43 protein-coding genes and 1 other RNA gene are annotated in these 49,484 nt (G+C 68.5%); 26 read left to right on the forward strand and 18 right to left on the reverse strand.

Features of this window, described 5'->3' with window-relative positions:
- Nucleotides 1–232: 232 nt before the first annotated feature.
- Nucleotides 233–653: RNase P RNA component class A (gene rnpB / locus ACLM5J_RS19415), an RNA gene on the reverse strand.
- 72 nt (nucleotides 654–725) lie between these two features.
- Here rnpB and ACLM5J_RS19420 point away from each other — a divergent pair.
- Nucleotides 726–1,124, forward strand: coding sequence for a tetratricopeptide repeat protein (locus ACLM5J_RS19420; RefSeq protein ID WP_413658320.1), 399 nt, complete (start codon nucleotides 726–728; stop codon nucleotides 1,122–1,124).
- 49 nt (nucleotides 1,125–1,173) lie between these two features.
- Here the strand turns inward: ACLM5J_RS19420 and map (ACLM5J_RS19425) are convergent, their stop codons facing one another.
- On the reverse strand, nucleotides 1,174–2,028 hold the full coding sequence (gene map, locus ACLM5J_RS19425; protein WP_413658321.1) for a type I methionyl aminopeptidase: 855 nt from the start codon (nucleotides 2,026–2,028) through the stop codon (nucleotides 1,174–1,176).
- Nucleotides 2,029–2,052: 24 nt separating this feature from the next.
- Here map (ACLM5J_RS19425) and ACLM5J_RS19430 point away from each other — a divergent pair, with 24 nt between their 5' ends.
- Both ACLM5J_RS19430 and ACLM5J_RS19435 read left to right on the forward strand, forming a co-directional pair.
- Nucleotides 2,053–2,247 (forward strand): hypothetical protein, encoded by a 195-nt coding sequence (locus tag ACLM5J_RS19430; RefSeq protein ID WP_413658322.1) that lies wholly within the window; start codon nucleotides 2,053–2,055, stop codon nucleotides 2,245–2,247.
- 18 nt (nucleotides 2,248–2,265) lie between these two features.
- Nucleotides 2,266–2,529 (forward strand): hypothetical protein, encoded by a 264-nt coding sequence (locus ACLM5J_RS19435; RefSeq protein ID WP_413658323.1) that lies wholly within the window; start codon nucleotides 2,266–2,268, stop codon nucleotides 2,527–2,529.
- A gap of 67 nt (nucleotides 2,530–2,596) precedes the next feature.
- On the opposite strand, the gene panB is transcribed toward ACLM5J_RS19435, so the two are convergent.
- Nucleotides 2,597–3,466 carry a 3-methyl-2-oxobutanoate hydroxymethyltransferase gene (gene panB, locus ACLM5J_RS19440; RefSeq protein WP_413658324.1) on the reverse strand — a complete coding sequence of 290 codons (870 nt, stop codon included), beginning with the start codon at nucleotides 3,464–3,466 and terminating at the stop codon, nucleotides 2,597–2,599.
- Nucleotides 3,467–3,597: 131 nt separating this feature from the next.
- On the opposite strand from panB, the gene ACLM5J_RS19445 reads away from it, so the two are divergent.
- The 3 genes from ACLM5J_RS19445 to ACLM5J_RS19455 all read left to right on the forward strand — a co-directional run bounded on the left by ACLM5J_RS19445 (nucleotide 3,598) and on the right by ACLM5J_RS19455 (nucleotide 6,618).
- Entirely contained in the window at nucleotides 3,598–5,658 is a 2,061-nt protein-coding gene (locus ACLM5J_RS19445) for an NAD(+) synthase (RefSeq protein ID WP_413658325.1), read from the forward strand.
- Nucleotides 5,659–5,774: 116 nt separating this feature from the next.
- Complete coding sequence (locus tag ACLM5J_RS19450) at nucleotides 5,775–6,164, forward strand: hypothetical protein (RefSeq protein WP_413658326.1); 390 nt, start codon at nucleotides 5,775–5,777, stop codon at nucleotides 6,162–6,164.
- A 52-nt stretch (nucleotides 6,165–6,216) separates the two neighbouring features.
- Nucleotides 6,217–6,618, forward strand: a complete 402-nt coding sequence (locus ACLM5J_RS19455; RefSeq protein ID WP_413658327.1) for a hypothetical protein — start codon at nucleotides 6,217–6,219, stop codon at nucleotides 6,616–6,618.
- Between the two features lie 29 nt (nucleotides 6,619–6,647).
- On the opposite strand, the gene ACLM5J_RS19460 is transcribed toward ACLM5J_RS19455, so the two are convergent.
- Entirely contained in the window at nucleotides 6,648–7,976 is a 1,329-nt protein-coding gene (locus ACLM5J_RS19460) for an ATP-binding protein (RefSeq protein WP_413658328.1), read from the reverse strand.
- Nucleotides 7,977–7,979: 3 nt separating this feature from the next.
- Nucleotides 7,980–8,666, reverse strand: coding sequence for a response regulator transcription factor (locus tag ACLM5J_RS19465; RefSeq protein ID WP_413658329.1), 687 nt, complete (start codon nucleotides 8,664–8,666; stop codon nucleotides 7,980–7,982).
- Between the two features lie 112 nt (nucleotides 8,667–8,778).
- Here ACLM5J_RS19465 and ACLM5J_RS19470 point away from each other — a divergent pair, with 112 nt between their 5' ends.
- The 6 genes from ACLM5J_RS19470 to ACLM5J_RS19495 all read left to right on the forward strand — a co-directional run bounded on the left by ACLM5J_RS19470 (nucleotide 8,779) and on the right by ACLM5J_RS19495 (nucleotide 17,221).
- Nucleotides 8,779–9,228, forward strand: a complete 450-nt coding sequence (locus tag ACLM5J_RS19470; RefSeq protein ID WP_413658330.1) for a hypothetical protein — start codon at nucleotides 8,779–8,781, stop codon at nucleotides 9,226–9,228.
- Nucleotides 9,229–9,314: 86 nt separating this feature from the next.
- On the forward strand, nucleotides 9,315–10,652 hold the full coding sequence (locus ACLM5J_RS19475) for a glutamine synthetase family protein (protein WP_413658331.1): 1,338 nt from the start codon (nucleotides 9,315–9,317) through the stop codon (nucleotides 10,650–10,652).
- A 14-nt stretch (nucleotides 10,653–10,666) separates the two neighbouring features.
- Nucleotides 10,667–13,648, forward strand: coding sequence for a bifunctional [glutamine synthetase] adenylyltransferase/[glutamine synthetase]-adenylyl-L-tyrosine phosphorylase (locus ACLM5J_RS19480; protein WP_413658332.1), 2,982 nt, complete (start codon nucleotides 10,667–10,669; stop codon nucleotides 13,646–13,648).
- A gap of 108 nt (nucleotides 13,649–13,756) precedes the next feature.
- Nucleotides 13,757–15,748 carry a CASTOR/POLLUX-related putative ion channel gene (locus tag ACLM5J_RS19485; RefSeq protein WP_413658333.1) on the forward strand — a complete coding sequence of 664 codons (1,992 nt, stop codon included), beginning with the start codon at nucleotides 13,757–13,759 and terminating at the stop codon, nucleotides 15,746–15,748.
- A gap of 64 nt (nucleotides 15,749–15,812) precedes the next feature.
- Nucleotides 15,813–16,493 (forward strand): SatD family protein, encoded by a 681-nt coding sequence (locus tag ACLM5J_RS19490; RefSeq protein ID WP_413658334.1) that lies wholly within the window; start codon nucleotides 15,813–15,815, stop codon nucleotides 16,491–16,493.
- Nucleotides 16,490–17,221: a hypothetical protein gene (locus ACLM5J_RS19495; RefSeq protein ID WP_413658335.1), complete on the forward strand. Its 732-nt coding sequence runs from the start codon at nucleotides 16,490–16,492 to the stop codon at nucleotides 17,219–17,221. The genes ACLM5J_RS19490 and ACLM5J_RS19495 overlap by 4 nt, the downstream gene beginning before the upstream one ends.
- 6 nt (nucleotides 17,222–17,227) lie before the next feature.
- Here the strand turns inward: ACLM5J_RS19495 and ACLM5J_RS19500 are convergent, their stop codons facing one another.
- A complete protein-coding gene (locus ACLM5J_RS19500; protein WP_413658336.1) occupies nucleotides 17,228–18,673 on the reverse strand; it encodes a protein adenylyltransferase SelO in 1,446 nt (481 codons plus the stop codon).
- A 27-nt stretch (nucleotides 18,674–18,700) separates the two neighbouring features.
- Nucleotides 18,701–19,330 carry a TetR/AcrR family transcriptional regulator gene (locus tag ACLM5J_RS19505; protein WP_413658337.1) on the reverse strand — a complete coding sequence of 210 codons (630 nt, stop codon included), beginning with the start codon at nucleotides 19,328–19,330 and terminating at the stop codon, nucleotides 18,701–18,703.
- A gap of 119 nt (nucleotides 19,331–19,449) precedes the next feature.
- Here ACLM5J_RS19505 and ACLM5J_RS19510 point away from each other — a divergent pair, with 119 nt between their 5' ends.
- Nucleotides 19,450–20,964: an MDR family MFS transporter gene (locus tag ACLM5J_RS19510; protein WP_413658338.1), complete on the forward strand. Its 1,515-nt coding sequence runs from the start codon at nucleotides 19,450–19,452 to the stop codon at nucleotides 20,962–20,964.
- 9 nt (nucleotides 20,965–20,973) lie between these two features.
- Here the strand turns inward: ACLM5J_RS19510 and ACLM5J_RS19515 are convergent, their stop codons facing one another.
- On the reverse strand, nucleotides 20,974–21,978 hold the full coding sequence (locus tag ACLM5J_RS19515) for a 5'-3' exonuclease (RefSeq protein WP_413658339.1): 1,005 nt from the start codon (nucleotides 21,976–21,978) through the stop codon (nucleotides 20,974–20,976).
- Between the two features lie 25 nt (nucleotides 21,979–22,003).
- Here ACLM5J_RS19515 and ACLM5J_RS19520 point away from each other — a divergent pair, with 25 nt between their 5' ends.
- Genes ACLM5J_RS19520 through ACLM5J_RS19530 form a run of 3 tightly spaced genes read left to right on the forward strand, consistent with a single transcriptional unit; the run spans nucleotide 22,004 to nucleotide 25,986 of the window.
- The gene (locus ACLM5J_RS19520; RefSeq protein ID WP_413658340.1) at nucleotides 22,004–22,918 is read left to right on the forward strand and encodes an amidohydrolase family protein; all 915 of its coding nucleotides are present in this window, start codon (nucleotides 22,004–22,006) and stop codon (nucleotides 22,916–22,918) included.
- Nucleotides 22,915–24,426, forward strand: a complete 1,512-nt coding sequence (locus tag ACLM5J_RS19525) for a sulfatase (protein WP_413658341.1) — start codon at nucleotides 22,915–22,917, stop codon at nucleotides 24,424–24,426. Before ACLM5J_RS19520 ends, ACLM5J_RS19525 begins: the two co-directional genes overlap by 4 nt.
- A gap of 57 nt (nucleotides 24,427–24,483) precedes the next feature.
- The gene (locus ACLM5J_RS19530; protein WP_413658342.1) at nucleotides 24,484–25,986 is read left to right on the forward strand and encodes a sulfatase; all 1,503 of its coding nucleotides are present in this window, start codon (nucleotides 24,484–24,486) and stop codon (nucleotides 25,984–25,986) included.
- Nucleotides 25,987–26,002: 16 nt separating this feature from the next.
- Here ACLM5J_RS19530 and ACLM5J_RS19535 read toward each other — a convergent pair whose 3' ends face one another.
- On the reverse strand, nucleotides 26,003–26,344 hold the full coding sequence (locus ACLM5J_RS19535) for a hypothetical protein (protein WP_413658343.1): 342 nt from the start codon (nucleotides 26,342–26,344) through the stop codon (nucleotides 26,003–26,005).
- Between the two features lie 58 nt (nucleotides 26,345–26,402).
- Here ACLM5J_RS19535 and ACLM5J_RS19540 point away from each other — a divergent pair, with 58 nt between their 5' ends.
- From ACLM5J_RS19540 to ACLM5J_RS19555, 4 genes are all read left to right on the forward strand, one after another.
- The gene (locus tag ACLM5J_RS19540; protein ID WP_413658344.1) at nucleotides 26,403–26,804 is read left to right on the forward strand and encodes a DUF5709 domain-containing protein; all 402 of its coding nucleotides are present in this window, start codon (nucleotides 26,403–26,405) and stop codon (nucleotides 26,802–26,804) included.
- A 139-nt stretch (nucleotides 26,805–26,943) separates the two neighbouring features.
- Complete coding sequence (locus tag ACLM5J_RS19545; RefSeq protein ID WP_413658345.1) at nucleotides 26,944–28,503, forward strand: DUF3375 domain-containing protein; 1,560 nt, start codon at nucleotides 26,944–26,946, stop codon at nucleotides 28,501–28,503.
- The gene (locus tag ACLM5J_RS19550) at nucleotides 28,500–29,357 is read left to right on the forward strand and encodes a DUF4194 domain-containing protein (RefSeq protein WP_413658346.1); all 858 of its coding nucleotides are present in this window, start codon (nucleotides 28,500–28,502) and stop codon (nucleotides 29,355–29,357) included. Before ACLM5J_RS19545 ends, ACLM5J_RS19550 begins: the two co-directional genes overlap by 4 nt.
- Complete coding sequence (locus tag ACLM5J_RS19555; RefSeq protein WP_413658347.1) at nucleotides 29,354–32,824, forward strand: ATP-binding protein; 3,471 nt, start codon at nucleotides 29,354–29,356, stop codon at nucleotides 32,822–32,824. Before ACLM5J_RS19550 ends, ACLM5J_RS19555 begins: the two co-directional genes overlap by 4 nt.
- 18 nt (nucleotides 32,825–32,842) lie before the next feature.
- Here ACLM5J_RS19555 and ACLM5J_RS19560 read toward each other — a convergent pair whose 3' ends face one another.
- The 5 genes from ACLM5J_RS19560 to ACLM5J_RS19580 form a co-directional block, all read right to left on the reverse strand.
- Nucleotides 32,843–33,328, reverse strand: coding sequence for a hypothetical protein (locus tag ACLM5J_RS19560; RefSeq protein ID WP_413658348.1), 486 nt, complete (start codon nucleotides 33,326–33,328; stop codon nucleotides 32,843–32,845).
- A gap of 9 nt (nucleotides 33,329–33,337) precedes the next feature.
- On the reverse strand, nucleotides 33,338–33,673 hold the full coding sequence (locus ACLM5J_RS19565; protein WP_413658349.1) for a hypothetical protein: 336 nt from the start codon (nucleotides 33,671–33,673) through the stop codon (nucleotides 33,338–33,340).
- A gap of 19 nt (nucleotides 33,674–33,692) precedes the next feature.
- A complete protein-coding gene (locus ACLM5J_RS19570) occupies nucleotides 33,693–34,475 on the reverse strand; it encodes a sulfurtransferase (protein WP_413658350.1) in 783 nt (260 codons plus the stop codon).
- A gap of 29 nt (nucleotides 34,476–34,504) precedes the next feature.
- Entirely contained in the window at nucleotides 34,505–36,013 is a 1,509-nt protein-coding gene (locus ACLM5J_RS19575) for an acetyl-CoA hydrolase/transferase family protein (protein WP_413658351.1), read from the reverse strand.
- Nucleotides 36,014–36,139: 126 nt separating this feature from the next.
- A complete protein-coding gene (locus tag ACLM5J_RS19580) occupies nucleotides 36,140–37,093 on the reverse strand; it encodes an RDD family protein (protein WP_413658352.1) in 954 nt (317 codons plus the stop codon).
- Between the two features lie 127 nt (nucleotides 37,094–37,220).
- Between ACLM5J_RS19580 and ACLM5J_RS19585 the strand changes: the two genes are divergently transcribed.
- The 3 genes from ACLM5J_RS19585 to ACLM5J_RS19595 all read left to right on the forward strand — a co-directional run bounded on the left by ACLM5J_RS19585 (nucleotide 37,221) and on the right by ACLM5J_RS19595 (nucleotide 42,226).
- A complete protein-coding gene (locus ACLM5J_RS19585; RefSeq protein ID WP_413658354.1) occupies nucleotides 37,221–40,595 on the forward strand; it encodes a M36 family metallopeptidase in 3,375 nt (1,124 codons plus the stop codon).
- A 70-nt stretch (nucleotides 40,596–40,665) separates the two neighbouring features.
- A complete protein-coding gene (locus tag ACLM5J_RS19590) occupies nucleotides 40,666–41,856 on the forward strand; it encodes a glycoside hydrolase family 6 protein (RefSeq protein ID WP_413658355.1) in 1,191 nt (396 codons plus the stop codon).
- A gap of 40 nt (nucleotides 41,857–41,896) precedes the next feature.
- A complete protein-coding gene (locus tag ACLM5J_RS19595) occupies nucleotides 41,897–42,226 on the forward strand; it encodes a DUF1801 domain-containing protein (protein WP_413658356.1) in 330 nt (109 codons plus the stop codon).
- Between the two features lie 65 nt (nucleotides 42,227–42,291).
- Here the strand turns inward: ACLM5J_RS19595 and map (ACLM5J_RS19600) are convergent, their stop codons facing one another.
- The 4 genes from map (ACLM5J_RS19600) to ACLM5J_RS19615 all read right to left on the reverse strand — a co-directional run bounded on the left by map (ACLM5J_RS19600) (nucleotide 42,292) and on the right by ACLM5J_RS19615 (nucleotide 46,444).
- Nucleotides 42,292–43,059 (reverse strand): type I methionyl aminopeptidase, encoded by a 768-nt coding sequence (gene map, locus ACLM5J_RS19600; protein WP_413658357.1) that lies wholly within the window; start codon nucleotides 43,057–43,059, stop codon nucleotides 42,292–42,294.
- Between the two features lie 155 nt (nucleotides 43,060–43,214).
- Nucleotides 43,215–44,378: a thiolase domain-containing protein gene (locus ACLM5J_RS19605; protein WP_413658358.1), complete on the reverse strand. Its 1,164-nt coding sequence runs from the start codon at nucleotides 44,376–44,378 to the stop codon at nucleotides 43,215–43,217.
- On the reverse strand, nucleotides 44,378–45,430 hold the full coding sequence (locus ACLM5J_RS19610) for a thiolase domain-containing protein (protein ID WP_413658359.1): 1,053 nt from the start codon (nucleotides 45,428–45,430) through the stop codon (nucleotides 44,378–44,380). The genes ACLM5J_RS19605 and ACLM5J_RS19610 overlap by 1 nt, the downstream gene beginning before the upstream one ends.
- Nucleotides 45,431–45,445: 15 nt before the next feature.
- On the reverse strand, nucleotides 45,446–46,444 hold the full coding sequence (locus ACLM5J_RS19615) for a Zn-ribbon domain-containing OB-fold protein (RefSeq protein ID WP_413658360.1): 999 nt from the start codon (nucleotides 46,442–46,444) through the stop codon (nucleotides 45,446–45,448).
- A gap of 62 nt (nucleotides 46,445–46,506) precedes the next feature.
- Between ACLM5J_RS19615 and ACLM5J_RS19620 the strand changes: the two genes are divergently transcribed.
- The 3 genes from ACLM5J_RS19620 to ACLM5J_RS19630 are packed head-to-tail and all read left to right on the forward strand — an operon-like array spanning nucleotide 46,507 to nucleotide 49,350.
- The gene (locus ACLM5J_RS19620; RefSeq protein WP_413658361.1) at nucleotides 46,507–47,553 is read left to right on the forward strand and encodes an LLM class F420-dependent oxidoreductase; all 1,047 of its coding nucleotides are present in this window, start codon (nucleotides 46,507–46,509) and stop codon (nucleotides 47,551–47,553) included.
- Nucleotides 47,550–49,163, forward strand: a complete 1,614-nt coding sequence (gene fadD8 / locus ACLM5J_RS19625; RefSeq protein WP_413658362.1) for a fatty-acid--CoA ligase FadD8 — start codon at nucleotides 47,550–47,552, stop codon at nucleotides 49,161–49,163. The genes ACLM5J_RS19620 and fadD8 overlap by 4 nt, the downstream gene beginning before the upstream one ends.
- A 4-nt stretch (nucleotides 49,164–49,167) precedes the next feature.
- Nucleotides 49,168–49,350 (forward strand): hypothetical protein, encoded by a 183-nt coding sequence (locus ACLM5J_RS19630; RefSeq protein ID WP_413658363.1) that lies wholly within the window; start codon nucleotides 49,168–49,170, stop codon nucleotides 49,348–49,350.
- The last annotated feature ends 134 nt before the right edge of the window (nucleotides 49,351–49,484 follow it).

Consider the following 49,484-nt stretch of genomic DNA (forward strand, 5'->3'; position numbering starts at 1 on the left):
AGACGCGGCCTGACTACCGCACACCCCGAGTGTCAACCAGACCGGGGGCAGACCCGCCGGGTGTTGCCTGTAGAGGAAGGAGGAGGGACGCCTAGGTCGCCGCAGCTGGTGCGCACCATGTCCGTTTCCCGCCATCGAATTATGGAAACGAGAGATGTTCCGGACTTTTCGCGGACTTTGGGCCGATCTGACCGGCTCCACAAACTGTTCATGCAGGTCAGAGGCCTAAAAGCGGAAGGGCTGGCTCATAGGCCGGGTTCTGTTCGCCAGGGGGCCTTGCGACCGTCCTGGTTGGCGACCATCCATCTGGGACCGACGTTGCCGCCGGCCTCGTGCGATCTACCCGCACACTCGGGCGAGCAGCCCTCGAACGTGTGCGCACTGTCCTCCGAGGAGGACAGCTTCTTGATCTTGCTCCCGGTGGGGTTTACCTAGCTGCCCTGGTCACCCAGGGCACTGGTGGTCTCTTACACCACCGTTTCACCCTTACCTGCTCGACTGTTCCGAAGAACAACCCGCAGGCGGTCTGTTCTCTGTGGCACTGTCCCGCGGGTCACCCCGGGTGGGTGTTACCCACCACCGTGCCCTGTGGAGCCCGGACCTTCCTCGACGCCGCCCTTGTGAGGCTCCGCCGCGGCCGCCCGGCCAGCCCTTCCGCGCCCACCAGCCTAGGGCAGCGGGCGCGGGAATCTTGCAGCGGCGTCCGGCGTTGAGCCGCCATGGACATGTTGCAGCCGCCTTCGATCGTCTTCCCCGACCAGCGGGACCCGGCGTCGGCCTACCGGGTTGCCCACGAGTTGCTGATCCAGCGCGATCCGGCTCAGGCACTGGAGATCCTGGAGCCTGCCCTGGAGTTGGAGCCCGACAACTACGGCCTGCGCAGCCTGCGTGCCTGGGCCTGGTTCATCCGGGTCCAGCTCGACAAGGCTCGCGAGGAGCTTGAGCGCCTGGTCGAGATCGACCCGACCGACAGCTGGGTCCGGTTCATGTTGGGCCGGGTTCACGAGCGCCAGTCGAACTACGACGCCGCGCTCCCGCACCTGCGGCTCGCCGCCGTCATGTCGGGCGACCCCGAGCACGAGCTTTCGGTGCTCCGGGTCGAGCGTCTCAGCAGCTCAATGTGACCTGAGGGCTGGGTTCGGTCCGATTTGTGAACCGTGAGGTCACATTGAGCTAGGGGTTGGTCAGTACTTCGGCGCCGTCCTCGGTGACCAGAAGGGTGTGCTCGAACTGGGCACTCCGACGGAGATCCTTGGTGACGACGGTCCACCCGTCGTCCCACATCTCCCACTCGTGAGTGCCCAGGTTGAGCATCGGCTCGATGGTGAAGGTCATCCCGGGCCGGATCTCGTCGTCGTAGCCGGACTCGTCGTAGTGCGGCACGACCAGGCCGGAGTGGAAGTGCGTGCCGATCCCGTGGCCGGTGAACTCGCGGACCACGCCGTAGTTGAACCGCTTGGCGTAGGCCTCGATCACCCGCCCGATGATGTCGATCCGCCGACCGGGCTTCACGGCCTTGATGCCGCGCTCCAGTGCGGTCTTGGTCCGCTCCACCAGGAGTCGTGTCTCCTCGTCGACGTCGCCGGCCAAGAAGGTGGCGTTGGTGTCTCCGTGCACGCCGCCGATGAAGGCGGTGATGTCGATGTTCACGATGTCGCCGTCCTGGACGACCCGGTCGTCCGGGATGCCATGGCAGACCACCTCGTTGACCGACGAGCACAACGACTTCGGGAACCCGCGGTAACCGAGCGTGGAAGGGTACGCGCCGTGGTCGCAGAGGAACTCGTGGCCGATCCGGTCCAGTTCGTCGGTGGTGACGCCGGGAACGACGGCGCGGCCGACCTCCTCGCGCGCCTGCGCGGCGAGACGACCGGCGATCCGCATCTTCTCGATCGTCTCGGCGTCCTTGACCTCGCTGCCGGTGAACCGCTCCGGGGCCTCGCGGTCGACGTACTCCGGGCGTGCGATCGAGGCGGGGACCGGACGGCGGGGCGAGATGCGGCCGGCGACGACCGAAGACGTGGACATGGCCACGAGTGTAGTTTCGGCAGCATGGACACCGAGTACTGGTTCTGTCTCAAGCACCACACCGTCGAGCCCCGCGACGGCTGCCGCAACGCCGACCGGCTCGGGCCGTACGCCAGCGAGGCCGAAGCCGCACGTGCGCTGGACAAGGTCGCCGAGCGCAACGACTCCTGGGACAACGACCCCGACTGGAACGACAACAACGAGGAATCGGCGGAGTAAAGCCGCTACGGTCAGGGCGTGCCCAACCAGAAGATCTCGCCCTGGCCTTTCATCGGTATGGGTGGCCTCGCCTGCGCCCTCTTCCTGTACGGCGCCAGCGTGCTGCTGGCTCCTTGGTGGGCGGTAGCGCTGCTGATCCTGCTCTGGCTGGTGCTCTTCGTAGTGGCCTGTCGCTGGTGGACCCCGCATCCGATGCGCCTGCCCTGGCTCGCGGCCTTCGCGGTCGCCTTCTGGTTCAGCTTCATCAACGCCGGTGGTGCCTGGCTCGGCTGGACCGCCTGAACGTCAACTCAATGTGACCTCTCGGCAGTTCGGCGTCCGAATTGTGAACCGAGAGGTCACATTGAGCTCAGAAGGAGTGTTCGGGGCCCGGGAAAGTTCCGCCCTTGACGTCGTCGGCGTACGCCTTGGCGCCGTCGAGCAGGGCCTGGTGGACGTCGGCGTACTGCTTGACGAACTTCGCCATCCGGCCGGTTCGCAGGCCGAAGGCGTCCTGCCAGACGAGCACCTGGCCATCGCACTGGTTGCCGGCGCCGATGCCGATGGTGGGGATCTCGAGCTCGCGGCTGATCTCACCCGCGACGTCGGCCGGGACCATCTCCATCACCACCGCGAACGCGCCTGCAGCCTGGACGGCGCGGGCGTCGGCCTTGATCCGCTCCGCGGTCTCGCCGCGGCCCTGAACCCGGTACCCGCCGAGGGTGTGCTCGCTCTGCGGGGTGAAGCCGATGTGCGCCACGACGGGGATGCCGCCCTGGGTGAGCTTGGTGATCACCGGGGCCATCTCGGCGCCGCCCTCAAGCTTCACGCAGTGGGCCCGGGCCTCCTTCATGAAGCGCACCGCGGTCAGATAGCCCTGCTCCGGCGACGCCTGGTAGGAACCGAACGGGAGGTCCGCGACGACCATGGCGCGCTTGGCGGAGAGGGCCACCGCACGGGTCATCGGGATCAGCTCATCGACCGTGATCGGCAGCGAGGTGTCGTTGCCGAGAACGTTGTTGGAAGCACTGTCGCCGACCAGCAGCATGTCGATCCCGGCCTCGTCGAACGTGGCGGCGGTGTACATGTCGTAGGCGGTGAGCATGGTGATCTTCTCGCCACGCTCCTTCATCTCCCGCAGGTGATGGGTACGTACCTTCTTCACCGGGATGGTCGACGCAGCCGCTGCGCCGGTGCCGTACGGTGCGGCAACTTCGTTGTTGCCCTTCGACTCGCTCATCGCGACTCTCCCTCGTGTTCTCGCAGCTCCCATGACGGAGTCCACGGATCGGTTCAAAGGCTAGTCCGCAAACGGCCCGTTCCGCAGTGTGGGGAGGGTCACCACGGCGGCCGGTCACTAGACTCACCGGCGTGGACTTCTACAGCGCCTACGCTCACGGTTTCGCCCGCGTTGCCGCCTGCACCATCCCGGTCACGATCGCAGATCCGGATGCCTGCGCGAGTGCGGTGCTGGCGGAAGCGGTCGCCTGTCACGAACAGGGCGTCGCGCTGGCGGTCTTCCCGGAGCTGAGCCTTTCGGGCTACTCCATCGACGACCTCTTCCTGCAGGACACCCTGCTCGAAGGAGTCGAGGCCGCGATCGCTCGGTTGGTCGAGGCCAGCCGGGAGCTGCGCACGGTGCTGGTCGTCGGCGCACCGCTGGTGCAGGGCAACCGGGTGCTGAACTGCGCGGTGGTGATCCACGCCGGTGCGGTGCTCGGCGTCGCGCCGAAGTCCTACCTGCCGACCTACCGGGAGTTCTACGAGCGGCGTTGGTTCGCACCGGGCGACGACCGGCGCGACAGCACGATCACCCTCAACGGTGTCGAGGTGCCGTTCGGTCCCGACCTGATCTTCTCCGCCAGCGACGTCCGCGGCCTGACCTTCCACGTCGAGGTCTGTGAAGACATGTGGGTGCCGATCCCACCGAGCGCCGAAGCGGCGTTGGCGGGGGCCCAGGTCCTGGTCAACCTCTCCGGTTCGCCGATCACCGTGGCGCGGGCCGAGGACCGCCGGCTGATGGTCCGCAGTGCCAGTGCGCGCTGCTCCGCGGCCTACCTCTACGCGGCAGCGGGCCAGGGGGAGTCGACGACCGACCTCTCCTGGGACGGCCAGACGATGATCTACGAGCTCGGCGACCTGCTCGCCGAGACCGAGCGGTTCCCGCACACCGCACAACGCAGCGTCGCCGACATCGACCTCGACCGGCTCCGTCAGGAACGGCTGCGCCAGGGCACCTTCGACGACAACCGGCGCACCCATGCGGACCGGGTGCGGTTCCGCACGGTCGAGTTCGCGCTCAGCCCGCCGACCGGGGACATTGGCCTGCTGCGCAAGGTGGATCGCTTCCCGTTCGTCCCTGACGACGCGGACCGGCTCGCGCTGGACTGCTACGAGGCGTACAACATCCAGGTCTCCGGCCTGGAGCAGCGGCTCGCTGCGATCGGTCACCCCAAGGTCGTGATCGGGGTCTCCGGCGGCCTGGACTCCACGCACGCGTTGATCGTCGCCGCCAAGGCGATGGACCGCCTCGGCCGTCCGCGCGCCGACATCCACGCGTTCACGATGCCGGGCTTCGCCACCGGCGACACCAGCAAGTCGTACGCCACCAGGCTCTCGCAGGCCCTCGGCGTCACGTTCGCGGAGTTGGACATCAAGCCGGCTGCCGAACAGATGCTGGCCGGACTGGAGCACCCGTACGCCGACGGTGAACCGGTCTACGACGTGACCTTCGAGAACGTCCAGGCCGGGCTACGGACCGACTATCTCTTCCGGTTGGCCAACCATCGCGGCGGCATCGTGCTCGGCACCGGAGACCTGTCGGAGTTGGCCTTGGGCTGGTGTACCTACGGCGTCGGCGACCAGATGTCGCACTACAACGTCAATGGGGGAGTGCCGAAGACCCTGATCCAGCACCTGATCCGTTGGGTGATCAGCTCCGGACAGTTCGACGCCTCAGAGCACGCTGCCGAGATCCGCGAGGTGCTGGCCGAGATCCTCGCCCAGGAGATCACCCCCGAGCTGATCCCGACCACCGAAGGCGCCAAGCCGCAGGCGACCGAGGACTCGGTCGGCCCTTACGCGCTGCAGGACTTCACCCTCTGGCACGTGCTGCGCCAGGGGGCCCGCCCGTCCCGGATCGCCTTCCTCTCCTGGCATGCGTGGCGTGACGCCGACTCCGGTGAGTGGCCGCCCGGCATCGAGGATCACCGTCAGGTCGCCTATGACCTGCCGGTGATCGTGGACTGGTTGGAGGTCTTCGTCCGACGGTTCTTCTCCAGCCAGTTCAAGCGGTCCGCGCTGCCCAACGGCCCGAAGGTCTCGGCCGGAGGGACGATGTCGCCGCGCGGGGATTGGCGGATGCCCTCCGACGCCTCGGCGACCGCCTGGCTCGCCGAACTGGCTCGGGTACGGAGCTCGTTCCAGGCTTAGCGCAGGCTTAATGTTGCGCTGATCCGCAGTTAGCGGGCACTGCGAAAACCTTGGGGACATCGCCGATCAACAACGGGCGATCTGTTCACACCAAGGCCGCAGTGAGGAGTACCGCAATGAGCATCCGTCCCCGCCACCTGGCGATCGGTGCCGCAGGAGTCGCCGTCGTCGGACTGGTAGCCGGCGGCGCCGTCTGGGCCGTCGCCGACGACAACGACGTCGTCCGCAACGGCACCTGCACGACCGCCAACTACGAGTTCGAGGTCGAGGCGGAGGAGAACGACACCGTCGAGCTCAACCTCGAACTCCTGGCCGCATCGGTCGGCGAGGAGTGGAGCGTCTCGCTCAGCCAGGACGGCCAGCTGCTTTACAGCGGCGTCCGGATCGCCGACGACGAGGCCGAGATCGACGTCGACATCGACGCCGCGGCCAAGAAGTCGGCGACCTACGTCGCCGAGTTCGGCCCCGTCGGCACCCGGCAGTGCCGGGTGGAACTCACCCACTGACCCAACGGTCACCCCGTAGCCCCGTACGCATTCCATTGAAGGGAACGTCGTCATGAACCGTTTCACCCGTCTCAGCGCCGCAGCAGCAGGCGCACTCGCACTCCCCGCCTCGCTGATCCTCGCCGCGCCGGCAGCCAACGCCGCCAACGCCGGCCCCGAGGTCGACCGCGAAGGCCGCTACGCCGGCGCCCACTACGAGTTCAGCGTGGACCGCGAAGGCCGCGGCTACGAGGTCTCGGTGGACGTCGACTTCGCCAAGCCCGGCAGCAAGTGGAAGGTCGTGCTCTGGCACGACGGCAAGCGTTTCGTGAAGACCACCCGCACCGCTGACCGCGAGGGTGACGTCGAGCTGGAGCGGTTCCGGCCCAACACCGCGGGCAGCGACACGTTCAAGGTGAAGATCACCAAGGTCGGCAGCAAGAAGTCCGTGGTCCGGACCATCCGCTTCCGCTGACCGACTTCGCATCCAGGGTGGGGCTGGGACTACTGAGGTGGTCCCAGTTCCACCCTGACGCGTGCACCGGGACGGCCGGAACGGTCGATGGTCACCGAACCCCCGGACGCCGCTGCGGTCCGGGAGACGATCGACAGGCCCAGGCCCGTGGAGCCGGCACCGCTGGCGCCACGGGCGCTTACGTCCACGTCGGCCGGGAAACCGGGGCCGTCGTCGGCGACCACCAGGACTGCGCCGCCGCCGGGCCGTGCGGTCAACGCGACGGTGATGCCTGCGCCGTCAGGGGTATGACTGAAGACGTTGTCCAGCAGCACGTCGACCATCGCCGCGACGTCCTCGGCGCTGACCGCCACCAGCACCGGCGCCGGCGCCGTCTCGACCAGGAAGGCGCGGCGCTGGTCCTCGGCGAGCGGCTCCCAGAACGCGCAGCGATCACGGACCGCGGCAACGGCGTCGGCGGCCGCGATCAGTCCTTCACGCTGGCCGCGCCGCGCTTCGCGGACGACGTCGTCGACCATCGCCTGCAGCCGGTCCAGGTCGGTACTCAATCGCTCACGCTCGGTGCCGTCGCGGAGCCCGTCGACGCCCAGGCGGAGTGCGGTGATCGGCGTCCGCAGCCGGTGTGAAAGGTCGGCCACGCCTTCACGTTCGCGCTCCAGGAGGCCCTCGATCCGGACCACCAGCCGGTTCAGGGCTGCACCGAGCTCGGCCACCTCCTGCGGACCCTCCACCGTGATCTCCGGGAGGGGACCACCGGTGCCCAACTCCTGCGCGCGTTGAGCCAGGGAGCGGATCGGCTGGACGAAGGACCGTCCGAGCCGGTCGGCCAACAGCATCGCGGCGGCGAAGACGACCAGGCCCAGCAGGCCGAGGATCAGCCAGGCCCGGTGGACCGGTGACGGGAACGACTCCTCATAGACCTGGACCCGGACCACCGGCGTGTTCTCGGGGCGGGCGTTGACGCCGCCCAAGGAGACCGGAACCAGGAACTCCGCGCCACCGTCGACATCGTCGATCCGGGCCTGGCCGGTACGCCGGGCCTCGCGGATCCGGCCGTCCTCCGCGGTCGCGTCCGGCCCGACGATCAGCCCGTCGGGGTGCTCGGTCGACGGCGGGTAGTAGACGGTGGTGATGATCCCGGGGTTCGCCTCGTTGATCCGGTCCAGGTAGTGCGCCACCGCGCCCATGTCCTGGGCCTGACCGGAGACCACCGACTCGGTCGCCTGCACCTCGAGCGCTGCCCGGGAGAGCCGATCCTCCAGGGCGTAGCTGCGGACCAGGACGGCGAGCGGGATCAACAGAGCCAGGAGGACGACCGCCACGGTGGCGCCGACGGTCAGACGCAGACTGCGACGCATCGGCTACTCCGCCGGGGCGCTGAGCCGGACGCCGACCCCGCGCACCGTCGTCAGATAGCGGGGGTCGTCGGCGGTCTCGCCCAGTTTGCGACGCAACCAGGAGAGGTGGACGTCGACGGTCTTCTCGCTACCGCCCCAGGGCTGCTGCCAGACCTGGGTGAGCAACTCGCGCTTGGTGACGACGTCGCCGGCGTGCTCGGCCAGGTGGAGCAGTAGATCGAACTCACGCGGACTCAGGTCGATGCGCGCGCCGTCCAGGGTGGCGTGGCGGCCACGGATGTCGATCCGCAGACCACCGACGACCACCTCGGCCCGGACACCGGCGTCGGTCTGGGTGCGGCGAAGGACCGCGCGGATCCGAGCCTCCAACTGCGTACTCGTATAGGGCTTCACCACGTAGTCATCGGCGCCGGCGTCCAGCGCGCTGACCAGGGACGGGTCGTCGTCGCGGGCGCTGGCGATGATCACCGGGACCTCGCTGACGGCGCGGATCATCGCGAGGACCTGGGTGCCGTCGATGTCGGGGAGCCCGAGGTCGAGGACGACCAGATCGGGCCGGGTCTCCAATGCCGCGTTCAGACCGGTCATCCCGGTGGCGGCGGAGTCCACGGCATGTCCGCGCTCGCGCAGACTGCGCAGCACCAGGGACCTGATCCGGTCGTCGTCCTCAATCACCAGCAGATGCGCCACACCCCGACGCTAGCGCCTCGCCGGGCGCGGGAGGTGCATGCGCCCGGCCCCTTAGCCGGACCTTAACCATCAGATAGCGAACCGCAGCCCCAACGCCCGCCACAATGGAGCGGTGGGAACGAAGTGGAAGTGGATAGTGGCGTGGGTCGCGGCAGCGGTCGTTCTGGTGACGATCGGGGTGATCACGGTCTCCAGTGTGGGCGCCTCGATCCGCGGACGGGGTCCGCTGGGCAACGAGGTCGTGCGCAACGCCGAGGTCGCCGAAGGCTCGGTCCGTCCCACGGAGATCCCGTCGGGGTTGCCACGGGTGGAGGCCAGGTTCCGTAAGGAGTTCGGGACCTTCGTGGTGGCCTGCGAGGGCGTCTACGCCTACGGGGTCAAGGCGATCCCGGACACCGCGCGCGGTTGGCGCACGATCAGTGTGGAACGTGGACCCGACGACGACGTCGACGCGGTCTTCAGCAACGGCTCCCGGTCGATCGAGATCGAGGTCTTCTGTAACCGTGGCCGGCCGACCATCGCCGACGTCGAGTACAACCACCTCGGTGGGGACGACGACTAGTCACCTCGGGTGAGTCTCAGTTTTCCCCGGGGAGGCAGTTCGGGTCGTCATGCGCCCGTAACACGCAATAAGACATAGTTGTCCCCATGGGTAAGCAGGAAGACTTCGTGCTCCGCGCTCTTGAAGAGCGTGACGTCCGGTTCGTGCGGTTGTGGTTCACCGACGTGCAGGGCTTCCTCAAGTCGGTGGCGGTCGCCCCGGCCGAGCTCGAAGGCGCCTTCGAGGAGGGCATCGGCTTCGACGGCTCCGCGATCGAGGGCTTCGCTCGGGTCTACGAGTCGGACATGCTGGCCAAGCCGGACCCGACGACGTTCCAGATCCTGCCGTGGCGGGGCGAGGGCCCCAGCACCGCGCGGATGTTCTGCGACATCGCGATGCCGGACGGAAGCCCGTCGTACGCGGACCCGCGCTACGTGCTGAAGCGCGCGCTCAGCTCCGCGGCGGAGAAGGGGTTCACCTTCTACACCCACCCCGAGATCGAGTTCTACCTCTTCAAGGACACCCCGCAGCAGGGCGTCGAGCCGGTACCGGTGGACCGCAGCGGCTACTTCGACCACACCGCGCAGTCCTTCGGCTCGGACTTCCGCCGCGAGGCGATCACGATGCTGGAAGCAATGGGCATCTCGGTCGAGTTCAGCCACCACGAAGGCGGCCCCGGTCAGCAGGAGATCGACCTGCGCTACGCCGACGCGTTGAGCACCGCCGACAACATCATGACCTTCCGGACCGTGGTCCGCGAGGTGGCGTTGAGCCAGGGCATGTGGGCCTCCTTCATGCCCAAGCCGTTCACCACCCACCCCGGTTCCGGCATGCACACCCACGTCTCGCTCTTCGAAGGTGACCGCAACGCCTTCTTCGAGGCCGGCGCGGAGTACCAGCTCAGCCAGACAGGTCGCCAGTTCATCGCCGGCATCCTGCGGCACGCCCCGGAGATCACCGCGCTGACCAACCAGTGGGTGAACTCCTACAAGCGGTTGATCGGTGGCGGCGAGGCGCCGGCCTACATCTGCTGGGGGCACAACAACCGGTCCGCGATGGTCCGGGTTCCCATGTACAAGCCGAACAAGGGCCAGTCGGCCCGCGTCGAGCTGCGCACCATCGATCCCGCCTGCAACCCTTACCTCGCCTTCGCCGTGATCCTGGCGGCCGGGATGAAGGGCATCGAGCACGGCTACGAGCTCCCGCCCGAGGCCGAGGACGACGTGTGGTCGCTCAATGAGCGCGAGCGCAAGGCACTCGGCATCGAGCCCCTGCCCAAGACCCTCTACGAAGCGATTCGGGTGGCGGAGAACTCCGAGCTTCTCGCCGAGACGCTGGGTGAGCACGTCTACGACTTCTTCCTCCGCAACAAGCGTGCGGAGTGGGAGGAGTACCGGGGTCAGGTCTCGGTCTGGGAGCGCGACCGGATGCTGCCCGTTCTCTGAGCGGATGGTGCGCGATGAACCGACCCGTACCCGGTAACTCGCGCACAGCCCTGGGGGCTCTCGGTTTCCAGGAGATCGATGATGCCCAGGCCGGCCTGGCTCTGCTGGGGGTGTACGCCGAGCCCCTGCGTGCCCTGCTCGGGCGCAGCGCCGACCCGGACCTCGCGTTACGCGGGTTGAACCGGCTCGCCGAAGCGGTCTCCGACCGCGATGCCATGCTGGCCGCCCTCGCCGCCGACGAAGGCACAGCGATGCGGCTGCTCCGGGTGCTCGGTGCGAGCAATGCGCTGGGCGACCACCTGGTCCGCCATCCCGAGCAATGGCGGGAGTTGCAGGACCCGACGCTGGGTTCCACCCGGGCGCCCGCGTTCGCGATGCGGGCCGACCTACTGCGCGCCGTCGGGGCTGACCCGGGCGGTTCGGAGCCGGTCGCGGAGTCGAGCGAGGTGAAGGCGCTCGACGCGCTCCGGGTCGAGTACCGCAGGATCCTGCTCCGGCTGGCAGCCCGCGACCTGGCCCACGATGCACGCGTCGACGACGTCGCCGCGGAGTTGTCGGACCTGGCGGCGGGCACGCTGGAGGCTGCGTTGGCGATCGCACGGGCTCGGGTAGGCGACGCGGCGAGGAGCGTGCGGCTCGCGGTGATCGCGATGGGCAAGTGCGGGGGCCACGAACTCAACTACGTCAGTGACGTCGACGTCATCTTCGTCCATGCACCGGCACCGGACGCCGCCGACGACATAGCGCTTCGGGCCGGCACCCAGTTGGCGGCGCAGGTGATCCGGATCTGCTCGGAACACACCGGCGAGGGCGCGATCTGGCCGGTCGACGCCGGACTGCGACCCGAGGGAAAGAACGGCCCGCTGGTGCGGACCCTGGCCAGCCACCAGAGCTACTACGAACGCTGGGCGAAGACCTGGGAGTTCCAGGCCCTGCTCAAGGCGCGATTCGTCGCCGGCGATGCAGCCCTGGGGGCCGCGTACCTGGAGATGGTGACGCCCCTGGTCTGGGCGGCGTCGAGCCGCGATGACTTCGTCGAAGACGTTCAGTCGATGCGGCGCCGGGTGGTCGACCACCTCCCGCCCGCACAGGCGGAACGTCAGCTGAAGCTGGGCTCCGGGGGCCTGCGCGACGTGGAGTTCGCCGTTCAACTGCTGCAACTGGTCCATGGTCGCAACGACGAGTCGATCCACGCGCCGACCACGTTGAGTGCGTTGCACGAGTTGATCGAGGGCGGCTACGTCGGTCGTGCGGACGGCCAGACGATGCACGAGGCGTACTTCTTCCTACGTACGTTGGAACATCGCATCCAGCTCTTCGATCTTCGCCGCACCCACGTGCTGCCCGACGACGACGCCTCGTTGCGTCGGTTGGGGCGTTCCCTCGGTCACCTCAAGGACCCGATCGGTGGCCTCGGTGCACAGTGGCGGCACCATCGGCGTGAGGTCAGGCGGCTGCACGAGAAGCTCTTCTACCGTCCGTTGTTGGGAGCGGTGGCGAAGCTGACCGACGATCCGGTGACGCTCAGTGAGGAACAGGCAGAACGCCGCCTGGCCGCGTTGGGCTACGCCGACCCTCGGGCCGCTCTGCGGCATCTGGGTGCGATGACCGGGGGAGTGTCGCGGACCGCCGCGATCCAGCGTGCGCTGCTGCCGGTGATGTTGGAGTGGTTCGCCGACGCCCCCGACCCGGACGCCGGGCTCTGGGGGTTCCGACGGATCAGTGAGGCGCTGGGCCGCACGCCCTGGTACCTGCGCCTGCTGCGAGACGAGGGTGAGGTGGCGCAGCGTTTGGCCCGGGTGCTGGCGACCTCGCGGTACGCGACCGATCTGCTCGAGCGCGAACCCAACGGCGTCAAGGTGTTGGCCGAGGAGCTTGCGCCACGGACGACCGACGCAGTGCTGGCCGAGATGGTCGCCTCGGCACGGCGGCAGGGCCAACCCGACGAGGCGGCCAGGGCGATCCGGGCGGTGCGCCGACGCGAGCTGCTGCGGATCTCGGTCGGCGAGCTGGTCGGCGTCAACGACGTGTTGGGGGTGGGGGCCGGGCTCGCCCACCTGACCACCGCTGCGCTGGAGGCGACCTTGGAGGTCGCGGAACGGGCGGTGACCTCCCGGATGGGGCTGAGCGCTGCGCCGACCCGTCTGGCGATCATCGGGATGGGACGCTACGGCGGCTTCGAACTCTCCTACGGCAGCGACGCGGACGTCATGTTCGTCCATGACCCGGTGCCGGGCGGTGATCCGCGGCAAGCAGCCACCTACGCCCAACAGGTTGCCCTGGAGCTGCGGCGGATGCTGGCGATGCCGGCCAGCGACCCTGGCCTCGAGATCGACGCCGACCTGCGTCCGGAGGGGAAGCAGGGCCCGTTGGTGCGGAGCCTGGACGCCTATGCCAGCTACTACGCGCGGTGGTCGGAGCTCTGGGAGTTCCAGGCACTGTTGCGCGCCGATCCGGTGGTCGGGGATCCGGGGCTTCGGGAACGCTTCACGGCGATGATCGACCCGTTCCGGTTCCCGGCGGACGGGCTCGACGTCGATCAGGTGCGCGAGGTCCGGCGGATCAAGGCGCGGGTCGACGAGGAGCGCCTCCCACGCGGTGCCGATCCGCATACCCACCTCAAACTCGGGCGCGGCGGGTTGGCCGATATCGAGTGGACGGTGCAGTTGCTGCAGCTTCGCCACGCAGCTGTCGTACCTGGGTTGCGGACACCACGCACCGTCGAAGCGCTCGCGGCGGCGGAGCAGGCCGACCTGCTCAGCACCGACGACGCCGAAGCGCTGCGCGAAGCCTGGTGCCGGGTGAGCGCGGTACGCAATGCCGTCACGTTGGTGCGGGGTCGGGCTGCCGACTCGATGCCGCGCGACCCCCGTGAACGTGCCGGTGTGGCCGCCGTTCTCGGCTATCAGCCAGGGCAGAGTGACGAGATGGTCAACGACTACCTCCGGATCACCCGCCGCGCTCGCGCCGTCGTCGACCAGGTCTTCTGGGAGTAGGAGGACCAGCGCAGGGGTGGTCTAGAACCCTCACCCGCAGCGTGTACCGATACGCCATGCTGCGTACAGCGTCGCGGCGTTCTCCCGTTGCCACCGTGGCGATTCTCGGTGACCGGGCAACCCAGCGGTGAGGTGAAGATGGGATCGACCGGACGGCGTCTGCGCGCGAGGACCACCCAGGCGATGAAGGCCTCGAGCACGGAACGGGGTCGTCCGCATCCGCGGCCCACGCGGGGTGCGCGGCTGCGGTACTGGTTCGACGCCACGATGTCGCGGGGGACCTCGGCGTTGGTGGGGTGGCTCGCGGTACTGACCCTGGCCCTGGTTCTTGCCTTCAGTCTCTTCACCCTGATCACGCACTGGGCACCCGAAGGCGAGGACGGTGCACGTCCCGGCTTCTTCCGGCAGATGTTCAACAGCCTGATGCACGCCCTCGACCCCGGCACGGTCGCCGGCGACTCGGGCGGCGCCGCGTTCCTGATCACCATGCTCCTGCTCACCGTTGCCGGGCTCTTCATCGTCAGCGCCTTGATCGGTGTGATCGCGACCGGGATCGACGCTCGGCTGGAGGAACTGCGCCGCGGCCGTTCGCTGGTGATCGAGACCGACCACACCGTCGTACTGGGCTGGAGCGACGCGGTCTTCGCGATCATCCGGGAGTTGTCGATCGCCAACGAGTCCCGTCGCCGCCCTGCCGTGGTGGTCCTCTCCGACCGCGACAAGGTCGAGATGGAGGAGGAGATCCGGGAGAAGTGTGGCGACCTCGGCGGTACCCGGGTGGTCTGTCGGACCGGCTCGCCGCTCGACCTCGGTGACCTGCAACTGGTCAACCACACCGCCGCGCGCTCGGTGATCGTCCTGTCGCCCGGTGGCGACGACCCCGACACCGAGGTGATCAAGACTCTGATGGCGCTCTCTCTGGACGCCACCGACGAACCGCATGTGGTGGCCGAGATCCAGGACCCGCAGAACCTGGAGGCGGCGCGTCTGGTCGGCGGCACCCGAACCGTGATCGTCGACAAGCGCGAGACCATCGCGAGGTTGATCGTGCAGACCGCGCGCCAGTCCGGCGCAGCGGCGGTCTACACCGAGCTCTTCGACTTCTCCGGCGACGAGATCTACTTCCACCAGGACCCGGCGCTGGCGGGCGGTACGTACGCGGACGCCGTCGCGGCCTACGAGTCGGCCTCGGTGATCGGTGTGGTTGAGGCTGATGGTGCGGTGCGGCTCAACCCGCCGTCCTTGACGCCGATCGGCGCCGGTGAGATCGTCGTGGTCGCCGAGGACGACTCCGCCCTGGGCACCCTGGCGCGGAGTACCGCGTTGATCCATGAGGCGGCCTTCACGGACCGGACGCCGGTGGCCGAGAAGCCGTCGAGGATCCTGGTACTCGGATGGAACGAGCGGGCCGTCTCTGTGGTCCGCGAGCTCGATCAGTACGCGGAGCCCGGTTCGGTCCTAGAGGTGGTCACCGAGTTCGGTGAACCGCAGTTCCCGTCGCTCGTCAACCTGAGCGCCTCGGTGCGTCAGGGGCGGACGGCCGAGCGGGCCACGTTGGCGCCTCTCGACGTCGCCGGCTGCGACCAGGTGATCGTGCTCTGCTACTCCGACGACCTGCCCACCCAGCAGGCCGACGCCCGGACGCTGGTCAGCCTGCTCCACCTGCGGGAGTTGATCGGTGAACGGAGCAAGGGGGAGAGGCCGTCGGTGGTCAGCGAGATGCTGGACGACCGGAACCGGGCGCTGGCCCAGATCGCGCATGTCGACGACGTGATCGTCTCGGACGAGATCCTCAGCCTGATCCTCTCCCAGCTCTCGGAGAGCCGACGCCTGGAGGCCGTCTTCGCCGACCTGCTGGACGCAGATGGTGCCGAGATCTATCTGCGTCCCGTCGAGGACTACCTCCAGCTCGATGTCGAGGTGAACTACGCGACGGTGGTCGCTGCGGCCTCCCGGCGTGGTCAGACCGCTCTCGGTTACCGCACGGCTGCGGACAGCGAGCGGGCCGAAGCGGGCTTCGGGGTGGCGGTCAACCCGGCGAAGTCCTGGGCCCTGACCCCGGTTGCGGGTGACCGGGTGGTCGTGCTCGCCGACGACTGAAATGAAGGAATTAGCTTCATTTGGCGCCTGATGAAGTGATAACCTTCATTTGAGGTGAGATGAAGTGGCGATCCAAGCAACGCTGATCGGCGACGTGGTGGCATCACGCGCCGCCGCCGACCGGGCCGACCTGCACCGGGTGCTGTCGGCTGCGCTGGACGAGGTGAACACGACCTTCCGGCCCACCATCCCGCTGCGGATCACCTTGGGTGACGAGTATCAGGGCGCCTTCGCCGACCTCGGCTCGGCGGCGAGGGCAGCGCTCGCGCTCACCGTGCGGATCGCCGATGTCTACGACGTCCGCCACGGCCTCGGCTGGGGGGAGGTCACCGAGCTCCAGCAGGAGCCCCGGGTCGAGGACGGTCCAGGCTGGTGGGCCGCCCGCGCGGCGATCGAGACGGTTCACGACCTGCAGCAGCGACCGGCGACAGGTTGGGTCCGGACCAGGCTGAAGGTGGCGTCGCAGAGCCCGTTGCCTCCGGGGATGGCGGGCGCGTTCGGGGCCGCGCTCAGCCTCCGGGATCAGGCGATCGCGCGCTTGTCGCCCCGAGCTGTGTCGGTACTCCGTGGTCTGCTGGACGGAGAGACCCAGCGGGAGATCGCCGAACGACTCCAGATCAGCCCGTCCGCGGTCTCGCAACGGATCCGTACCGACGGCCTCGGGGCGTTGGTGGTCGCGGATCAGGTCTGGGCCTCCGACGGCGAGGCCTCCCCAGCCACGACCCACAGCAAGGAGGAACGATGAGCTGGATAGCCCTCTGGTTGCTCGGAGCGGGGTTGGTCGACCTGGCCCACTCGGCGCGCCCGAGCCGGCACCTGCCGTCCGCACTCGGCGCCTTCGGCACCCTGGCGGTGGCGCTGCTCGCCGGGCTCGTCACCGGTGCGGACCTCGCCATGCTGGTCGCGCTCTGTGCCGCGGTCGCCGGCTGGGGCTACCTGGTCACCTACAGCTTCGGGCGTCAGCAGGCCTGGGCCGCGCTGGCCGGCTACGCGAGCATGGCGCTCCTGCTCGTACTGCTAGCCCAGCAGGCCGGGCCGGTAGGTGGCCCGTTCGCAGACTGGGTGCGGAGCACGCCACTGCCGATCCTGGACGAACGCGACCCGCAGCAGGTGTTGCTGCTGCTTGCCGTGCTGGTCGCCCAGATGTCGACCGGCAACGTGATCGTGCGTCTGGTGCTCGCCGCGACCGGTACGGTCAACCCCAGCAAGGGCCCAGGAGCTGCGAACACTCTCAAGGGCGGTCGTCTGCTCGGGCCGATGGAGCGGATCTTCATCGTCGGCCTCGGTGTTGCGGGTCATGCCACCGCGGCCAGCATCGTGATCGCGGCGAAGGGGCTGCTGCGTTGGCCTGAGCTCCAGGCGCACCGTGACGCGACCTCCGGGCCAAGCATCGACGACGTCACCGAGTACTTCCTGGTCGGCTCGTTCGTCTCCTGGCTCTGGGCACTCGGCGGCCTGGTGTTGTTGGCCTGAGCAGGCTCAGGTGCCGCAGAAGGTCCGGAAGCCGGCAGCGAACTCAGCCGTTCCAGGCTCGGCCAGATCATCGACGCCGTCCTGTTCGGCGAACGGTGCCCGGACCGCCGCCAGCAGTCGATGGAAAGGCGCCAGGTCTCCGGCCTCTGCGGCGCGCAGTGCTGCATCCGCGAGATGGTTGCGGGGCACGTAGAGCGGGTTCGTCGCCTCGATCAGTTCTGCGCTCGGCGCAGCGGAACGCCACCGCTCCAGCCAGGCGTCGACTCCCGGTAGGTCGAGCATTCTCGCCCGCAGCGGTTCGGCGTCGCCCCGTGCTGCGGCAGCCAGGCTGCGGAAGCTCAGGGTCCAGTCCGCGCGGCTCTCCTCGAGCAGTGCGTGCAGCGACTCGGCCAACTCGGCCACCTGCTCGGCGGGAGCGTCGGCAGAGATCCCGAGCTTCGCCCGCATCCGGTCGAGCCAGGCGGCGCGGTACGCCGGCCCGAACTCGTTGAGGGCATCGGTGGCACGGGTGATCGCGGTCGACTCGTCGGCGTCGAGGAGCGGCAGGATCGCCTCGGCGAACCGGGCCAGGTTCCACTGGGCGATCACGGGCTGGTTGGCGTAGGCGTAGCGACCGGTCTCGTCGATCGAGCTGAAGACCGCATCGGACTGGTAGCCCTCGACGAAGGCGCAGGGCCCGTAGTCGATGGTCTCGCCGGAGACCGTCATGTTGTCGGTGTTCATCACTCCGTGCACGAAGCCGACCGCCATCCAGTCCGCGATCAGCTCCGCCTGGGCGGCGATCACTTGGCGGTAGAGCGCAAGGTGCGGCTGGTCGGCCGCTGCGAGTTGCGGGTAGTGCCGGGCGATCGCGTGATCGGCGAGCGCGCGCAGCAGGTCGAGGTCGCCGGTGGCGCGCGCGAATTGGAACGAGCCGACCCGGAGGTGACTCGCCGCGACCCGGGCCAGGACCGCGCCCGGCATAGGTTGTTCGCGTTGCACCAGATGTCCCGTACCGACGACCGCGAGGGACCGGGTGGTGGGGATCCGGAGCGCGGCCATCGCCTCACTGACCAGGAACTCGCGGAGCATCGGTCCGACGACGGCGCGACCATCTCCGCCACGGGCGAACGGGGTGCGACCGGAGCCCTTGAGGTGCAGGTCGCGCGGGCCGCCTGGCGTGGTCAGCTCACCGAGGAGGAGGGCCCGGCCATCGCCGAGTCGCGGAGAGAAGCCGCCGAACTGGTGGCCCGAGTAGGCCTGAGCGACCGGGGCTGCGTCCGTCGGGAGTTGTGCACCGGTCAGGAGGGCGACGCCGTCAGGGGTGGCCAGCCAGTCGGCGTCCAACCCGAGTTCGTCGGCGAGCGTCGTATTGAGCGCCAGCAAGGTCGGGCGCACCGGCGGCTCCGCCTGCCAGGGCAATGCGAGCGCGGGCAGGGCATCGGCGAACTGGTGACTCAGGTGAGGCTGCACCTTGTGAGCCTACGTCGTCCGCGCGGGTCACTCGATGAGCCGGTGGGCGGCCTCGCGGGCTTGGCGGAAGGTGTCGAGCAGGTCGACGTCGCGTCCCGCGGCCCGACGTGCTGCCCAGGTCTCGATGGTGACCCGGCCGAGGGTGGAGAGACTCTCGGCGGCGAGCCGGGGCCGGAGGTCGTCGGCGTCGGTGCCGAGCGCCTCGCGGAGCACGGCGACCGTCTGCTCCATCCGCTCGGCCTCGGCGCGCAGGGAGGCTGCGAGCAGGGTCGGCTCCTGCGAGATCAGGCACCAGACCCGGAGCATCTGGCGACCGGAGTCGCTGTCGCCGTTGTCGAAGCCGGTCAGGATCTCTTCCCACATCTGCTCAAGCTGGGGTAGCAGGGGAGCAGTCCCGTCGAAGGCGGCGAGGCGTCGGGTGACGGTCGCCTCGATGTCGCGGTGGGGGACCAGGGCGGCGTCCTCCTTGTGCGGGAAATAGCGGAAGACCGTCCGGGCGGAGACGCCGGCTGCCTCGGCGATCTGTTCGACGGTGGTCGCAGCGACGCCGAACCGCTCGAAGAGATCGAGCGCGCTCCGGCAGATCTCGGACTCGGTCTGATGACGGCGGCGTTCGCGCAGCGACGGGCTGGGAACGGCGCTGGTGGACTCAGTCATCGGCTCCTCCGCCTTCCTGGTGTGGCCATCGCCACACAGCTGACAAGTACTGCCCAATTGGCAGTGAGTGACACAATATCGTGGCACATTGTTGAAGACGACCGAGGAGCAACCGCTCGATGACCTCCACTGCGCAGGGCACGGACGCCCCCGCCGCACCCCCGACCCCCTCAGCCAGCACCTCGGCAGCCGGCCCGACAGCCGACAACGGTGCCGCCGAAGCGGCCCACCTGCCACCCGGTGCCGCGCGCCTGATCGCCCTGCTGGTCGGCTCCGCATTCGTAGTGATCCTCAACGAGACGGTGATGGGCGTCGCGCTGCGTCCGTTGATGGACGAGTTCGAGGTCTCCGCCAGTGCCGGCCAGTGGCTGACCACCGGCTTCCTGCTGACGATGGCCGTCGTCATCCCGACCACCGGTTGGTTGATGGCGCGGCTCTCGGTCCGGACCCTGTTCGTCATCGCGATGTCGGCGTTCACCCTGGGCACGTTGTTGGCCGCACTGGCCCCGGTCTTCGGAGTGCTGGTGCTCGCCCGCGTGGTCCAGGCTGTCGGCACGGCGCTGATGATGCCGTTGCTGATGACCACGATCATGACCATCGTGCCGCCCGCCAAGCGCGGTCAGATGATGGGCGTCGTCTCCATCGTGATCTCGGTGGCTCCGGCCGTCGGTCCGACCATCTCCGGCGTGATCCTCGACCAGCTCAGCTGGCGGTGGATGTTCTGGCTGGTCCTGCCGATCGCCGTGCTCTCGCTGGTCCTCGGTTCGCTGTGGGTGCGCAACGTCAGTGAGCCGCGCCCCGCCCACCTCGACCCGTTCTCGGTGCTGCTCTCGGTGTTGGCCTTCGGTGGCCTGATCTGGGGTCTCTCCCTGATCGGCGAGGCCGCGGGCGAGCACGACCCGTTGGTCACGCCGTGGATCCCGGTCACCATCGGTGCGGTCGCGCTGGCGGTCTTCATCTGGCGTCAACTGACGCTAAAGGGTCAGGCCCTCCTCGACCTCCGCGCCTTCGGCTCGGGCTCGTTCGCGTTGGCCGTGCTCCTGGTCAGTGCCAGCATGATGGCGCTCTTCGGCACCCTGATCCTGCTTCCGCTCTACCTGCAGGACGTTCTCGACCTCTCCACCCTGCAGACCGGTCTTCTGATGCTCCCGGGTGGGTTGGCGATGGGCCTGCTGGCGCCGGTCGTCGGGATGCTCTTCGACAAGGTCGGCCCGCGGCCGTTGGTGGCGCCCGGCGCTCTGGTGGTCGCGATCGGTCTCTTCCTGATGACCGGGCTCGACGCCGGCAGCGGGCGCGGCGAGATCGTGGTCTACCACGTGATCCTGCACATCGGTCTGGCCTTCATCTTCACGCCGTTGATGACCTCGGCGCTCGGTTCGCTGCCGCCGCATCTCTACTCGCACGGCTCCGCGATCATCTCGACCGCCCAGCAGGTGGCGGGCGCGATCGGTACCGCGCTCTTCATCACCCTGATGACCCGCGGCACCACCGCGGCGATCGAGGACGGCCAGGCCGATCCCGTCCTGGCGTTCGCCGACGGCGTCCACACCGCCTTCATCTGGGGTTCCGGGATCTCGGTGGTCGCCGTGGTGATCGCCCTCTTCGTCCGGCAGCCGAAGCCGGTCGAGCTGTGACCGGTTGAGTCAGCCCACCGACGCTGGCGGTTCGGTGAGAACCCGGAGCGCCAGGTCGGTGGTCGACTGGAAGTTGAGGTGCCCGACGACGCGAGCGACCCGTTCGTAGTCGAGGGGGAGGAGTCCGGGGCTGCCGGGGCGGTCGGGGGTGAGTCCGAGGTCGAGGTCGTCGCGCCCGGACATGATCGCGATGTTGAAGTCGTACCGCTCCCGGGCGCCCGGTTCGGTCAGCCGCTTGCGCAGCATGCTGCCCAGGCGGCGTTGGCCGTTCTCGGCGCACCAGGAGTCGATCGCGGCGACCAGGTTCTCGCCGCCGGCGTGGTCGATGTCGGCCCAGACCTCCTGCATCGAGCCCATCGCCGCCAACAGGAGTGCTGCGGTCTTCTCGCCGATCCCGTTGACGCCGGGCAGGTTGTCGCTGCTGTCGCCACGGAGTGCCGCGTAGGCGAGGTAGTTGCTGGCCGCGACCCCGTACATCACCTCGAGGCGCTTGGGGTTGAGCAACGGCGAGGCGTGGATGCCGCCGTTGATCAGGCGGAGCACCTGGGTGTGGTCGCTGATGTGTGCGAACGAGTCGCGGTCGGAGGTGATGATCACGCAGTCCCAACCGTTGGCTCCGGCCCAGGTCGCTGCGGAGGCGTTCACGTCGTCGGCCTCCAGCCCCTCCGGAGTCAGCGTGGCCAACCCGAGTGCGTCCAGCATCCCGCCGGCCCGGTCCAGTTGCTCGATCAGCAGAGGATCCTTGGGCGGGCGACCGGCCTTGTACTCCGGATAGAACTCCTCGCGCCGGGACTGGGTGCGGTCGTCGAGCCCGAAGATCACGGCGTCCGGGGCGAAGGCGTCGATCGACTCCAGGATCTGGCGCAGCATGCCGTGCAGGGCCCAGGCCGGGCGATGCGAACGGTCCCGGTGGTCGGTGTAGGCCCGCGCGTGGTGGTTGCGGTGCAACAGCGACGGCGCATCGACGGCGAGCAGTAACCTGCGGTCGCGGGTGGGGGTCTCGAAGGAAGTCATAGGGCTCGTCGGCCATGCTAGTGGAATGAACGAGGTCACACTTGACGCTGATCGGGTAGCGGTGCCGGCCGACGAGGCCGCCCGGGTGCGCGCGCTGCTCGACGAGCTCGGACTGCCCGGGATGATCGACGTGCACACGCATTTCATGCCGCAGCAGGTGATGGCGAAGGTGTGGGCCTACTTCGACCAGGCGGGGCCGTTGACCGGTCGCCCGTGGCCGATCGCCTACCGGACCAGCGTCGAGGGGCGGTTGGCAACGCTGCGCAGCTTCGGCGTCGAACGGTTCACCTCGTTGGTCTATCCGCACAAGCCGGGGATGGCGGCCTGGCTCAACGGCTGGGCGCGGGAGTTCGCCGCCGAGACCCCGGACTGCCTCTCCTCGGCAACGTTCTATCCCGAGCCGGAGGCGGCCGCCTATGTGCGCGAAGCCATCGAGGGCGGCGTTCAGGTCTTCAAGGCGCACGTCCAGGTCGGCGACTACGACCCCAATGACCCGTTGCTGGATCCGGTCTGGGAACTGCTCGCCGCGACTCGGGTTCCGGTCGTGATCCACTCCGGTCATGGTCCGGCGCCGGGCACCTTCACCGGCCCGGCTGGTATGGACCAGTTGTTGGCCCGTTTTCCGGATCTGGTGCTGATCATCGCGCACATGGGGCTACCCGATTACGGCCGCTTCCTGGACCTCGCTGAGCGCTATTCAGGCGTATATCTGGACACCACGATGGCGTTCACCCGGTTCACCGAGGCGGAGTCGCCCTTCCCGGTCGCCGAGTTGGGGCGGTTGCGCGAACTCGGTGAGCGGGTGTTGTTCGGCAGTGACTTCCCGAATATCCCCTACCCTTTCCTAGACGCCGTGGATGCGGTCCGCGCCTTGGGTATGGGGGATGAATGGTTGCGCAGGGTGCTGCGCGAGAACGCGCGCGCGCTCTTCAGGGTGTGAGGCGTACTCGACTCGCGATCGCCGGGATCAGCCTGGCGACGTTGGCGGGCTGTGGGATCGGTCCGGTCTCGTTCTCGGCCGACCGTCCGGCGAAGGCCGAGCCGGTGGTCAAGGCGATCGATCCGAACGCGCCGCGACCCAACATCCTGCTGATCACCGTGGACGACGCCGCGGCCGGCGACCTGCGGTACATGCCACACGTGCGCAGGCTGATCGGCGACCAGGGCGTCACGGTGACCAACGGGATCGCACCGACTCCGATCTGCGCTCCGGCGCGGGCCTCGCTCCTGACGGGTCAGTACACGCACAACCACGGTGTGCTGGGGGTCAACGGCAGCCGCGGTGGTTTCCGGGCACTGAAGGACAAGCAGACGCTGCCGGTCTGGTTGCAGGCGGCCGGATACGACACCTATTTCGTCGGCAAGTACCTCAACAACTACGGCAGGTCTCCGGCCGAGAAGCGGTACGTGCCGCCGGGCTGGAGCGACTGGCACGGCAGCCTGGACCCGGCCACGTACAACTACTCGAAGACGGTCACCAACCGGAACGGTCGCGTGGTCGTCGACAAGACGTACAGCACCGACAGTTTCGCCGCCCAGACCGACTCGATGCTGCGCAAGGCCGGCCGTAAGTCGTCGCCGTTCTACCTCTGGGTGAACTACGTGGCGCCGCATCACGGTGGCCCGAGCGACGCCGACGACCCGACCCGCTGGAAGCCGAAGTCCAAGAGCGCGCTCCGCACCGCGTCGCCGGCGGCCCGGCACCGGAACCTGTTCCGCAGGTTGCAACTGCCGAAGGGCCCCTCGCTCTTCCGGAAGCCGACCGACTCGTTCGTGGGTGCGACGCGGCACTCCTGGACGAAGCGGGAGCGTCGTGAGGTCCGCGAGGCGTATCAGCAACGGCTCGAGGCGCTGCAGGCGGTGGACGAAGCGGTGGCCGGGCACGTCAGGGTGCTCCGCCGGTCGGGCGACCTCAAAGACACCCTGATCGTCTTCACCAGCGACAACGGCTACTTCCTCGGTCAGCACAATCTGCACGGCAAACTCTGGTTCTTCAACGAGGGTGTGACGGTGCCGATGGTGATCCGCGGCCCGGGGCTGCCCAAGGGCGACGTCACCAACACGGCAGTGAGCCATGTGGATCTCCCGGTGACCTTCGCAGCCGCGGCGGGTGTCCAGCCGACGGCGTCGACCGATGGCGCGGACGTGATGCCATGGTTGAAGCGCAAGCAGCGCGTGGTCCGGGTGGTACCGATCGAGGCGTATCCCGTGTCGGCCTCCGGCTCCCGCCAGCTCTACGCCGGGGTCCGGATCGGTGATGAGTGGACCTACGCGGTCAACAGCCACGGTGCCGAGGAGCTCTACGACCTGATCCGTGATCCTTACCAGGTGCGCAACGTGGCGCGGGACCCTGCTGCGGCAGCGGTGCTCAGCCAGGCGCGGGTGCTCACCGACCAGTACCGCAACTGCATGGGTCAGGACTGCCCGCGTGAGGCGTACCTGCCCTAGGGAGTCCGCCCTTCGAGCCTAAAACTAGTGAATTGGTAGACAAACTATTGTTTGGCCATGATCACTCTCGGCCGGCCTCCCCAGAAGCTCACTGCTGTCCTCACCCTGGCCGCCTGTGCGGTCGCTGGGAAGGGCATCGCCCCGATCGGGGCGTCGTCGTCCGCAGCTCCGGTCCAGGTCGAAGGTGCGGCGTCGCCTGCGGCGCCGTCACGGCCTAACATCCTGCTGGTCACCGTTGACGACGCTGCGGCGAGCGACCTGCGCTGGATGCCGAAGGTGCGCCGTCTGATCGGGGACCAAGGAGTGCGGGTGACCAACGCGCTCGCACCGACGCCGCTCTGCGTGCCGGCCCGAGCCACGTTGCTCAGCGGCCAGTACGCCCACAACCACGGCGCCCTGGGGATCCGCGGCAGACACGGCAGCGTCCGCAGTTTCGACGATCGACGAACCCTGCCGACCTGGCTACGACGTGCTGGTTACGACACCTACTTCGTCGGCAAGTACCTCAACGGTTACGGCCGGAACTCCAAGCGCTACGTCCCGCCGGGGTGGACCGGATGGCAGGGGAGCATCGACCCCTTCACCTACAACTACGCGCGGACCGTCACGAACCGCAACGGGACGATCGTGCGCGACGAGCGGTACAGCACGGACAGCTTTGCGAGGATGGCGAACAGAGTCTTGCGTCGTGAGGCCAAGGATGCCGACCCCTTCTACCTCTGGGTGAACTACGTAGCTCCGCACAAAGGCGGCCCACGCGAGCGTGATGACCCACGCCGTCGGTTCGCAGGGCACACCATCGACACCCCGGCGGTGGCCGAACGGCATCGCAACAGCTTTCGCCACCTCGCGCTGCCCGACGTCCCGTCACTCTTCCGGACGCCGGGGCGCAGCATCGTCAACGCCAGCCAACGTCCGTGGGCGAAGCGGGCCCGTGCTGCGCTTCGGGAGAGCTACCAGCAGCGCATCGAGTCGCTGCAAGCCGTCGACGAAGCCGTCGGCTCCCATCTGCGAGTGCTGCGACGCACCGGCCAACTGCGCAACACGATCGTCGCCTTCACCTCGGACAACGGATTCCTCGTCGGGCAGCACAACCTGAACGGCAAGCTGTGGTTCTACCAGGAGTCGGTCCAGGTTCCCTTGGTGATCCGGGGTCCCGGCATCCCGCGGGGCCGCACCGTCGACGACGTGGTCACCCACGCCGACCTGCCGGTCACCTTCGCGGCGTTGGCTCAGGCCCGGCCGAACCGGAGGGTCGATGGCACCGACGTCTGGCCGGTGCTGAGCGGCCAGGTCGTCTCCTCACCCCAGCGGGTAGTGCCGATCGCTGCCTATCCGATCACCGCCCGGACCACTCGAAGGCTCTACTCCGGCGTGCGGGTCGGCAACGACTGGTCCTATGCCGTGGCCCCATCCGGCGTCGAGGAGATCTACGACCTGCGCCGTGATCGGTACCAACTCACCAACCTGGCGCGCGACCCGCGGTTCGCCGAGCGACGTGCTTGGCTGCGCGGGTTGGCACGCCAGTACCGCGACTGTGCCGGGGAGCAGTGCCGGTGAGGCGCGGAACAGGCCGCTACTCGCCGAGCTGGCTCCAGAAGGTGCCGTCGATCTCGTGGTCTTCGAGGTAGGCCTCCAACTCCTCGATCGCATCGAAACGGCTCGCGACGGCGTCGACCAACTCCTGGGCGGATTCGACCAGCAGCAACGCGCGGAGCTTGGTGGTCTCCTCAGCGCTGAGCCGGCGCTCGAACTCGTACTCGCGGCAGCCGAGAACCCGCTCCACTCCGGGGCCGGTGTCGTGACCGCTGAGCACGAAGCCACCGTCCTCGACCGAGATCGCGCGCCACAGGCTGCCGTCCTCGTCGGTGTGGTCGGCCAGGACCAGGTACGCCTCGGGGGTCAGATCTTCACTCACACGGACGATTCTCCGCCATCGCTTGGAATCGTGTGCCGGCGAGCTAGCGTGAAGAGGCATGAGCGAAGATCAGCTTCAACCCGAAGACACCCTGCTCGACCGCGGCGTCGACGACGTCCTCGATGAGGGTTACTCGCCTCCGGACCGCCCGCGCGGGAGCAACGACAAGAGCGTTACGGCGCTCGGTGAGCTCGAAGGTGAGACCTTGGACGAGCGGATCGCCCAGGAGGAACCGGAGGTCTGGGCCGCCGACGAGGAGGCCGCCGAGCTGGGGCCTGACGCGATCATCGACGGACCCGTCGGTGGGGAGGTCGGTGCTGCTCGGGCCGGGCGATTGATCAGCCCCGACTCCGGTTCCGGTGAGGACGACGAGGCGGAACTGCTGGGCTTCGACGTCGGCATCGACGGTGCTGCGGCGTCGGCCGAGGAAGCCGCGATGCACGTCATCGAGGAGGAGTGATCCGCCGCTGAAACGTGGCCTGGCCGACGCTCGGTCGAGCGACACCGAGGCCGGGTTCTGCGTCTGCGCCCCCGCTCTGGAATGCTGGCCCCTCGAACTGACGACACTGGCCGGTAGGGCGCGAGGAAGGCGCGGAACGATGAGTGACATCGCGGGGGAGTTGACGCGCGTAACGAGCGCCTTCGACCAGCCGACCCTGACGCTGCTCCACCAGCGCCAGGCGCCGGTGGTGATCACCATCTTCCGAGCCGCTTTCGGGCGTGACAACAAGCCGATCCCGACGGCCCGGCTGCACACCCAGGTGGAGGACCACATCGCCTCGATGCGGCAGGCCGGCGAGGTTGATCTTCCAGGCGGCTCCGGGCGTGAGGTCTGCCAGCGCTGGATGCGCGGTCAGTGGCTGGTCCGTGCCCTCGACGAGCGCGGTCGCGAGGTCTACTCGCTCACCTCGCACGCCCAACAGGCACTGGAACTGGTCAAGAACCTGGCCCGCGACCGGGCCACCCTCAGCGAGCACCGCATCACCACCATCCTCGGGACGGTGCGACGGTTCAACTCCGAGGCGCATCCCGACCGCAGTGCACGGGTCACCATCCTCAACGAGGAGATCGCCCGGATGACGGCCGAGCGGGACAGGCTGGTCGACGGCGCCGAAGTGGTCAGCGCCACCGAGGACTACATGTCCGAGGGCTTCACCGAGTTGTTGTCGTTGATCTCCGCGCTGCCCAGCGACTTCGCCCGGGTCGAGGAGCGGTTCGTCCAGATCCGCGGCGAGATCCTGGCCGCCTTCCGTGGCGAGGACCGCCCCGCCGGCGAGGTGATCGACGACTACCTGGCCCGCGCCGATGCGTTGATGACCGCTACCCAGGAAGGCCGCGCCTTCGAGGGAGCGTTCGCGTTGCTCCGCGACGACGGGCTGGTCAGCCAACTCCGTGAGGACCTCGGCGACCTCCTGGACCACCCGCTCTCGGACCGGATCCTGGCCGACGCCGAGCGTTCCGAGCTCCGCGGCACGGTGAAGTTGGTTCGTGAGGGCCTGGACCGGGTGTTGACCCAACGTTCGCGGGTCACCGCCACGCTCAAGGAGTACATCATCTCCCACGACGCGGCCCGCGACCGCGAGTTGGAGCAGACCCTTCGGTCGGTCGAATCGGAGCTGATGACCTGGCTGGCAGGCACCGGTCCACGGGCCACCCACGAGGTGCCGTTGCTGCCGGCCCGTGCGGTGATCGAGCACCTGCGTGAACGGTTCTACGACCCGGCCGACGACGTGCTGCCCGAACCGTTGCACACCCCTTCGCCCGACGACGCTCCCGAGGTCTCGCTCTCCACCCTGATGGCTCAGGGCGGACCGCAGCTGGGCCAGCTGCGTCAGTACCTGGAGGAAGCGATGGCGGGGGATCGCGCCGCGGACACGCTGGGCCGGCTCTTCGAGGAGTTGGCGCCGGTGCTCCGTCGTCCGGTGGAGATCTTCGGTCTGCTGCATCTTGCCGCCGAGCACGGGTTGGCTCCGGACACCGGAGCACCGTTGGAGCAGTACGCCGCCTTCCGCACCGACGGCACCCGCCGGGTCTTCTCGGTGCCGACCGTCGCCCTGCCGGACGCCGACCTCCCGGGCCCACCCGCGTCCGAACCCGACGTGAACCCAGCCGACCTGAACCGCGCCGCATCCACCGAGAAGAGCGAGTCCCCAGCATGAACGACGACGTGGTGACCGACGACGTGGTGGCCGATGACCCGGTGTCTGACGAGTTCGTGGAGTCGGTGGACTCCGTGACAGAGCACGTCGACGGTGACGGGTTCGCGCCCGCCGAGACCGAGCCGAGCGACCCGGTCGCCGACGACGAGTTCGCCACCTCCGACCTGCGCTCGGTCTCGCTCTTCGAAGGCGACGAGGGCGAGTTGGCGTTCGCCGAGCGCCAGGTGCTGGTGACCCTGCTCAAGCAGCGGTTCATCAGCGCCCGGACCCACCCGCGGGAGTGGCGGGTGCTGACCGAGCACGAGCGGCTGCTCCGCTCCCGGTTGAACGACGTCTTCCTCGAACTCCAGATCGACCGTGATCGGGAGGTGGCCTGGAAGCGTCAGGCCGTCTCCGAGACCGCCAGCCGGTTCCCGACGCTGCTCCACGACACCTCCTGGTCGCGCGAGGAGACGTTGGTCCTGATCCACCTGCGGGATCGGCTCCGGGCCGGCCAGGCGGGTGGCGAGAGTCGGGTCTTCGTCGACCGCGACGACGTGCTGGACTACATCGAGAGCTTCCGGCCCGGCCATGCCACCGACGTGGCGGGCGACGTCAAGCGGGCCAAGAACGCGGTCCTCGCCGTCGCCAAGGCCGGGCTGCTGATCCCGACCGCAGCCGACGACCGCTATGAGATCAGCGAAGCGGTGGAGCCGTTGCTCCCGCTGGACCTGCTCAAGGAGCTCTTGGCGGCACTCCACGAAGCCAACACGGCGCCCGTGCCGACGCCGGTCCGCAGCGCCGACCTCTTCGGCGAGGAGTGGGATGACGACGGTTCGGCGCGAGCCGTCATCGAGGACGGGGACGAGGCATGAGCAGCATCGACGTCGAGACCACCGAGTTCGGTGAGGAGCAGGACGCCGCCGGTCTCTTCGACCGCCAAGTGGTCGCCAACCCGAGCGACGACACCATGCAGTGGCGCGCCGCGCTGCTCCAGGTCGTCAACTGGGGCGGCTTCGGTGGGTTGACCACCGTTCCCCTCGGCGGCGACGCCACGATGATCTCCGGTTCCTCGGGCGCCGGTAAGAGCACCGTGCTGGATGCCTACACCGCCCTGATGATGCCGTCGGACACCAAGTTCAACGGCGCCTCCAACGACGCGGTCGCCGGCCGTGCCCGAAGCGCCGGCCAGCGCAACCTGCTCTCCTATCTGCGCGGTGCCGTCGATGTCGTCGACGATCCCCGGACCGGCAAGCCGGTGGAGAAGCTGCTGCGGGGCAAGGGCAGCGACACCTGGGGCGCGGTGGCGATGACCTTCGTCAACGACCAGGGCGGGCGGTTCACCGCGCTGCGCACCTACTACGTTCCGCGCCGGGCCACCCGGTCCAGCGAGGTGCTGATGCAGCTCGCCACATTGGATGCGCCGTTGGCGCTCGAACAGGTCGAGCTCTGCGTGCCGGAGCGGTTCCATGCGAACTCGCTGAAGAAGCTCTTCCCCGGCCTGCGGGTACACCGGACCTACGCCGAGTTCGCGGCCGTCCTGCATGCCCGCCTCGGGATCGGCGCCAACAGTGACGGCGCCAAGGCGCTCCGACTACTGGCACGGATCCAGGCCGGAAACCAGGTCCGCAGTGTCGACGAGCTCTACAAGGAGATGGTGCTCGAACGCCCGGCCACCTACGCGGCGGCCGACCGTGCCGTCGAGCACTTCGACGACCTCGACGCCGCCTACTCGGCGATGCGCACCGAGGAACGGAAGCTCGAACTCCTCGAACCGATCGGTGACCTGCACGAGCGGAAGGTCGCCGCGCGGCTGCGTCGGGCTGAGCTCGACGCCTTCGGGGTCACCCTGCAGGGCGAGACGCCACTGCGGCTCTGGCTCTACCGCACCCACCTGCGGCTGCTGGAGAACACCCTGCAGAGCAACCGGACCGACCGCGCCCGGACCAGCGACGAGCTGAACGCCTGCATCGCCGCCGAACGGGCGCTGGTCGGCGACCTCGACGCCGCCAAGGAGGCGCACCGTGCCGCCGGCGGCGCGACCCTGGAGGCGCTGGGTGGTTCGCTCGACGCCGAACGGGTGCTGCGCAACGAGCGCGCGGCGCGCCGTTCCGACGTCTCGGACCGGATGCTGCCGTTGCTGGAGGTCGGCGAGGGCCAGGAGTCGATGCTGGAGGCAGCCTTCAACTCGGCCGCCGACTTCGCCACGCTGCAGCAGGAGGCCAAGCGCTGGTTGGCGGATCTGCCGACCGAGCAGCAGCGGATCAAGGAGGCCCGCGACTCCGTGCGCGACCGGCTCTACCCGGTCAAGGAGCGCCAGTCCGAGGTGGCCCGGGAAAGGGTCTCCCTGGAGTCCCGCGCCGGGCGGGTGCCGGCCCGGATGCACGAGATGCGCGACGAGGTGGCCAAGGCCAGCGGGCTGACCCCCGAGGAACTGCCGTTCGTGGCCGAGCTGATCGACGTCGCGCCGGAGCAGGGCCGGTGGCGCAACGCCATCGAGACCGTGCTCGGTGGAGCGGCGCGGCTGTTGCTGGTCCCGCACGAGCGGCTCGACGACTTCTCCTCCGCGATCGACGGCCTGCGGCTACGCGGTCGACTCACCTTCGAGGGCGCCACCCTCGATCTCCCGGACGAGGAGCCCGAGGACGCCGACTACGTGGCCGGCAAATTGGTCTTCAAGGAGTCGCCGTTCTCCGGTTGGGTCCAGGGCCTGGTCCGCGACCCGCAGCGCAACGCGCTGTGCGTGGAGAGTGCCGAAGGCCTGGCCGGGGAAGGGTTCCGGGTCACCGTCGCCGGACAGACCCGACTCGGCACGCGGGGTACCCACGGGCGTAACGACGCCCGCAACATCATCGGCTTCTCCAACGAGGAGGCGATCGCCGAGACCGAGGCCGAACTCGACACCATCGAACGCGAGCTGGAGAAGCTCGACGGCGAGGTCGCCGAGCTGGAGCGCCAGGAGCGGGTGTTGGTCCAGCGCCGGACCGCCTATGACGCCGTCGCCCTGGTCCGATTCGACGACCTGGACGTTGCGGGCAGCGACCGACGGATCGCCGAGCTGGAGCAGCGTCGGGACGACATCCTCTCCGCCGACGACGCCCTACAGGTTCTGGAGGGCCAGATCGCGGAGCTCACCGCCCGCTTGGAGGAGACCCGGAAGCAGCACTACGGGTTGGACCAGCGCCAGCGTGAGCTGAACGCCCAGCACGGCGAACTGGTCGACGCCGAGGACCTCGTCAAGGACCGCCTGGAGACGGTGTCGCGGGACGGCAAGCTGACCCTGAGCGACGCCCAGAGCGTCGCGCTGGCAGCTGAGTTCGCCGCCGCCGTCGCCCCCGGCGATCCGGAGGAGCTGGACCGGTTCAGCGAGAACTCGCAGCGGCTGGCGCAGCGACTGCACAGTGCCGTCGACGAGGCCGGCCAGGAGATCCGCCGCGTCGACGACGAGTTGGCCGGGATCTTCCGGCTCTACAAGATGCAGTGGGACTCGCCCAACCTCGGTGCCACCGCGGACTCCTATCCGGACTTCGCCCGGATCCTCGACGAGATCCGCGGTACCGGCCTGGCCGAGCGGCGCTCGGAGTGGCGCCGTCGGCTCACCGAGTGGAGCGGTCAGGACCTCGTCCCGCTGGTCGGTGCGATGGCCTCCTCGGTGGAGGAGATCGAGGACCGCCTGGAACCGATCAACAACATCCTGCGGCGGATCGAGTTCGGCGCTGGCGGTGACCGGCTGCGGATCAGGTTGAAGCGGTTGGCCCCGGCCCACGTGCAGGGCTTCATGCGCGAGCTGCGGGTGCTCTCCGCGGAGAACCCCAAAGAGCTCGACGAGGCCGGTCTGGAGCGGCGCTTCAAGGATCTCGGCAAGTTCATGGATCAGCTCCGCCGACCGTCGCAGACGGTGGACGGCACCTCCGACCGGGACCGTCTGCTCGATGTCCGTAGGCATGTCGAGATCAGCGCCGAGCGCTACGACAGCACCTCAGGTGAGGTCCGCGCGACCTACCGGACGCTCGGCGAGAAGAGTGGTGGCGAGAGCCAGGAGTTGGTCGCCTTCATCGTCGGCTCGGCACTCCGGTTCCGGCTCGGTGACGAGATGCGGTCGCGTCCACGGTTCGCGCCGGTCTTCCTCGACGAAGGTTTCGTCAAGGCCGACTCGGAGTTCGCCGGGCGTGCCGTGCAGGCGTGGAAGGGTCTCGGCTTCCAGCTGATCATCGGTGTCCCGCTGGACAAGGTGACCGGCCTGGAACCGCACATGGACGAGTTGCTGGCGATCACCAAGAACGCCACCACGCACCAGTCCTGGATCACCCCGATCGGCAGCGCCGTCGCCGACGCACCGTGAGCTCCGGCTAACGCCTGTTCACGAAGACGTCACGGCGTCGTGAGCGGCGCCGGCGGCCGCGTTGAGCTTCTTCTTGGTGGCCCGGCCGGCGCGCTTGGTGCCATTGACGAAACCCTGCAGGGTCAACGTGGCACCCGCGCCGACGAGCCAGACGTCCTTGGCCAGTGCGGTGCCGTCGGCGGTGGGTCGGATGCTGCCCGGCTGGCGCATGCCGGGGACCCGGGCGTAGAGACCGAGCAGCCCCGCACCGAACCCGGTCAGCGCGACACCGACCAGTGCGGAGGGAACCTTCGGGGTCATCAGCGCCGTACCCAGCGCGATCTCCACGATCGCGAGCCGCTTGGTGAAGGCGGCGGGCTGTTGGCCGGCCAACGCCGGATAGGCGGTACTGGCGAAGCCGTGCAGCTGTTCGGCGGTTGCCTGGTCGGCTCCGAGCTTGGTCAGCCCGGAGTTCAGGATGAAGGCGCCGGTGGCGAGGCGAAGCGGGGCGTGTGTCAGGTTCATACCTCCACCCTAGGCAGGCGAACCTGAACCGGCGTTGCGTGAGCGGCGCTGGCGCGTCGGTCGTAGTGGCATCCCGTGCAGGGGCGGTTCGGCGATGGTGACGACGCCGAGAACATCCCGCGCGGAGCTCAACCAGACCGAGCCGAGGTCGTTGCGGACCGCGAGTCGGCCGGCCTCGGAGCCGAAGACGCCGACCCGCAGCGCGGCTCCGTGCTGGGCCACCACGACGTCACCGCGCTTGGGACGGAGACGGGTGTCGAGCAGCAGTTCGGTGCCGGGAGGCCAGCCGCGGGACGAGAATTCCGTGCCCTCCAGGCGGAACCAGGAGGTCGGCTGCGAACGCATGTTCGAAGCCTAGCGTGTCTCAGTCGTTGACCAGCGCCGAACGACGGGGGAGGCGACGCGAGGGTTCGTCGGCCTGGACGGTGAGGTCGGGGCGGAGCGCTTCACGGCCGTCGAAGACGAAACAGTCGCCGTCGTAATGCTCGCCGCCGACCTCCTCGAAGTACTTGAGGATGCCGCCCTCCAACTGGAGCACGTTGGTGAGGCCGAGATCGTGCATGTAGATCGCGGCCTTCTCGCACCGGATCCCGCCGGTGCAGAAGCTGACCACGGTCCGACCTTCGAGTTGCTCGCGGTTGGCGTGGACGGCGTCCGGGAACTCGGTGAACTTCTCGATCCGCCAGTCGATAGCGCCGGTGAAGGTGCCGTAGTCGACCTCGAAGGCGTTGCGGGTATCCAGCATCACCACTTCGCGGCCGTCGTCGTCGTGACCCTGGCTGAGCCAGCGGTGCAGGTCCGTCGGCCCGACCGCGGGCGCACGGCCGTCGACGGGACGGATCGTCGGGTGGTCCATCCGGATGATCTCGTTCTTCAACTTGATCAGCATCTTGGCGAACGGCTGCTCGTCCGACCAGCTCTCCTTCGCCGTGAGGGCTTCGAAGCGGACGTCGCTACGGACGGCATCGAGGAAACCGCGGAGGCGGTCGGGGTCGCCGGCCAGGAACATGTTGATGCCCTCGGGCGCGAGCAGGATCGTGCCCTTCAGCTCGGCATCCTCCACCAACGTACGCAGGGTGGCGCGCAGCGTTTCGCGGTCATCGATCGGCGCGAAGAGGTAGGCCGAGATGTTGAGCACGGAGTCCACGGTGAGCATTTTAGGGAGTCGGTCGCCGGTCACATGCTGCCGGTGTCGAGGTAACGCTGGTGCCAGCTCAACGCCTCGCCGAGGAGGTGCGGGGTGTGGCGCGCGGTGGCGCGGTCGGCCCAGGCGCGCTCGGTGTAGTCGAGAAGCGCGGGGCGGAACCGCGGGTCGGCGCAGTTGCCGATGATCCGCTGTGCCCGAGCCCGCGGGGAGAGTCCACGCAGGTCGGCCAGACCGTGTTCGGTGACGATCACGTGGACGTCGTGCTCGGTGTGGTCGACATGGCTGACCATCGGCACGATCGCCGAGATGGCGCCGTTCTTCGCCGTCGACGGGGTCAGGAAGAAGTTGAGGAAGGCGTTGCGGGCGAAGTCGCCGCTGCCGCCGATCCCGTTCATGATCGCGCTGCCCATCACGTGGGTGGAGTTGACGTTGCCGTAGATGTCGGCCTCCAGCAGACCGTTCATCGCGATGACGCCGAGGCGGCGGACCAGCTCCGGATGGTTCGAGATCTCCTCGCTACGGAGCAGGATCCGGCCCTTGTAGGCGGAGATGTTCTCCATGAACCGGGCCACCCCGATGTCGGAGAGTCCGAACGAGGTGGCCGACGCGGCGCGCAGGGTGCCGGAGTCGAGCAGGTCGAGCATCCCGTCCTGGATCACCTCGGTGAAGGCGACCAGGTCGGTGAACTCACTCGCGCCGAGGCCGGCCAGCACGGCGTTGGCGACGTTGCCGACCCCGGACTGCAAGGGCAGCAGATTGGCGGGCATCCGGCCGGCGGCGACCTCTTGGCGGAGGAAGGTCAGTACGTGCTCGGCGATAGCGCCGGAGGTGGCGTCCGGTGCCGAGAAGGGGGAGTTGCGATCGGGCCGGTCGGTCTCGACGACGGCGATCACCTTGGCGGGGTCGACGCGGAGATAGGGCTCGCCGATCCGCTGCATTGCATCGGTCAGCTCCAGCGGCAGCCGGTGCGGGGGCAGGGCGGTGCCGTAGTAGACGTCGTGGAAGCCCTCGAACTCGCGGGGCTGCCAGTGGTTGACCTCCAGGATCACCCGGTCGGCCTGTTCCAGCCAGGTCTTGTTGTTGCCGACCGAACTGCTCGGCACCAGGAGCCCGCCGGGCAGGATCGCGGTCACCTCGACGACGGCGACGTCGAGGTTGCCGTAGAAGCCGAACCACATGTGCTGGGCCGAGTGGCTCAGGTGGGCGTCGACGTAGTCGACCTCGCCGGCGTTGATCAGGGCCCGCATGGTCGGGTCCGAGTTGTAGGGGAGACGGGTGCTGACGCCGTGTGCCTCGGCCAGTACGCCGTCCGCGTCCGGTGCGGTGGAGGCGCCGCTCCACAGCCCGATCCGGAACTCCTCGCCGCGGTCGTGGGCGGCGCGGATCTGGTCGTGCAGCGCGCTGGGCACCGCCTTCGGGTAGCCGGCCCCGGTGAACCCGCTGATGCCGACGTTGTCGCCGTGTCGGATCAGTGCCGCGGCAGCCTCGGCGGGCATCACCCGTGAGAGCAGGGTCGGGCAACTGATCCGCGAAGACATGTCTTCCATTGAACCGCTTTCCGGCGAACTACCGCCTGAGGACCCCTCCTGAAGTAGGTACTCGTGTGGGCTGCCTCACCGTTGCCGTCGGTGCCGGACAGGGCGTTGGTTCGGACCGGTGGTGGCTCAAACGACCTGATGGCGACGGAGGAACTCGGTCAGAGGTGCCGGTACCTCGGCATCGCGGCGGCCCCAGTCATAGACCAGGACGGTGCGGGCCAGCACGTCGTGTGCGGTGCGGTGCCGTGCATCAACGAGCACCAACAAATAGCCCAACCCGAGCAGGAGTGAACTGAGCGGAGCGACCACTACCCGGATCAGGGCAGGCAGCGGGCGCAGTGGTGTGCCGTCGTGCTGCACGATCCGTAGCCCGAGCAGGGCCATACCCGGCGTCCGTCCGCTCACGGTGGTGGTGACGACGAGATAGAGGAACGTCCACAGCGCCAGGCCCACGGTGGCCCAGAGGCCATCGGCGTCCGGCAGCGAGCGGTCCAGGAAGACATCGCTCAACAGAGCCAAGCCCTGGTGCCCCAAGGTGTAGGTCGCCAGCGTGACGCCGAGGTCGACCAGCGCTGCCGCGCCTCGGGTGCACGCACCGGCGTAGCGACCGGTGACGATCGCTCGACCGTCACGCTCGCGCCCCTCGAGACCCACCAAGCCGGGTGGTCCGGCGGGGGAGGTCCGGCGCAGCAGCCGGTCCGCCAACCGACCGAGCAGGGTGTCGACGCCGATCAGTTGGCGGCGAGCGGTGTCGAGGCCGCTTCCGGCCAGCTGGCCGGTGGTGTCGGCGACGATGGCGGGGATACCGGCCCGGAGCACCAGCTCGTTCAGATCGACGTCGCTGAGCAGGGCGTTGACGTCGACGCGGGCCATCAGCCGGTCGACGTCGATCCGGTCGAGGAGCTGGTTCACGTCGATCCGGTCCAGAAGGTGGTTCACGTCCACCCGGTCCAGGAGCGCGTCGATGTCGACGTGGTCGAGGATCGCCTCGGCCGGGACGGCGTCCGCGACGCGGCTGGCGACGGCGTCGGCCAGGCGCCCGACGCGGCCGAGGTCGCGGCGTGAGGAGGGCGAACTCATGCCCGAACCTTAGTGGCTGGTTGCTGGTGGTCTAGAGGTCTTCGGGGGATGAAATGTGTACCGAGTGCAGAAAGCCTAAAGTGACGATCCTGCGCGATATGCCGCAGGACCGTCTGAAGGGTGCCCTATGTCTCGCGTGACCCGTCCAGCCGTGGCCGTACTGGCCCTCGGCCTGGCGCTCTCGACCGCCACCGCCGTCCAGGCCGCCCCCGCGGGCTCACCCGGGGCGCCAGGCACCACCGATCCGATTGACCGGGCGCTGGCCGCCGTCATCCAGAACCCGGGTGAGTACGGTCTCTCGGCTGTCGATACGGCCCAGCTCCGGGTCTCGTCGGTGGTCCCGGCCGGAGCTCTCACCCACGTCTACTTCCAGCAGCAGGTGGACGGCATCGACGTCGCTGAGGCGATCCTGAACGTCACGCTCGACGATCGCGGAGTCGTGCACACGGCAGGCAACACCATCAAGGCCGCCGCCGGCCGGGCCAACGCGTCCGTGCCGAAGCTGAGCGACGTCGCTGCCGCGCGTGCCGCGGCGCGCGCACTCGACCTCACCCCGACCGAGTCGTTCGCGACCAGCAGGCGCGCCAGCGGCGTCGACCGCACCCGAGAGCTCGGCGATGGCGGGGTCTCCACCGACCCGATCCCCGCGAACCTGGTCTATCAGCGGGCGGCCGGAGGCAAGCTGCGACTGGCCTGGCAACTCGGGATCCGTCCCGAGGACGGCGAGAGCTGGTGGCAGATCCGGATGGACGCTGCGACCGGCAAGGAGTTGGCCCGGGCCGACTGGGTGGCGCACGCGGACGAGTCCTACGAGGTCTACGAGCTGCCCATCGAGGCGCCGACCTTCGGTGACCGGACCATCGTCGAGGACCCGGCCGACGCGACCGCCTCGCCGTTCGGCTGGCTCGACAACGACGGTGTCGCAGGTGCGGACACGGCGCTTACCAACGGCAACAACGTCCACGCCTATACCGACGTCGATGACAACGACGTGCCGGATGCTGGCAGCGAAGCAGACGGCGGTGCCGGGCATGGCTTCCTCTTCCCGCTGGATCTCGCGCAGCCGCCGAGTACCTACCGCGATGCTGCCGTGACGAACCTTTTCTACGCCAACAACCGGATCCACGACCTGCTTTACGGCTACGGGTTCGACGAGGCCGCCGGCAACTTCCAGGCCAACAACTACGGAAATGGCGGCCAGGGCGGCGATGCCGTGATGGCCGAAGCGCAGGACGGTGCTGAGCGAGCACCGACGCCGACGCAGTGGTGGCGAGACAACGCCAACTTCGCCACCCCGCCCGACGGTCAGGCACCAAGGATGCAGATGTACCTGTGGACCGGAAATCCAGAGCGTGACGGTGACTTCGACAACGGCGTGATCGCCCACGAGTACGGCCACGGCGTCTCCAACCGGCTGACCGGCGGCCCGGCGACCGCCAGCTGCCTGGCGAACGGCGAACAGGCGGGGGAGGGCTGGAGCGACTTCATTGCCTACATCCTCACCATGCCCAGCGGCGATGAACCGGTTGACGGCCGGGGCATCGGCACCTATGCCCTTGGGCAGCCCACCAACGGAGTCGGGATCCGCACCCAACGCTACAGCCGCAACCCGGCCATCAACACGATGAACTACGACGACATCAAGGTCGCCTTCGACAACGAGGGCGTGCTGCCGCACGACGTCGGCGAGGTCTGGGGCCAGATGCTGTGGGAGATGACCTGGAACCTGATCGACGAGCACGGCTACGGCGATCTGGATGCGGGCACCGGCGGCAACAGCCTGGCGCTGAAGCTGGTGCTCGACGGAATGAAGCTGCAGTCGTGCAGCCCTGGGTTCGTGGATGGCCGCGACGCCATCCTTGCTGCCGACGAGTTGAGCAACGACGGTGCCAACTCCTGCGCCATCTGGACTGCGTTCGCCAAGCACGGCTTGGGTTACAGCGCGCTGCAAGGCAGTTCCAGCCTGATCACCGACGGTATCGAGGCCTACGACGTCTCGCCGGAATGTGAGGGCCTTGTGGTCAGTGCCGCTACCGCGACGCCGACCGCGACGCCGACCCGCGACCTGGACTATCAGGTGACCCTGAAGAACACCGGCTCGGTGGCGCTGAATGACGCGAGCGCCACTGCAACCGTTCCCGTGGGCGCCAGCTACCTCGACGGCACTTGCGCCGCGGCCTACGACCAGGGCACCCGGGTGGTTACCTTCAACGTCGGCTCGCTCGCCTCCGGCGCCAGCGCCGAGTGCGCCTTCTCGGTACGCGTCTCGCCGAGCGCGGTCACCGATCTGGTGCTGGACCAAGGCTTCGACGGCTCGCTCGCTCCGTGGACGACCGCCACTGATCTGGGGCCCGAGCAGTGGGTGGCCCGCAAGACCCGCGACGCGGAGGCTGACGTGGCCTGGGGGACCGGTGCAGATAACAAGGCGGATCACAGTGTGATCAGTGCCCCATTCGTGGTGCGTAGCGGGGATGAGCTCCACTTCGACCAGAGGTTCTCGCTCGAGCGTGACTACGACAACCTGGGCGGTGGCGGCGACGAATCCGCGGGTGGCTTCGCCTACGACGGTGGGCAGGTGCTGATCTCCACCGACGCGGGCGGCACCTGGGACAACCTGGACGCCGAGTTCACCGAGAACGGTCCGGACCTCCGGGCGATGACCTTCACCGACGGCGGCGTGCCGATCAGTCCGGTCGCGGGCGAGCGGGTCTTCTCCGGTGACTCGGGTGGTTGGCAGCACGCGGCCGCCGACCTCTCGGACTGGGCTGGCGAGACGGTCCAACTGCGCTTCCGCGTCGCCACCGACATCTGGAGCCGCTCGGACGGCTGGTGGATCGAAGACGTCCAGGTGGGCCGCCGGGTACGACTCGCCGCACAGGTCACGGCCTCAGCCGACGGACTGACCTCGCGCGGGGTCACGGTGAGTACCCCGGTCACCAGCGGTGCCCCCGACGCTCCGACCGCGGTGAAGGCCATGGTGCTGAGCAAGACCAGCGCCCGTGTCACATTCACCGCGCCCGGCTACGACGGCGACTCATCCGTCACCGGGTACCGCGTCTCCTGCGCGGCGCCGGGCGGTGTGTCCCGGACGGCGTCCGGCGCGATGTCGCCGCTGCTGGTGACCGGGCTCAGTGCGGGCCGTAGCTATGTCTGCACCGTGCAGGCGGAGAACGCGGTGGGCGCCGGTCTAGGTGCCGTCAGCGCGGCGTACCTGCAAGGCGTGAAGCCCAGTGCTCCGAAGGTGACGAAGGTAAAGGCGCTCGGAAAGCGGAAGCTGAAGGTCACCCTGAAGGAGGGGGACGATGGTGGGCTGAGCGTCAGCCGCTATGCCGTGACCTGCCGAGCCAATGGTGGCAAGACCCGCAGCGCCAGCGGTGCCCGTCCAACGCTGACTGTCACCAAGCTCACCGCCAAGAAGAAGTACACCTGCCGGGCGCGCGCCACCACCAAGCTCGGTACCAGCGCCTGGGGCAAGCCGAGCAAGAAGGTCCGCGCCCGCTGATCCACACCTGGCGGCCGGGTAGTGCCGCGGAACCCCTTGGTTTCGCGGCTGCCCGGCCGATGGGTGTGCCATGCAGAGCTTCTCGGTGCCCGCGCGCCTGGCCGGTGCCGTGGTGGTTGCCTCCGCCCTCATCGCGGCGTTGATCGTCAGCACGGGGGACCCGGGCGCGGCGCCGCAGGCAGTGCGGGCAGCCGCGGAGCCGCGGGTCGAGGTCTGGCAGGAGGCCGAGCCTGCCTACTCGCAGAACTCGGACAACCCCTTGGCGGGACTGGTCTGGGGCGTCTACAACGGTCCGCAGGACCAGGCGTCGGTCGCCTACCAGAAGGCAGGCGCCAAGCAGCGCGCCGACCTTGAGGTGATCGTGCGGCGTCCACGGACCAAGTGGTACGGCGCGTTCGTTCCGGATGCCAAGATCCGGGCCAGCGTGCAGCGGTACATCGCGGCGTCGCAGAACGGCGACCCGAACAAGTTGGTGCAGCTCGCGGTCTTCCGGATGAAGCCGTGGGAGCACACCGCCTGCAAGCGTCGTTCCACGATGGCGGAGCGGAAGAGCTACCGACGGTGGATCCGGGAGTTGGCAGCCGGGATCGGGGCGACGCCGACACTTGCGGTCATGCAGCCGGACGGCCCGTTCCTATGGTGTGTGCCGGACCGCGCGGTCAAGGCGCGGCTACTGACCTACGCCACCCGGATCCTCTCCGCGCTGCCGCGTACCTCGGTCTACATCGACGCCGGAGCCGCGGACTGGTGCGAGAACGGCAAGGGCAACGACCCGGAGCGGTGTGCGGAGATCCTCAAGCTGACCGGCATCCGCTATGCGCGGGGCTTCGCGATGGACTCCACCCACTACATGGGCCCCGCCGAGAACATCCGGCACGGGTCACGGATCGTGGAGATCTTGGAACGCGACGGCTTCGGCACCAAGCACTTCATCGTCGACACCGCGAAGAGTGGGCGTCCTACGCGGTGGAACGACATGGTGCCTTCGATCAAGGGTGGCCTGCGGGACGACGCCCGGGTCTGCACCGCGAAGGTCACCGACCGGTGCGTCACCCTCGGCATCCCGCCGACCGTCCGAGTCGCCGATCCGGCGTGGGGTCTGGCGGCGAACGTCGCCGACCTGGCGGCGCGCAACGTCGACGGCTTCGTCTGGTTCGGCCGACCTTGGCTCTACAAGCAGGCCGACCCGTTCGTGATGAAACGTGCCCGTGCGATGGTCCGCAGCACGCCGTGGCCGACTCCGCTGGTCGACCGCCGTTGATCGAGCTTGTCGAGATCAGGTGAGCGCTAGAGTCCACCTCATGACTGATGACTGGCGCGCAGCGCGTGTGGACCAGATCCGACAGTTGATCGTGGCCGCCGTCCCGGAGGTCGTCGAAGAGGCCAAGTGGCGCAAGGCCAGCAATCCCGACGGCGTCCCGACGTTCTCGCACAACGGGCTGATCTGCACGGTCGAGACCTACAAGGACAAGGTGAAGGTGACCTTCGCCAAGGGCGCCTCGCTGCCCGACCCGACCGGCGTTTTCAACGCCAGCCTGGACGCCGGTACTCGGCGCGCGATCGACATCAAGGCTGACGACGAGCTCGACGCCGACGCCTTCAGCGACCTGATCCGCGCCGCCTCCAGCTGATTCCAGCTCAATGTGACCTCAGCGTCGGCTTTCGGGTGAAATCCGAGCGCTGAGGTCACATTGGGTTAGTCGCGGGCGGTGAGGATCAGCGGACCGTCCTCGGTGATCGCCACGGTGTGCTCCATGTGGGCGCCGCGGGAACCGTCGGCGCTGCGCAGCGTCCAACCGTCGGGGTCGGTGTAGATCTCGTCGGTGGTGTGCAGGAACCACGGTTCGATGGCGATCACCAGGCCGGGCTGCAGCTTGTAACCGCGGCCGGGGCGACCGTCGTTGGAGACGTGCGGCTCGCCGTGCATCGTGCGCCCGACACCGTGACCACCGAACTGCATGTTCACCTTCAGGCCGGCCGCCCGAGCGACGCTGCCGATCGCGTGGCTGATGTCGCCGATCTTGTTGCCCGGCTGGGCTGCCGCGATACCGGCGGCCAGGGCCTGCGTGGTGGTCTCGATCAAGGCGAGATCCTCGGGGCGGGGAGTGCCGACGACGACACTCAGGGCCGAGTCGGAGACCCAGCCGTCGACGCTGCAGGCGAAGTCGACGCTGAGCAGGTCGCCGTCGCGGAGCTTGTAGTCGTGCGGCAGGCCGTGCAGGACGGCGTCGTTCACCGAGGTGCAGAGCACCTTGCCGAACGGTGAGGCACCGAACGACGGGTGGTAGTCGATGTAGCAGGACTCGGCGCCGCGATCACGGATCATCTGGTGGGCCAGGGCGTCGAGCTCCAGCAGGTTGACGCCGACATCGGCGGCCTCGGCGAGGGCGGTCAGCACCTCACCGACGAAGCGTCCTGCCGGACGCATCTCCTCGATCTGGGCAGGAGTGCGAAGTTCAATCATGTTCTCACCTTAGAGCGCGACAGAACCCGCGCTGGCATCCCCGGACCCGCGCTCGCGGGTCCGCGACAGGTCAGCGTCCGACCGTCAGGCATGCTGGACAGAACAGTGCACCCCGTCCGTGAGGGCGAACGGGGTGCACTGATCGTCAAACCGCCTTAGTTGCTCGGCGGTTCGGCCCCCACCACCCACATGGCGAAGAACTGCGAGCCGCCACCGTAGGCGTGGCCCAGCGCACGGCGGGCGCCGTCGACCTGGTGGTCGCCGGCCTTGCCGCGAACCTGGAGAGCGGCCTCGGCGAAGCGGAGCATCCCGGAGGCACCGATCGGGTTGGACGAGAGCACACCGCCCGACGCGTTGACCGGCATCGTGCCGCCCATCGCGGTGGCTCCGGACTCGGTGAGCTTCCAGCCTTCGCCCTCGGCGGCGAAGCCGAGGTTCTCCATCCACATCGGCTCGAACCAGGAGAACGGGACGTAGATCTCCGCCGCGTCGATCTCGCGGAGCGGGTCGGTGATCCCGGCCTGCTTCCACAGCGCTGCCGCGGCCTCGCGACCGGCCAGCGGGTTGACCTGGTTCCGCTCGGCTGCGGTCGTCATCTCCGAACGCATCACCGTGCCGTGGATCCAGGCCGGGGAGTCGGCGCCACGGGCCGTCTCCTCGTCCGCGATCACGAGAGCGCAAGCGCCGTCCGAGGACGGACAGGTCTCGTCGTAGCGGATCGGGTCCCAGAGCATCTGCGAAGCCATCACCGAGTCGACGGTGGTGCCCTCGTTGTGCAGGTGCGCATACGGGTTGTTGAGCGCGTTCGTCCGGTCCTTCGCCGCCACGATCGCACCGATGTGGGTCGGTGCGCCGGAGCGACGGATGTAGGAACGGACGTGCGGGGCGAAGTAGCCGCCGGCACCGGCGTGGACCGGCATGATGAACGGGAGCGGCACCGAGAGTGCCCACATCGCGTTCGACTCCGACTGCTTCTCGAACGAGACCGTCAACACCCGCTTGTGGACGCCGGCCTGGACCAGCGAGGCGGCCACGATCGCGGTGGAGCCACCCACCGACCCGGCGGTGTGCACGCGCATCAACGGCTTGCCTGCGGCACCGAGTGCCTCCGCCAGGAAGAGCTCCGGCATCATCACGCCCTCGAACAGGTCGGGCGCCTTGCCGACCACGATCGCGTCGATGTCGTCGAAGGTCATGTTCGCGTCGAGCAGAGCCCGGTCGATCGCCTCGCGGCAGAGGCCGGCGATCGAGACGTCGGGGCGAACCGCGCGGTGGTGGGTCTGCCCGACGCCGACCACAGCGGCAAGCTGCTTACCCATCAGTTGCTCCCATCCATCACACACACGAGGTTCTGCTGCAGGGCCGGGCCCGAGGTGGCGTGAGCCAGCACCTTGGTGGCGTTGCCGCTCCAGATCTGCTTGGCGGCTTCGCCGACTCGGTTCAAACCGGCGGTGAACATCGGGTTGGAGGCCAAGGCGCCGCCGCTCGGGTTGATCCGGACGTCGTCATCGAGGCCGAGTTCGCGACGCAGGATGATCTCCTGGTGGCTGAACGGGGCGTGCAGTTCGGCGATCTCGACGCCGTCCAGGTCAACGCCCTTGCCTGCCGCCCGAGCCGACGGCGACTCGGTGAGGTTACGGGCACCGAGGTGCAGCGGGTCGATGCTGTGCGAGATGCCGGTGATCCAGGCCGGACGCTCCTGGAGCCTTCGGGCGACGTCGCCGGCTGCGATCACCACAGCGGAGACACCGTCGGTGACCGGGGCGCAGTCGTGCTTGCGCAGCGGGTCGGCGTACATCGGGCGCGCCAAGAGGTCGGCGACCGAGGATCCGCCCTTACGGATCGCGTACTCGTTCTTCTCCGCATCGGTGAGCGACCGGTTGACGACCTCGGCCATCTCCTCCTCGCTCCACAGGCCGGCTTCGATCCCGAGTCGCGCCTGCAGGCCGGCGATCGAGACCGTGTCGGGCCACAACGGCGTCATGGTCAGCGGGTCGAGCTGCAGCGTCAGGGTCCGACGCAGGGTGCCGGCCGAGCTCTTGCCGAAGCCGTAGACCAGTGCCGTGTCGACCTCACCGGTCTGGATCTTCAACCAGGCCTCGTACATCGCCCAGGCGGCGTCCATCTCGACGTGCGACTCGTTGACCGGCGGCAGCGCGCCGATCGCGTCGACGGACTGGACGAACGAGAACGAACGCCCGGCCAGGTAGTCCGAGGAGCCGGAGCACCAGAAGCCGATGTCGGACCGGTTCAGGCCGGTCTTCTCGTAGAGCTCCTGGAAGACGGGGACGAGCAGCTCCACCATGGTGGGGGAGCCGTCGAAGTTGGAGGTCTGTCGCTGGGCGTATCCCACAACGGCGACGTCACGCATGGTCAGACTCCTTTCTCACAGGTGGTGCTTGTAGCTGTCGTAGTCGGCGTCCGGTTCGCCGGTGGGCCGGAAGTAGTCGATGTTCTCGATCGTGGTGCCCCACTCCTCGCGGGGCTTCCAGACCGCTTCGACACGCATCCCCATCCGGACCTCGTCGGCCGGGATCTCCTGGATGATGTGCTGCAGTGCGATGTCCGCGCCGTCGAGCAGGATGTAGGCCGACACGTACGGCGGCTTGATCTTCTGGCCCATGAACGGCACGTTGACGATGCAGTAGGTGGTGACGGTCCCGCTCTGGGAGAGCTCCACCTCTTCGGCGGTCGGCACGCCGTCGGTCGGGCAGGCGCCGCGCGGTGGAACGTAGACCTTGTTGCAGGCAGGGCAGCGTTGGCCGACGATGCGGCCGTCCGCGAGACCGCGGAAGAACGCGCTCTCCTCCGGGCTGGCGGCATAGGTGTAGTTGAGGTTGACCGGGGTGACGACCTTCGGGGTCGCCTCGCCGGGCAGGCCACTGGTGTTGATCGCCGGGCTGGTGGCCGGACGGGGCCAGCCGGCGCTCTTCGGCTCGTCGGTGACCTCGAAGCAGGCGATGTCGGTGATCGCGCCGGTCAGCTCGGCGGCCCAGCGCACCCGGACCCGCTGGCCGATGTGGACCTGCTCCGGGCTGGTCACGTCGAGCGCGTGCAGCATCGGTTCGGTGGCGCCGTCCAGGGTGACCAGCACCCAGGCGAACGGGCGGTCGAGAGGCTGGCCCTCCACCGGTTCGGGGCACCAGACCCAGGAGGTCACGGTGCCGGTGGCGGCGACCTCGACGAAGTCGGTGGTGGCCTGGTAGGTGGTCGGGTCGTACTCGAGCGGCGGCGTGATCACGCGACCGTCGCTGGTACGACCGGCGAGGAGGGTACGTTCGCTCAAACCGCTGAGATAGCTTCCGAGCACCGGTCCGGTCGACCGGGTGTAGTCGAAACTCACGCGGACCGGAGAGCTGAGCGTCCGGTTCTGGCTGGGGGTCATGGCTCAAAAGTGAAACATGTTCTAGTCTTGCTGGCAAGAGATTCCCTGCCAGGAGGATGAAGATGAAACTCGGCTTGCAGCTGGGCTACTGGGGAGCGCAACCCCCAACAGGCGTTGGAGATCTGGTGGCCGCGGCCGAAGATTCCGGCTTTGATGCGATCTTCACCGCCGAGGCGTGGGGCTCAGATGCCTTCACCCCGTTGGCGTGGTGGGGCAAGGACACCACCCGGCTCCGGCTCGGTACGTCGATCGTGCAGATGTCCGGCCGCACGCCGACCTCGATCGCGATGCACGCGCTCACCCTCGACCACCTCACCGGCGGCCGGATGATCCTGGGGATGGGTGTCTCCGGCCCCCAGGTCGTCGAAGGTTGGTACGGCGTCCCGTACAGCAAGCCGCTGGCGCGTACCCGCGAGGTCGTGGAGATCATCCGGAAGGTGTTGGCCCGCGAGGCCCCGGTGGCCAACGACGGCCCGCACCATCCGCTGCCTTACAACGGTCCGGGCTCGGTCGGCCTCGGCAAGCCGCTCAAGTCGATCGTGCACCCGCTCCGCGCTGATCTGCCGGTCTGGCTCGGTGCCGAGGGCCCCAAGAACGTCGCGCAGACCGCTGAGATCGCCGACGGCTGGATCCCGATCTTCTACACGCCGAACTCCGCCGAGATGTACCGGCCGTGGCTCGACGAGGGCTTCGCGCGGCCCGGGGCCCGGCACACCCGCGAGAGCTTCGAGATCGCGGCCACGTGCAACCTCACCATCACGGCCGACAACGGTGCTGCCAAGCAGGCCGTGATCGACGCGATGAAGCCGTTCGTCTCGCTCTACATGGGCGGCATGGGTGCCAAGGATCAGAACTTCCACAAGAACGTCTTCGAGCGGATGGGCTACGGCGCGTTGGCCGACGAGGTCCAGGAGCTCTACCTCGCCGGCCGCAAGGATGCCGCCACGGCGCTGATCCCCGACAAGCTGGTCGACGACATGCACATCATCGGCGACGCCGGTTACGTCCGTGAGCGGGTCGCCGAGTGGGAGTCGACCGGAGTCACCACCTTGCTGCTGAGCCTGCGCTCGGCAGCCGAGGTGCGTCAGGTCGCGGAGGTGCTTTCGTGAGCACCCTGACCGACCTTCCGGGCAACGAGACGCTGCGCTGGGGTACCCATAACGGGCACCTCATGGTCTCGGCGCTCAAGCGGCACCGCGACCGCCCGATCATGCACCTCGGCGACGCCAGCTTGACCGGCGGCGAGGTCGCGATCCGGATCAGCCAGTACATCCAGGCCTTCGAGGCCCTCGACGCCGGGACCGGCGTCAGCGGTGCGCTGTTGGCGCTGAACCGGCCGGAGGTGCTCTTCATCATCGGTGCCGGGCAGACCCAAGGATTCCGCCGGGTCTCCCTGCACCCGTTGGGCTCTGCCGACGACCACGCCTACGTGATCAACGATGCGGAGATCACCACGCTGGTGGTCGACCCGTACTTCGCCGGCCGCGCGCTCGAGCTGCTCGAGAAGTGCCCGAACCTCAACCAGGTGCTCACCATCGGCCCGGTTCCCGAGGAACTCGCCGCGCACCCGCGTGCCAAGGCGCACGACCTGGTGGCGGCTGCCGCTCAGTTCGACGCCAAGCCGCTCCAGGCTCGGCTGCTTCCGCCGGACCACATCGTCTCGTTGGCCTACACCGGTGGCACCACCGGCAAGCCGAAGGGCGTCGTCGGGCTGGCGCAGGCGATGAACACGATGGCGAGCATCCAGCTCAGCGAGTGGGAATGGCCCACCGAGCCGCGGTTCTTGATGTGTACCCCGTTGTCGCACGCCGGCGCGGCGTTCTTCGTCCCCGTGGTGATCAAGGGCGGCACCCTCTTCGTCTCGGCCCGGTTCGATCCGGCCGAGGTGCTGGAGACGATCGAGCGCGAGCGGATCAACTCGTTGATGCTGGTCCCGACGATGCTCTACTCGTTGCTCGACCACCCGGACAGCCGGACCCGCGACCTCTCCAGCCTGGAGACCGTCTACTACGGGGCATCGGCGATCAACCCGGTGCGGCTCAAGGAGGCGATCGAGCGTTTCGGACCGATCTTCGCCCAGTACTACGGGCAGTCCGAGGCACCGATGGCGATCACTTACTTCAGCAAGGGCGACCACGTCGACGCTGACGGCGTCCCGATCGAGTCTCGGCTCACGTCCTGTGGACGCCCGGCGGCGTTGGTCCGTGCGGCGTTGCTCGACGACGACGGCAACGAGGTTCCCCAGGGCGAGCCCGGCGAGATCTGCGTGGCCGGACCGTTGGTCTCCGGCGGTTACTGGAAGCTGCCGGAGCAGACCGCCGAGACCTGGCGCGACGGCTGGATGCGGACCGGTGACGTGGCCCGCGAGGACGAGGACGGATTCTGGTTCATCGTCGACCGGACCAAGGACATGATCGTCACCGGTGGCTTCAACGTCTTCCCGCGTGAGGTGGAGGACGTTGTCGCCGAGCACCCGGCGGTGGCTCAGGTCGGCGTGATCGGCACCCCGCACGAGAAGTTCGGCGAGGCCGTGACCGCGATCGTGGTGCTCCGGGACGGCTTCGCCCTGACCGATGAGGTGATCGCCGAGATCCAGGCGGAGGTCAAGCAGCGCAAGGGTTCGGTGCAGGTACCCAAGCAGATCGTCGCCGTCGACGCCCTGCCGCTGACCGGCCTTGGCAAGCCGGACAAGAAGGCGCTCCGCGCCACCTTCTCCTGACGCAGTGATCTCGACGGGCTCGGTCAGCGGTGGTTCGCAGGTCGGGCTTGTCGAGACCGGAGTCCTGATCTCGGCGGGCTCGGTCAGCGGTGGTCGGGAGGTCGGGCTTGTCGTGACCGGAGTCCTGATCTCGGCGGGCTCGGTCAGCGGTGGTGCGGAGGTCGAGCTTGTCGAGACCGAGACCTGATCTCGGCGGGCTCGATCAGCGCTGGTTCGGAGGTCGGGCTTGTCGTGACTGAGTCCTGATCTCGACGGGCTCGATCAAGGGTGGTGCGGAGGTCGAGCTTGTCGAGACCGAGACCTGATCTCGGCGGGCTCGAT

This window comes from Nocardioides sp. Bht2, assembly GCF_047308515.1.
In the GTDB taxonomy this organism is placed as follows: domain Bacteria; phylum Actinomycetota; class Actinomycetes; order Propionibacteriales; family Nocardioidaceae; genus Nocardioides.

Bases quoted from the DNA above. Each gene is read 5' to 3' on its own strand.
- ACLM5J_RS19420 (WP_413658320.1), top strand. From the start codon at position 726: ATGTTGCAGCCGCCTTCGATCGTCTTCCCCGACCAGCGGGACCCGGCG.
- map (WP_413658321.1), bottom strand. From the start codon at position 2,028: ATGTCCACGTCTTCGGTCGTCGCCGGCCGCATCTCGCCCCGCCGTCCG.
- ACLM5J_RS19430 (WP_413658322.1), top strand. From the start codon at position 2,053: ATGGACACCGAGTACTGGTTCTGTCTCAAGCACCACACCGTCGAGCCC.
- panB (WP_413658324.1), bottom strand. From the start codon at position 3,466: ATGAGCGAGTCGAAGGGCAACAACGAAGTTGCCGCACCGTACGGCACC.
- ACLM5J_RS19450 (WP_413658326.1), top strand. From the start codon at position 5,775: ATGAGCATCCGTCCCCGCCACCTGGCGATCGGTGCCGCAGGAGTCGCC.
- ACLM5J_RS19455 (WP_413658327.1), top strand. From the start codon at position 6,217: ATGAACCGTTTCACCCGTCTCAGCGCCGCAGCAGCAGGCGCACTCGCA.
- ACLM5J_RS19460 (WP_413658328.1), bottom strand. From the start codon at position 7,976: ATGCGTCGCAGTCTGCGTCTGACCGTCGGCGCCACCGTGGCGGTCGTC.
- ACLM5J_RS19475 (WP_413658331.1), top strand. From the start codon at position 9,315: ATGGGTAAGCAGGAAGACTTCGTGCTCCGCGCTCTTGAAGAGCGTGAC.
- ACLM5J_RS19480 (WP_413658332.1), top strand. From the start codon at position 10,667: ATGAACCGACCCGTACCCGGTAACTCGCGCACAGCCCTGGGGGCTCTC.
- ACLM5J_RS19495 (WP_413658335.1), top strand. From the start codon at position 16,490: ATGAGCTGGATAGCCCTCTGGTTGCTCGGAGCGGGGTTGGTCGACCTG.
- ACLM5J_RS19505 (WP_413658337.1), bottom strand. From the start codon at position 19,330: ATGACTGAGTCCACCAGCGCCGTTCCCAGCCCGTCGCTGCGCGAACGC.
- ACLM5J_RS19510 (WP_413658338.1), top strand. From the start codon at position 19,450: ATGACCTCCACTGCGCAGGGCACGGACGCCCCCGCCGCACCCCCGACC.
- ACLM5J_RS19515 (WP_413658339.1), bottom strand. From the start codon at position 21,978: ATGACTTCCTTCGAGACCCCCACCCGCGACCGCAGGTTACTGCTCGCC.
- ACLM5J_RS19520 (WP_413658340.1), top strand. From the start codon at position 22,004: ATGAACGAGGTCACACTTGACGCTGATCGGGTAGCGGTGCCGGCCGAC.
- ACLM5J_RS19530 (WP_413658342.1), top strand. From the start codon at position 24,484: ATGATCACTCTCGGCCGGCCTCCCCAGAAGCTCACTGCTGTCCTCACC.
- ACLM5J_RS19540 (WP_413658344.1), top strand. From the start codon at position 26,403: ATGAGCGAAGATCAGCTTCAACCCGAAGACACCCTGCTCGACCGCGGC.
- ACLM5J_RS19545 (WP_413658345.1), top strand. From the start codon at position 26,944: ATGAGTGACATCGCGGGGGAGTTGACGCGCGTAACGAGCGCCTTCGAC.
- ACLM5J_RS19550 (WP_413658346.1), top strand. From the start codon at position 28,500: ATGAACGACGACGTGGTGACCGACGACGTGGTGGCCGATGACCCGGTG.
- ACLM5J_RS19555 (WP_413658347.1), top strand. From the start codon at position 29,354: ATGAGCAGCATCGACGTCGAGACCACCGAGTTCGGTGAGGAGCAGGAC.
- ACLM5J_RS19560 (WP_413658348.1), bottom strand. From the start codon at position 33,328: ATGAACCTGACACACGCCCCGCTTCGCCTCGCCACCGGCGCCTTCATC.
- ACLM5J_RS19565 (WP_413658349.1), bottom strand. From the start codon at position 33,673: ATGCGTTCGCAGCCGACCTCCTGGTTCCGCCTGGAGGGCACGGAATTC.
- ACLM5J_RS19575 (WP_413658351.1), bottom strand. From the start codon at position 36,013: ATGTCTTCGCGGATCAGTTGCCCGACCCTGCTCTCACGGGTGATGCCC.
- ACLM5J_RS19580 (WP_413658352.1), bottom strand. From the start codon at position 37,093: ATGAGTTCGCCCTCCTCACGCCGCGACCTCGGCCGCGTCGGGCGCCTG.
- ACLM5J_RS19585 (WP_413658354.1), top strand. From the start codon at position 37,221: ATGTCTCGCGTGACCCGTCCAGCCGTGGCCGTACTGGCCCTCGGCCTG.
- ACLM5J_RS19590 (WP_413658355.1), top strand. From the start codon at position 40,666: ATGCAGAGCTTCTCGGTGCCCGCGCGCCTGGCCGGTGCCGTGGTGGTT.
- ACLM5J_RS19595 (WP_413658356.1), top strand. From the start codon at position 41,897: ATGACTGATGACTGGCGCGCAGCGCGTGTGGACCAGATCCGACAGTTG.
- map (WP_413658357.1), bottom strand. From the start codon at position 43,059: ATGATTGAACTTCGCACTCCTGCCCAGATCGAGGAGATGCGTCCGGCA.
- ACLM5J_RS19605 (WP_413658358.1), bottom strand. From the start codon at position 44,378: ATGGGTAAGCAGCTTGCCGCTGTGGTCGGCGTCGGGCAGACCCACCAC.
- ACLM5J_RS19610 (WP_413658359.1), bottom strand. From the start codon at position 45,430: ATGCGTGACGTCGCCGTTGTGGGATACGCCCAGCGACAGACCTCCAAC.
- ACLM5J_RS19615 (WP_413658360.1), bottom strand. From the start codon at position 46,444: ATGACCCCCAGCCAGAACCGGACGCTCAGCTCTCCGGTCCGCGTGAGT.
- ACLM5J_RS19620 (WP_413658361.1), top strand. From the start codon at position 46,507: ATGAAACTCGGCTTGCAGCTGGGCTACTGGGGAGCGCAACCCCCAACA.